46 protein-coding genes and 1 pseudogene (2 of these 47 only partly in view) are annotated in these 57,671 nt (G+C 44.7%); 14 read left to right on the forward strand and 33 right to left on the reverse strand.

Annotated features, from left to right (window positions below; all coding sequences use genetic code 11):
* From napA to hrpA, 3 genes are all read right to left on the reverse strand, one after another.
* Positions 1 to 869 carry the beginning of a nitrate reductase catalytic subunit NapA gene (gene napA / locus sps_RS06205; RefSeq protein WP_077751746.1) on the reverse strand. 1,621 nt of this gene lie to the left of the window's left edge, so 869 of the gene's 2,490 nt are visible here — the first part of the coding sequence; it begins with the start codon at positions 867 to 869; its stop codon lies off the left edge, out of view.
* Positions 866 to 1,189 carry a chaperone NapD gene (locus tag sps_RS06210; RefSeq protein ID WP_077751747.1) on the reverse strand — a complete coding sequence of 108 codons (324 nt, stop codon included), beginning with the start codon at positions 1,187 to 1,189 and terminating at the stop codon, positions 866 to 868. The genes napA and sps_RS06210 overlap by 4 nt, the downstream gene beginning before the upstream one ends.
* A gap of 520 nt (positions 1,190 to 1,709) precedes the next feature.
* Entirely contained in the window at positions 1,710 to 5,597 is a 3,888-nt protein-coding gene (hrpA, locus tag sps_RS06215) for an ATP-dependent RNA helicase HrpA (protein WP_077751748.1), read from the reverse strand.
* 543 nt (positions 5,598 to 6,140) lie between these two features.
* Here hrpA and codB point away from each other — a divergent pair.
* From codB to sps_RS06235, 4 genes are all read left to right on the forward strand, one after another.
* Entirely contained in the window at positions 6,141 to 7,397 is a 1,257-nt protein-coding gene (codB, locus tag sps_RS06220; RefSeq protein ID WP_077755566.1) for a cytosine permease, read from the forward strand.
* Positions 7,390 to 8,685, forward strand: coding sequence for a cytosine deaminase (locus sps_RS06225; protein ID WP_077751749.1), 1,296 nt, complete (start codon positions 7,390 to 7,392; stop codon positions 8,683 to 8,685). Before codB ends, sps_RS06225 begins: the two co-directional genes overlap by 8 nt.
* Before the next feature lie 1,046 nt (positions 8,686 to 9,731).
* Positions 9,732 to 10,460, forward strand: a complete 729-nt coding sequence (locus sps_RS29125; protein WP_077751750.1) for a hypothetical protein — start codon at positions 9,732 to 9,734, stop codon at positions 10,458 to 10,460.
* Between the two features lie 47 nt (positions 10,461 to 10,507).
* Entirely contained in the window at positions 10,508 to 10,981 is a 474-nt protein-coding gene (locus sps_RS06235) for a CesT family type III secretion system chaperone (protein WP_077751751.1), read from the forward strand.
* Between the two features lie 275 nt (positions 10,982 to 11,256).
* Here sps_RS06235 and sps_RS06240 read toward each other — a convergent pair whose 3' ends face one another.
* Positions 11,257 to 11,808, reverse strand: a complete 552-nt coding sequence (locus sps_RS06240) for a cytochrome b (protein ID WP_077751752.1) — start codon at positions 11,806 to 11,808, stop codon at positions 11,257 to 11,259.
* 193 nt (positions 11,809 to 12,001) lie between these two features.
* On the opposite strand from sps_RS06240, the pseudogene sps_RS06245 reads away from it, so the two are divergent.
* Positions 12,002 to 12,399: pseudogene (locus tag sps_RS06245) on the forward strand (hypothetical protein); the annotation flags it as partial.
* Positions 12,400 to 12,632: 233 nt separating this feature from the next.
* Here sps_RS06245 and sps_RS06250 read toward each other — a convergent pair.
* The 5 genes from sps_RS06250 to sps_RS06270 form a co-directional block, all read right to left on the reverse strand.
* Positions 12,633 to 12,923: a hypothetical protein gene (locus sps_RS06250; protein ID WP_077751753.1), complete on the reverse strand. Its 291-nt coding sequence runs from the start codon at positions 12,921 to 12,923 to the stop codon at positions 12,633 to 12,635.
* Between the two features lie 307 nt (positions 12,924 to 13,230).
* Entirely contained in the window at positions 13,231 to 13,386 is a 156-nt protein-coding gene (locus sps_RS28690) for a reverse transcriptase N-terminal domain-containing protein (RefSeq protein WP_077751754.1), read from the reverse strand.
* Positions 13,387 to 13,469: 83 nt separating this feature from the next.
* The gene (locus sps_RS28695) at positions 13,470 to 13,652 is read right to left on the reverse strand and encodes a hypothetical protein (protein ID WP_218919633.1); all 183 of its coding nucleotides are present in this window, start codon (positions 13,650 to 13,652) and stop codon (positions 13,470 to 13,472) included.
* A 674-nt stretch (positions 13,653 to 14,326) separates the two neighbouring features.
* The gene (locus tag sps_RS06265; RefSeq protein ID WP_077751755.1) at positions 14,327 to 14,743 is read right to left on the reverse strand and encodes a CBS domain-containing protein; all 417 of its coding nucleotides are present in this window, start codon (positions 14,741 to 14,743) and stop codon (positions 14,327 to 14,329) included.
* A gap of 241 nt (positions 14,744 to 14,984) precedes the next feature.
* Positions 14,985 to 15,599, reverse strand: a complete 615-nt coding sequence (locus tag sps_RS06270; RefSeq protein ID WP_077751756.1) for a LysE family translocator — start codon at positions 15,597 to 15,599, stop codon at positions 14,985 to 14,987.
* 97 nt (positions 15,600 to 15,696) lie between these two features.
* On the opposite strand from sps_RS06270, the gene sps_RS06275 reads away from it, so the two are divergent.
* The gene (locus sps_RS06275; RefSeq protein WP_077751757.1) at positions 15,697 to 16,584 is read left to right on the forward strand and encodes a LysR substrate-binding domain-containing protein; all 888 of its coding nucleotides are present in this window, start codon (positions 15,697 to 15,699) and stop codon (positions 16,582 to 16,584) included.
* A 273-nt stretch (positions 16,585 to 16,857) separates the two neighbouring features.
* On the opposite strand, the gene sps_RS06280 is transcribed toward sps_RS06275, so the two are convergent.
* Complete coding sequence (locus sps_RS06280) at positions 16,858 to 17,829, reverse strand: isoaspartyl peptidase/L-asparaginase family protein (protein WP_237158095.1); 972 nt, start codon at positions 17,827 to 17,829, stop codon at positions 16,858 to 16,860.
* A 231-nt stretch (positions 17,830 to 18,060) separates the two neighbouring features.
* Between sps_RS06280 and sps_RS06285 the strand changes: the two genes are divergently transcribed.
* Entirely contained in the window at positions 18,061 to 19,884 is a 1,824-nt protein-coding gene (locus tag sps_RS06285) for an autotransporter assembly complex protein TamA (RefSeq protein WP_077755568.1), read from the forward strand.
* Positions 19,881 to 23,777, forward strand: a complete 3,897-nt coding sequence (gene tamB / locus sps_RS06290; protein ID WP_077751758.1) for an autotransporter assembly complex protein TamB — start codon at positions 19,881 to 19,883, stop codon at positions 23,775 to 23,777. The genes sps_RS06285 and tamB overlap by 4 nt, the downstream gene beginning before the upstream one ends.
* A gap of 165 nt (positions 23,778 to 23,942) precedes the next feature.
* Here the strand turns inward: tamB and sps_RS06295 are convergent, their stop codons facing one another.
* Together sps_RS06295 and fadR are read right to left on the reverse strand one after the other, a co-directional pair.
* A complete protein-coding gene (locus sps_RS06295) occupies positions 23,943 to 25,262 on the reverse strand; it encodes a short-chain fatty acid transporter (RefSeq protein WP_077751759.1) in 1,320 nt (439 codons plus the stop codon).
* Positions 25,263 to 25,592: 330 nt separating this feature from the next.
* The gene (fadR, locus tag sps_RS06300; protein WP_077751760.1) at positions 25,593 to 26,348 is read right to left on the reverse strand and encodes a fatty acid metabolism transcriptional regulator FadR; all 756 of its coding nucleotides are present in this window, start codon (positions 26,346 to 26,348) and stop codon (positions 25,593 to 25,595) included.
* A gap of 315 nt (positions 26,349 to 26,663) precedes the next feature.
* On the opposite strand from fadR, the gene nhaB reads away from it, so the two are divergent.
* Positions 26,664 to 28,247, forward strand: coding sequence for a sodium/proton antiporter NhaB (gene nhaB / locus sps_RS06305; protein WP_077751761.1), 1,584 nt, complete (start codon positions 26,664 to 26,666; stop codon positions 28,245 to 28,247).
* Between the two features lie 130 nt (positions 28,248 to 28,377).
* Positions 28,378 to 28,908, forward strand: a complete 531-nt coding sequence (gene dsbB, locus sps_RS06310; protein WP_077751762.1) for a disulfide bond formation protein DsbB — start codon at positions 28,378 to 28,380, stop codon at positions 28,906 to 28,908.
* 60 nt (positions 28,909 to 28,968) lie between these two features.
* Here the strand turns inward: dsbB and sps_RS06315 are convergent, their stop codons facing one another.
* From sps_RS06315 to sps_RS06330, 4 genes are all read right to left on the reverse strand, one after another.
* A complete protein-coding gene (locus sps_RS06315; protein ID WP_077751763.1) occupies positions 28,969 to 30,270 on the reverse strand; it encodes an IS4 family transposase in 1,302 nt (433 codons plus the stop codon).
* Between the two features lie 138 nt (positions 30,271 to 30,408).
* The gene (locus tag sps_RS06320; protein ID WP_077751764.1) at positions 30,409 to 30,849 is read right to left on the reverse strand and encodes a YcgN family cysteine cluster protein; all 441 of its coding nucleotides are present in this window, start codon (positions 30,847 to 30,849) and stop codon (positions 30,409 to 30,411) included.
* Between the two features lie 117 nt (positions 30,850 to 30,966).
* Positions 30,967 to 31,977: a lytic murein transglycosylase gene (locus sps_RS06325; RefSeq protein ID WP_237158005.1), complete on the reverse strand. Its 1,011-nt coding sequence runs from the start codon at positions 31,975 to 31,977 to the stop codon at positions 30,967 to 30,969.
* Between the two features lie 18 nt (positions 31,978 to 31,995).
* Positions 31,996 to 32,277, reverse strand: a complete 282-nt coding sequence (locus sps_RS06330; RefSeq protein ID WP_077751765.1) for a YcgL domain-containing protein — start codon at positions 32,275 to 32,277, stop codon at positions 31,996 to 31,998.
* A 120-nt stretch (positions 32,278 to 32,397) separates the two neighbouring features.
* Here sps_RS06330 and minC point away from each other — a divergent pair, with 120 nt between their 5' ends.
* Genes minC through minE form a run of 3 tightly spaced genes read left to right on the forward strand, consistent with a single transcriptional unit; the run spans position 32,398 to position 34,160 of the window.
* A complete protein-coding gene (gene minC / locus sps_RS06335; protein WP_077751766.1) occupies positions 32,398 to 33,063 on the forward strand; it encodes a septum site-determining protein MinC in 666 nt (221 codons plus the stop codon).
* Between the two features lie 27 nt (positions 33,064 to 33,090).
* On the forward strand, positions 33,091 to 33,900 hold the full coding sequence (gene minD / locus sps_RS06340) for a septum site-determining protein MinD (protein ID WP_077751767.1): 810 nt from the start codon (positions 33,091 to 33,093) through the stop codon (positions 33,898 to 33,900).
* Positions 33,901 to 33,902: 2 nt separating this feature from the next.
* Positions 33,903 to 34,160, forward strand: coding sequence for a cell division topological specificity factor MinE (gene minE / locus sps_RS06345; RefSeq protein WP_077751768.1), 258 nt, complete (start codon positions 33,903 to 33,905; stop codon positions 34,158 to 34,160).
* Positions 34,161 to 34,239: 79 nt separating this feature from the next.
* Here the strand turns inward: minE and rnd are convergent, their stop codons facing one another.
* From rnd to sps_RS06410, 13 genes are all read right to left on the reverse strand, one after another.
* The gene (rnd, locus tag sps_RS06350; RefSeq protein ID WP_077751769.1) at positions 34,240 to 35,358 is read right to left on the reverse strand and encodes a ribonuclease D; all 1,119 of its coding nucleotides are present in this window, start codon (positions 35,356 to 35,358) and stop codon (positions 34,240 to 34,242) included.
* A gap of 75 nt (positions 35,359 to 35,433) precedes the next feature.
* Entirely contained in the window at positions 35,434 to 37,107 is a 1,674-nt protein-coding gene (fadD, locus tag sps_RS06355; protein ID WP_077751770.1) for a long-chain-fatty-acid--CoA ligase FadD, read from the reverse strand.
* Positions 37,108 to 37,303: 196 nt separating this feature from the next.
* A complete protein-coding gene (locus sps_RS06360) occupies positions 37,304 to 38,179 on the reverse strand; it encodes an alpha/beta fold hydrolase (RefSeq protein ID WP_077751771.1) in 876 nt (291 codons plus the stop codon).
* Between the two features lie 236 nt (positions 38,180 to 38,415).
* A complete protein-coding gene (locus sps_RS06365) occupies positions 38,416 to 39,246 on the reverse strand; it encodes a class I SAM-dependent methyltransferase (protein WP_077751772.1) in 831 nt (276 codons plus the stop codon).
* Positions 39,247 to 39,394: 148 nt separating this feature from the next.
* Entirely contained in the window at positions 39,395 to 40,102 is a 708-nt protein-coding gene (locus sps_RS06370) for a M50 family metallopeptidase (RefSeq protein WP_077751773.1), read from the reverse strand.
* The gene (locus tag sps_RS06375) at positions 40,095 to 40,478 is read right to left on the reverse strand and encodes a hypothetical protein (protein ID WP_077751774.1); all 384 of its coding nucleotides are present in this window, start codon (positions 40,476 to 40,478) and stop codon (positions 40,095 to 40,097) included. Before sps_RS06375 ends, sps_RS06370 begins: the two co-directional genes overlap by 8 nt.
* A 91-nt stretch (positions 40,479 to 40,569) precedes the next feature.
* Positions 40,570 to 41,289 carry a tRNA (adenosine(37)-N6)-threonylcarbamoyltransferase complex dimerization subunit type 1 TsaB gene (gene tsaB / locus sps_RS06380; protein ID WP_077751775.1) on the reverse strand — a complete coding sequence of 240 codons (720 nt, stop codon included), beginning with the start codon at positions 41,287 to 41,289 and terminating at the stop codon, positions 40,570 to 40,572.
* Between the two features lie 179 nt (positions 41,290 to 41,468).
* Positions 41,469 to 42,167: a glutamine amidotransferase-related protein gene (locus tag sps_RS06385; protein ID WP_077751776.1), complete on the reverse strand. Its 699-nt coding sequence runs from the start codon at positions 42,165 to 42,167 to the stop codon at positions 41,469 to 41,471.
* A 45-nt stretch (positions 42,168 to 42,212) separates the two neighbouring features.
* Positions 42,213 to 43,382, reverse strand: a complete 1,170-nt coding sequence (locus tag sps_RS06390) for an iron-containing alcohol dehydrogenase (protein ID WP_077751777.1) — start codon at positions 43,380 to 43,382, stop codon at positions 42,213 to 42,215.
* A gap of 74 nt (positions 43,383 to 43,456) precedes the next feature.
* Positions 43,457 to 44,899, reverse strand: a complete 1,443-nt coding sequence (locus tag sps_RS06395; RefSeq protein ID WP_237158006.1) for an aldehyde dehydrogenase family protein — start codon at positions 44,897 to 44,899, stop codon at positions 43,457 to 43,459.
* Between the two features lie 90 nt (positions 44,900 to 44,989).
* Positions 44,990 to 46,357, reverse strand: coding sequence for a glutamine synthetase family protein (locus tag sps_RS06400; RefSeq protein WP_077755571.1), 1,368 nt, complete (start codon positions 46,355 to 46,357; stop codon positions 44,990 to 44,992).
* Positions 46,358 to 46,525: 168 nt separating this feature from the next.
* Entirely contained in the window at positions 46,526 to 47,986 is a 1,461-nt protein-coding gene (gene eat / locus sps_RS06405) for an ethanolamine permease (protein WP_077751778.1), read from the reverse strand.
* 206 nt (positions 47,987 to 48,192) lie between these two features.
* Positions 48,193 to 49,170: a LysR family transcriptional regulator gene (locus sps_RS06410; RefSeq protein WP_077751779.1), complete on the reverse strand. Its 978-nt coding sequence runs from the start codon at positions 49,168 to 49,170 to the stop codon at positions 48,193 to 48,195.
* Between the two features lie 321 nt (positions 49,171 to 49,491).
* On the opposite strand from sps_RS06410, the gene sps_RS06415 reads away from it, so the two are divergent.
* Positions 49,492 to 50,793, forward strand: a complete 1,302-nt coding sequence (locus tag sps_RS06415; protein ID WP_077751780.1) for an NAD(P)/FAD-dependent oxidoreductase — start codon at positions 49,492 to 49,494, stop codon at positions 50,791 to 50,793.
* A gap of 69 nt (positions 50,794 to 50,862) precedes the next feature.
* Here sps_RS06415 and sps_RS06420 read toward each other — a convergent pair whose 3' ends face one another.
* The 4 genes in view from sps_RS06420 to sps_RS06435 are tightly spaced (at most 23 nt apart) and all read right to left on the reverse strand, a layout consistent with a single transcriptional unit that may run on beyond the window.
* Entirely contained in the window at positions 50,863 to 52,161 is a 1,299-nt protein-coding gene (locus sps_RS06420; RefSeq protein ID WP_077751781.1) for a hybrid sensor histidine kinase/response regulator, read from the reverse strand.
* Positions 52,154 to 52,753, reverse strand: a complete 600-nt coding sequence (locus tag sps_RS06425; RefSeq protein WP_077751782.1) for a chemotaxis protein CheB — start codon at positions 52,751 to 52,753, stop codon at positions 52,154 to 52,156. The genes sps_RS06420 and sps_RS06425 overlap by 8 nt, the downstream gene beginning before the upstream one ends.
* On the reverse strand, positions 52,746 to 53,576 hold the full coding sequence (locus tag sps_RS06430) for a CheR family methyltransferase (RefSeq protein ID WP_077751783.1): 831 nt from the start codon (positions 53,574 to 53,576) through the stop codon (positions 52,746 to 52,748). The genes sps_RS06425 and sps_RS06430 overlap by 8 nt, the downstream gene beginning before the upstream one ends.
* Positions 53,577 to 53,599: 23 nt before the next feature.
* Positions 53,600 to 57,671: the 3' portion of a PAS domain S-box protein gene (locus sps_RS06435; protein ID WP_077751784.1), read on the reverse strand. 1,469 nt of this gene lie beyond the right edge of the window; only the last 4,072 of its 5,541 coding nucleotides appear in the window; the start codon falls outside the window, past its right edge; it ends in the stop codon at positions 53,600 to 53,602.

Raw genomic sequence — 57,671 nt, forward strand, 5'->3', positions numbered from 1 at the left:
TTATTAACAAAGTCCCAATTCACAGCATCGTTTTCAATGATGTAGTTAGCAATAAAGTTGGCTATTACAAGATCGGTTTGCGGCTTAAAGATATAGCCTTTATCAGCAAGTTCAAATGAACGATGGTAATAGGTTGATAAGACGTTCACTTTCACATGGGGATGACTTAAGCGTCTGTCTGTGATGCGAGACCATAAAATTGGATGCATCTCAGCCATATTCGAGCCCCATAACACAAAGGCATCGGCTTCTTCGAAGTCATCATAACAACCCATTGGCTCATCGATACCAAAACTACGCATAAAGCCACCAACGGCTGAAGCCATACAGTGACGCGCATTAGGATCTATGTTGTTAGATCGAAAACCCGCTTTCATCATCTTAGAAGCAGCGTAACCTTCCATTACAGTCCACTGCCCTGAGCCAAACATGCCCACACTGGTAGGCCCTTTCTCTTTTAAAGCCGCTTTCCACTTATCAGCCATGATATCGAAGGCTTGATCCCAACTTACCGGCGCAAAATCACCATTTTTGTCAAACTTTCCATTAGTTTGACGCAATAAAGGCTGAGTTAAGCGATCCTTGCCATACATAATTTTTGAAAGAAAGTAACCTTTAATACAATTAAGGCCTTTATTTACAGGAGCTTCCGGGTCGCCTTGAGTCGCAACGACTTTCCCCTCTTGGGTTCCGACAAGTACCGAACAACCTGTACCACAGAAACGACAAGGCGCTTTATCCCAATGAATTTTGGACTCTTGGCTCGTTGCAATCAAATTCGTAGCTGTGGCTGGAAGAGTGATCCCTGCAAGTGCCGCAGCAGACGCCGCTGCATTTGCTTTGATAAACTCACGTCTAGACATTTTCATACTTGTTCCTCACTAACACTATAGCCATCATCAGGGGCTAGGTTATTGTTATTGGTGTCGCTATCGCTGTCGGTTCCACTATCAATTTGGTGATAAACCATAGTGGCACCAAGCACGCCTGGCATATTATTTATTTTTTCAATCACGTCGGTAATAAAACCTTCTGCTTGAGTCTCAAGGACCACTACGATTTTTCCGACTTCACTGACGCCATAAATTTCGGCTTCATCAAACGCTTCAATTCTTTTTTTAGTTTCATTTAAATGTTCAGGGCTAAGCTGGACAAGTAAGCTTGAGATATGCGCCTCAGGCAACGACATGGGGGCGTTCCTTATCTATTTGGGGGAAAAATACTGAAATGGAACTCATAAGCACTCCAACTTAGGGTCGTGACCCTTCGTAAGGTGAGTCAATAAAAATGACTCAAGGTTTGGTGGAAATTAAGATTATGTTTTATCAAGTTCTTTTCTTGCTGTTGATCATAATCTTAATGCGTTACTAAACTGTATACCCACAATTTGGTAAAGCGTAACTAGCTTGATCTGGATCATCGTTTTTAACAAAATAAATGATGGATCTACTAAGTTGATTGCCTTTACAGATTGGTAAACATTAAGATCATCAGCTATGACTATTCAGCATAGTCTAAACAATGAGTTACAAGCGTATAAATATCAACCCAAGATGTTAATGGAATGAGACAAATATTACTTTGTGAGTAGATAAAATTATCTGATGATTTGCAGGAGTAAGTCGGAAGGCCTATACAAAAAAGCACCGGTCATGTACCAGTGCTTTAATAATCATTAATTTTTTAGTGGTGCAGTTTGGTATGAAAAGTTAATTTTGCTTAATTTGATTTAAGATCCGTTTCTCTGAGATCGGGTAAGCCGTGCCCAGTACCTGAGCAAAACAGGACACTCGATACTCCTCTATCATCCATCTCGCCTCGAGCAAGGACTCAGGTATCGCCACCGATCTCGGCACTTTAGCTAATTGACCATCCAGCTCTTTTTGCACGTTAGCAATACTGTGCATATGCAAACGGTCACGATTAGGGTCAACAGGCAACTTGTCTAAACGATTATCGACGGCTTTTAGATACCTCACCATGTCTGGTAAACGTTTCCAGCCACAGGCCTCAACAAAGCCCTTAAACACTAAATTATCCAGTTGAGTCTGGATATCACTCATGGCAAAGGCAATATCTAAGCTTATCTTGCCCTTCAAACGCTTCTTTACCTTTTGATACAGGGTAAGAACTTCTTCGACTCGAAGGGCAAGCTTAGCCGCCGTTGGATTAAGCTCTTGTCTTACCCAATCTTTAGCTTGTTCAAAATCAGACTCACAGCGGACATCCAGCCCCTTCTCATCGAGTAGCTGCTGTACTGACGCCGATAAGATATCATCCAACAAGATCTGTATTTGACCGAAGGGGTTAAAGTACATGGCAAGCTTAGCCTTGTTTGGCAAGGTCTTCTGCAGATGCTTCACCGGCGATGGGATATTGATTAACAACAAGCGTTGTAGACCTAACTGATGGGAACGAATAGCCTCGTTTTCATCATCAAATAATTTGATCGAAACACTGGATTTATCGTCCACTAGCGCCGGAAATGCCTTGACCTCGAAGTTGCCTTTCTTCTGTTTAAACGCCTTTGGCAGATCACCGAATGACCATTGCATCAGTTCAGTTTTTTCGATACCAGAATCGGCAACTTTACGAATAGCCTGAGTCACATGGCCTTGCAAGCTGGCTTTAAGCTGTTCAATATCCCGAGACTGAGCCACCAACTTTCCCTTGTCATCCTCCACCTTAAAATTCATCAACAGGTGTTTACTCAGCTGGCTAAGATCAAAATCTTCAGGGCTGACACGAACGCCACTCATGCGCAGCAGCTGCTTACACATGGCATCGATGAAACTCATCTCGAAAGGCTTCATTGCCTGCATACAGGCACTGGCATAATCCGGCGCTGGCACAAAATTACGCCTGAGATTTTTAGGCAGAGACCGTATCATCGCAATACATTTTTCCTCTCTGAGCCCTGGCACCTGCCAGTCAAAATCGACATCTTCTATCTGATTGAGTAACGCGACAGGAATATGCACCGCGACACCATCATCTTCTGCCGAAGGCTCAAAATGATAGCCTAAGAAGAGCTTAAGATTACCTTGGTGCCAACTATCTGGAAAATCCAGCGCAGAGACATGACTGTCTCCTCGCTGCATTAATTGTTCGCGTTCGAAATCTAACAGATCAGGGGATTTCTTGCTCTCAAGCTTCCACCAGCTGAAGAATTTTGGCGCGTTATAAATCCCTTCAGGGATTCTGGGCTCATAAAAATCCACCAAGGCCTGCTCATCCACCAAAATGTCACGTCGGCGTGATTTATGCTCTAAGCTTTCGACCTCTTTGAGTAAGTCGCGGTTTTTGATGAAGAAGGCTTCATTGGTCCTCAACTCACCATCGGCCAAGGCACTACGAATGAAGATCTCACGAGCCTCTAGGGGATTGACCGGTCCATATTGTGTTTTGCGGCGGTTAACAATCGTCAATCCATAGAGGATTTGATTTTCGAGGGCCACCACACTGCCCTGTTTCGCCTCGAAATGGGGCTCAAGATAGTTTTTCTTAACCAGATGTCCCGCCAAAGGCTCTATCCATTCTGGTTGTATTTTTGCACAACACCTAGCAAACAGGCGTGATGTCTCGGTGAGCTCAGCGGCCATGATCCATTTAGGGCCTTTACGCGCTAAAGGAGAGCCAGGGAAGACAAAGAATTTACGATTACGGGCGCCCAAATATTCATTGTCTTTATCTTTAAAGCCAACATGACTCAACAGCCCCGTGAGTAGTGACTTATGCAGCAGTTCATAATCGGCTGGCTCACTGTTGAGACGCCATTTTAAATCATGCACGGCTTGTCGCATCTGGGCATAGAGATCTTGCCATTCTCGTACCCTTAGATAGGCAAGAAACTCTTTCTTACACTGCTTTCTAAACTGACTACTGGAAAGAGATTTCTGTTGCACCTTAAGGTGATCCCACAGATTTACGAAGGAGACAAAATCTGAGTCTTTATCGCTGTGTTTCTTGTGCACCTCATCGGCCGCCTGCTTCTTATCCATGGGACGTTCCCTTGGATCTTGTATTGATAGCGCTGAGGTGATGACCAAGGCTTCATGAAGACAGCCATTACCATTCGCCGCTATCACCATACGGGCCAGACGTGGATCCACGGGAATATGAGCAAGCTGCTTGCCCAATGCCGTCAAGGCTAAGCGCCCTTGTGACTTTTTCACCGCTTCTAATTCTTCTAGCAGCAAGAATCCATCACGGATATAACGAGGGTCCGGTGACTGAAGGAAAGGAAATGCTTCTATATCTCCAAGGCCCACTGATAGCATCTTGAGAATGACCGAGGCAAGGTTAGTTCTTAAAATTTCAGGATCGGTAAATTCGGGTCTATTATTGAAATCATCATCGCTAAATAAACGAATACAAATACCCGCAGCCACACGGCCACAACGTCCCTGACGTTGATTTGCACTGGCTTGTGAGATCGGCTCGATAGGCAGACGTTGCACCTTAGTGCGGTAACTATAACGGCTAATTCTGGCTGTTCCGGGATCGATAACGTAACGGATACCAGGCACCGTCAAAGATGTTTCGGCCACATTGGTTGCCAGCACGATTCGGCGGCCTATATGGCTCTTAAATACCTTAGACTGCTCACCATATGACAGGCGTGCATAAAGTGGAAGAATTTCGGTATCTCGATATTGGCGACGGTTTAATTGATCCGCCACATCACGGATCTCGCGCTCACCATTCATAAAGATCAAGATATCACCGGGACCCTCTGCAACCAGTTCATCCACAGCTTCGAATATACCTTCGGTAAAATCGAGATCGTCACCTTCATCACGCACCAAGGGACGATAACGAGTCTCAACCGGGTAAGTTCGGCCCGACACCTCAATGACAGGCGCATCATTGAAGTGTTGAGAAAATTTATTCAGATCTATGGTCGCAGAGGTGATGATCACCTTGAGATCCGGACGCTTCTTCAACACATTCTTGAGATAGCCCAAGATAAAGTCGATATTCAGGCTTCGCTCATGAGCCTCATCTATGATGATGGTGTCATATTGATCGAGAAATTTATCGTTAGTGAGTTCAGCCAGCAAAATACCGTCTGTCATCAACTTAATATAAGAATTTTGATTGATGGCATCCGCAAAACGGACCTTAAAACCTACCGCTTCTCCTAATGGACTATTAAGTTCATCGGCGACCCGGCTGGCAACGCTGCGCGCCGCAAGACGCCTTGGTTGAGTATGGCCAATTAACCCACGACAGCCTAAACCTAACTCCAGACAAATTTTTGGTAACTGAGTCGTCTTACCCGATCCTGTTTCCCCTGCAATGATAACCACTTGATTGCCAGCAATCGCTCTGGCTATCTCATCCCGCTTCTGGGAAATAGGTAAGCTCTCGGGATAGGTGATTTGGGGACGGGCTTGACGGCGTCGTTCAACTTTTTCGAATGCAGCAACAGCCTGAGCCTCGAGCTTGTCCAAATTAGCCCGCTTTTTATCTGATTCAGGCTCTTTATTTAACCTGAACAAGCGACGCCTAATCCTCGAAGCATCGGCCTGATAACACAGTTTTAGATAATTGTTAGATAGCGGGTGTGGTTGCAAACTCAAGTCAGATCCCATTACTCGGAGCAAAAAAGCGATCCTAGCAAGGAACGATTGTTTTTGGTACGGGAAATTACCTTTAAATGTCTAATAATCAACCAATACTCAGATTTAAATCTCGCTTGCAGCTATTGATATGACTATTGGCGATAAATAGTCATCATTTAAATCAAGCATAGAGCTTCTGGCTTTGCTACACATAGAATAAAACAAGTCATTATTTTAATTAACAATGTATCCGCAGCGTAACAGATTGGAATTTTAAATTCTCTACAAAGGACAATTCCAACATATTGAAATAAAATAATATCTTGACCATTGAACTCACCAAGAAAATAAATGAAGTATGAAGCAGTTGACACTCGAGTATTTATCCATAAAATACGCGCCGTTTGTCTGCAAAGTGGCAATAAAAATACTTGGTTGTAAGTTAACAAACTAGTTTCAATCTCGTGTATTTAGCTTTAGCTTGGCTCCATATCATTGAACGCTAAATGAGTATGAGTGGCCAAAGGGATATCAATTCAATGTTTAACTTTAGTCATGTTCACCGGGGGAAAAGTGGCAAACGATAATAATTATAGCTTAGGGCCAGTGCCAATATCGGCAAGAAAGGGGATGCTCTCGCTAACCATGGTCATGCTGGGACTGACCTTCTTTTCGGCCAGCATGTGGACTGGTGGTACCTTAGGCACCGGACTCTCCTTTAATGATTTTATGCTGGCAGTGCTATTAGGTAACCTCATCCTCGGCATTTATACGTCTTGTTTAGGGTATATTGGGGCTAAGACCGGACTGTCTACCCACTTACTGGCCCGTTACTCTTTCGGCATTAAGGGCTCATGGCTACCTTCATTACTGTTAGGCGGCACACAAGTAGGTTGGTTTGGCGTCGGAGTGGCCATGTTCGCCATTCCGGTGCATAAAGCCACGGGGCTAGATACCAACCTACTGATCATCATCTCAGGCCTTATGATGACAGCCACGGTTTACTTTGGCATTGCCGCCTTGATGGTGTTATCCGCCATTGCAGTACCCGCTATCGCCCTGTTTGGTGGTTTCTCAGCCTTGACTGCCATTGAGAGTATCGGCGGGCTCGAGGGGTTAAATAGCCTCATACCTAAGGAACCGATGGCCTTCTCTACCGCTTTAGTGCTGGTGGTTGGCTCATTTATCTCTGCGGGTACCCTCACCGCTGACTTCGTCCGTTTCGGTAAGAAACCCATGGGCGCAGTATTTATCACCATGATTGCCTTTTTTATTGGTAACTCGCTGATGTTTATCTTCGGCGCAGCAGGCGCTGCGGCCACAGGCCAGTCCGATATTTCTGAGGTGATGATAGCCCAAGGCCTGCTCATCCCGGCCATTATCATTTTGGGTTTAAATATTTGGACAACGAATGACAATGCTCTCTATGCCTCGGGGCTGGGGTTTTCAAATATCACCGGACTGCCCAGCAAGTACCTGTCTATACTCAACGGCATAATAGGCACATTCTGTGCGCTTTGGCTCTATAACAATTTCGTGGGATGGCTGACCTTCCTGTCTGCGGCGATCCCGCCTATAGGTGGGATAATCATTGCCGATTACTTGAAAAATCGACACAAATACAAACACTTTTCTACCGCCACATTTTCCAATATCAACTGGGCAGCTATCTTAGGGGTGGCAATCGGTGTCGCAGCGGGTCATCTGCTGCCGGGTATTGTTCCTATCAACGCGGTATTAGCCGGGGCAATCAGTTACCTCATTTTAGATTCACTGCTCAAACGCTTAAAGTTAACTTCTGATTCAACACAAGAGATCACCAATGAATAGTAAAAATAGTATGCTGATTAACAATGTGACTCTCACAGGTCAAGATGGCCTTCATCAGATTGTCATTGAAAATGGTGAGTTTACCTCCTTCACAGCCATGTCTGAGGCCATCACAGCAGATGATAAGTCTGTTGAAGTCATTGATGGTGAAGGCGGAATGGCCATCGCCCCCTTTTGCGAGCCTCATGTTCACCTCGACACAACGCAAACAGCCGGGGAGCCAAGTTGGAACATATCCGGCACCTTATTTGAAGGCATTGAGCGCTGGTCAGAGCGCAAGAAAACCTTGTCTATCCAAGATGTAAAAACACGGGCAAAACAAACATTAAAGTGGCAAATAGCCAACGGTATTCAGCACGTTCGTACCCATGTGGATGTATCAGATCCAACCCTTATCGCACTTAAAGCTATGCTCGAAGTGAAAGAGGAAATGAAAGCTTGGGTCGATATTCAAATTGTTGCCTTTCCTCAAGAAGGCATACTCTCCTACCCCAATGGTAAGGCGCTGTTAGAAGAAGCCGTCAAGCTGGGTGCCGACGTGATTGGGGCAATCCCCCACTTCGAATTCACCCGTGAATACGGCGTCGAGTCTTTGCATTATGTTTTTAAGCTAGCACAGAAGTATGACCGCCTCATCGATGTTCACTGTGATGAGATAGACGATGAGCAATCCAGATTTATAGAGACACTGGCCGCACTAGCACATAAGTTCGATATGGGTCACAGAGTTACCGCGAGCCACACAACAGCCATGCACTCCTATAATGGCGCTTATGCTTCACGGCTTTTCAGGCTATTAAAAATGTCAGGGATAAGTTTCGTTGCCAACCCATTGGTCAACATACATCTTCAGGGACGTTTCGATGACTATCCGAAGCGCCGAGGGATCACTCGAGTCAAAGAGATGCTGGCTGCCAACATCAATGTCTGTTTCGGCCATGACGATATCTTCGATCCTTGGTACCCCTTAGGTACCGCCAACATGCTACAGGTACTGCATATGGGTCTTCACGTGTGCCAGATTATGGGCTATGAACAGATAAATGAGTCTCTTGATTTAATCAGTAATAACTCGGCACGCACCATGAACATCCTATCTCATTACGGGCTAGAGGAAGGCAAGCCTGGAAGTTTACTTATCTTACCCGCCGACAATGGATTCGATGCGGTTCGCAGGCAGGTGCCGGTACATTACTCAATTCGCCACGGAAGATTACTGTCACAGACTCAATTAGCGACGACAGAAATCCATCTAGCGGAAACTGAGGCTGTGACCTTTAAACGATAAGGTCCATTTGGTTGGTTTGGTTTTAGTTAGTTTATTGAAAACCTGAGCTTCATTGTTATTTATTGCTTGCAGCATGTACTGTAGAAGGATACGAAGTCACGAGCACAAGGTCAGATGTGAATGAATGGCCTTACATCTAGCGACTTCTGTGCTTCTCGTTCATGAGATCGTGGCTTGCCATATTCACTCGGTCTCTCGCTCAAAGAGTCTCACAGTGTGAGACTTCGCCCCGAAACCGAAGTCCACAGCCACGTCTAAACATGCTGACTTGTCGGATCACAAGTTACTTAAGTATCTTTTGAGCTGGGTTCATTAGGCTGATTTTGTACTTGCTAGCGAACTAAATACCATGGCTTCATGTTTATCTATCACCTGCCGTGGGCTTTAAGTGCAAACACTTCCGTGACACGCAGCAAGCACAATCCCTGTGCACTCTGCGACATCATCCCTGATGTCGAAGGTCACAGCCGCGTTTACACCTGCTTATTTGTTAACCAAACAAACTGGAGTTTAACACTAGGTTGGGGCGTACCATCTTATTAACGTGATGACTTGTCTGATAACAAGTTACTTAAATATTCTTTGAGTAGGGTTCATTTGGCTGGTTTGATACTTGGTTAGTTTGCTGAGTACCAAAGCTTCATTGGTGTTTATTGCCTGCAGCAGGCTTATGTGCAGATACCTCTGCGAGTCGCCACAAGTACAATCCCTGTAGGCTCTGCGATGACATCCATGTCATCGAAGCTCACAGCTGCATCTACACCTGAATTTTTTATCTTCGATTTATGTTCACAGTTCGTAACTCTCTTTTGGACAAAAGTGAGTTACAGGCTTTGCACTAATACACTTAGTTCAGATTAGAAAAAGTATCTTAGTTTATTCAAAATCCCTAATTCGCTCCGCCTATTTATCCCCCACTTCTGTCTAAGCAGGATTTTAAATCAACAATTCTAAAATATTTCAACCGTTACTGATAACAAGCATCTTTGAAGCCATGTATTGTCTATTCAAAGTGCATGCTAGCTTGAAAATGAGGAATAGTGACAATGACAATAAATGGTGTAAACCCAGCAATTACAAACTCGATCAATAATAGTTTTCAGCTGGATAAGTTTAATGGTGGAGAGGCACAGGAACTACACCTTAATTTAGGTGCAGGTAAAGATTACACCATTAAAGTGGGTGAGAATGGGCAAGTATCAGCAAGCCGAGATCTTAGTCACTTATCAACGGTAGGGCGACTAAAGAACGCAGTGGTCGACTTCTTTAGTCGAGCATCAAATAAAAATGAAAGCGCATTTACGACCAGAGCAAGTCAGATCCAATCTCAAGTGCAAAAGCACATAACAGAGGTCGTTCCTGTTAATAATCTCGTAAAAGCGGCATTCAACCAGCCAGTGAGTGAGTTCAAAAATGACGCTGCATATTTAAAGCCTGGAACGAATCCAGAAATAGCGACTTTTGATGATGTCACAGCTGCAAATAAAACACGTTTAGGTTTAGAAAACCTAGATAGTGGCGCGCAAGAATTTGTAAAACAAAACTTTTCTAGCTTCATTATTGGCAAAGATGCACTTTTTAGTCGTTTAACTACTGGCTTTCAGCAAGAAATGGAAATTCTTTTTACCTCTGATACAGCTAAAAACCCCGTAAAGCTGCAAGAACAACAAGTTGCGCTTACGGAAAAATATGAAGGTTTGAGCAAAAAAGTGAATGCAGAATTTAACACTCAATTCATAACACCTTACGCGCAACAGAAAAATACTGACTTTTAGTTAAACGTCTAAAATAAAAAATATTTCAGTAATAGGAATAATGCCCCTTGGATATTTATAAAGAAATACTGGCCGAATTGGCGGTTGAGCAGCTGAATTTTGATGAGAGTAATGTTTGCTCCTTTGAAATTCAGCAAGAAAAAAAGCCAGAAAGTGCCCCTTTTGTCATCAATATCGTCCGTAACACGGCATTGATGGAGCTAGCGATCTCTGTTACGACTGCTGCAGATATTCCGGCACAAATATCTAAAGAACTCTTTAGGTTATTAGGGGTACACGCTATTGGCCCTTTGCGCGGTGATTGCGGTGTTGGTGTTTACCCCGGTACAGAGCAACTAACTGTATTTACCAAGATTAGCTTAGCTGAATACCGTCCTGGGCAGATAAAAGAAAACCTAGCAGAACTGCTAGATAAAGCGCAGGAATGGGAGAGTATCTTGTTAGTTGATACCCACCCAGAACAAGAGCAGGACAAAGCGGCTGATGCATCTTCTTGCTCCTGGAGAAATATCAGAGTGTAGCCCCCAGCTAGGGCTAATTGGCGGGGCTAGATGAATACTTTTTGAATAAAAACGACTTAGGTTGATAGCTCTAAGACGTTTCTGGGCAGAGGTCTGTTAGTGTATAGGCTCGACAGTTTGCACTTCGCAAGAGGCAAATGTATGGAAGTATCAGAATTAACGCCCAAATTAAGGGACGTATGATAGCGGGCTATAATTGTGAACGAAGTGAAACCAGCCAGCTGTTATACGTCCCGCTTGATTTACTTCTTATATGCGGTTTTATAAATACATATCTATTTTAACATTCGCGTCAAAGTTTCATCTTTATCAATAATATGGTGTTTTAAGGCGCCAGCGACATGAAGAATTACAGTTGCTATAATTATATAGCTCGACCAATAGTGAATATTGTGAAAAAATGATGCTAAAGCTTCACTGTGTGTAATAGTTTTTGCAGGGTTTTCAGGATCAATATTTCGCGCAATGATTTCTAAACCAAATAAATCTACACCATTCCCGCCCAATGAAGACATAAGAAAACCTGATATAGGTAACACTATTGTACCTATAATAAGAGCCCAATGAACTATTGTTGATAATAAGTGCTCAAAGTTCGAGTAATTACCAACGGGGGTTGGCCACCCATTTCTGATTCGCCAGACAACTCTTATAACTGCAATGAACAAAATTAACAGTCCAAAAGATTTGTGCCACGAATAGAGACTTCTAGTTTCTGTTTCCACCATGTATACGCCAATCGCAAGTAGACTAATCATAACTATGGCAACAATCCAATGAAGTGCTAGCGTTAATGAGCTTAACTTCTCGTGCGAGTCAAATTTCATAATTAATCTCCCAGTTAAAGTTAGTAAAAGTATAGCCTACGTCTATATAAAATATAAAAACCATACACAGTATGAGCATATAACGCCTACAACTAGGGAATCCCCAGATAATTTCTTTATTTTCAAAATCTAAACACGCATGGTGCGATTTAATCTAATCTATTTCGCCAAAAACAAACGAGATAACAATACCATGCGCGATATTAAGGTAATAAATGAGTCACTCGCAGACAATGCCCTAAAATTCATAATAAACGCCTTAATTCTCTTATGGTTTCAACTGAGTCCCTACTCGATGGTAATCAACTATCGCTGACTCAGTTAGGCCGCAACATTCAAGGTAAAGTAAGGGCTAAGCACAGCATAAAACGTATCGATAGGCTATTGGGCAATCCGCACCTTAGAGGTGCCGTCTATCTCGCTAAGAAAAGTCCATTAAGTTGCCATATCCATCTGTACAAGGAGAAACCGAAATACCGAAAAGACCGTCGCTCATCAAAAGCAGGCCGTAATCATACTGCCCAGAAAAGCTACCTTACTGGTAGTAAAGAGCCTTGGTTACTGGCAACGTCATTTTCAAGCGAATACTATCCGGCATAGGCCTGTACTATCGGTCGTAAGGTTGGGGGAGGAAGTGAGAAAACGGAAAAACTACAAGATCACAGAGCAACATCTGTACTGGGCAATGATTGAATATATTAGGAAAATTCACTGTGCCGGGATGCCTCTATTATGAGGGGATCCCCCAGCGCCCTGTTAAGGGGCAAATTGTTTGCTAAAATGTGTAGCGAAGCGAAACCGAACAAACTGTTAGCAGTCCCGTTTTAAATTCTTGTTATATTTAAATTACTTATCAAGCATAATTCTCTTTTAGCCTCAGATTTTACAGTAAATAAACTTGAATATATTCCACCACTACCAATACAAGACCAAAAGCCTTCACCGATATGTTCATATTCACTTAAATCCCAAAAATAAATTACATATGTAAAATTTCCATTCGCCTTTTCACCAAAGACTGACACATAGGATTTTGAATCACTTACATAATGTCCTAACTCTTTAAACTTTTCATATTCTTCATTAAATTTAAAAGAGGTGGGATTAACGTCCATATGATCCTTAAAACATAACAGTAAATTAGGCTGAATTCCGAATAAGAACGGTCTTAATAAGAACTGGTCGCCAGTATTTTAATCACTCAAGACTAACAGTAAGCCAATGTCTCAACAATGAGTTATAACATAGAAAGTACTCAATCCCAGTTTCTCTGCCTGAGTGAAACAAAGAACCTCCATCATTGCATAAAGTGCAATGTTCACGCAGGGAAATAAGTCACAACAAGGGGATAAGTGATAATTGAACTAAGTAGTTTGCAGCTAGACGACACCTGATACCAAGTGTTTCAGCCTTCCTTACTGATCACTGCAAAGCTTTCACTCTACCTCGCCTACCTTCTCTGGTTGCTTTTGCAATGCGCTTTTGAAGCTTTAATACTTGCTGTTCGATGGTTTTCCTGTCAATGAATTGCCACTGAGCGCTGCAAGGAGAGGCACTAACTTCAGATGAAGTTATCATTTGCGTTTCTCCATGAATAAAGTTCCTCAAATCATCTTGCAACGGGAGACCAGCTGGAAGTCGGCTCACTTTAGTGTCAGATATCAATCTGTATCTGCATCATTACAATACAGCATTGGCTTTTTCCAGCCTCCTTTACCTGCATCACTATCGGCTTTCTTCGCAGACAGCTTTCCCAGTTGGGAGCTATACAGGCTTACCGTGTTCCGTATGTCGTGCAACATCAGGTTAGATGCCCACTCTGATGCGGAGAGTTTATCGATCACAAAAGAGTATTGCCCAACTTCTTTCCAGCCCTCATTGCCATTTTGGCCACAGCGTATAAACCACTTCCGCTGCTTCTCACATAACGCATCTTACGTGGGTTCACATATGTTCATCATACTGATTCCCTAGCACTTACCCGATCTGTGGTTATCAGGAGGAATGTCCTCTCACGATTCGTTTCCCGTCCAATGGACTTTGTTACATTGTCAGACTCGCTACTTTATTCAGAGTCCTAGGGTCATCTGGTGATACAGATGATTCACTCTTAAGCGGTGAACAGCGCTTCATAAGACATCACGTCGCACGGGCAAAAGTGAGTTACAAATTCGGGTATCGAGTTACCTATGAAACCACAATCGAAGAGAGAAATAACCGAGTGTAGATGCGGCTGCGGACTTCGGCTTCAAGGATGAAGCCGCAGAGCGTATAGGGATACTTTTATGGCATCTAGAGCTGCATCTCGCTGAACCTTCTCAAAATAAAGAGTACACAATCCCCGCCGGACAGGCATTAGGACAAATTGAAGGTACAACCTTCAACCTCTCCCCTCAATACAAAAACCAAAAGCCACTGGATTCCGGCTCAAAAGCTCTGCCGGAATGACGAAAGTAACGACCAAAACAAAATGTAACAAGCAAAAAATGTAATCTTGCTTCATTCGAAGCCCGGCAAATTATACCGGTGCCAGATAGCACTGCTGCATATAGATGTTGATCGCACCGAGCACATTGGTTCGGTTGATGGTGCCGACTACCCTGCCATTATCGAGCACGGGATAAACCTTAGGCTTAGGGCCTAACATCTGCTCGGCTAACTGTAAGACACTCGTATCCGGCGTCACTGACAACACCTCAGAGCGCATGCAATCTTTTACTTTAGCCACCAAATCACAGTGATAACTGCTCTTGAGCATGACTGACATACAATCTTGTTGAGACAGAAAACCTATCAAGCTCCCAGAATCATCAACAACCGGAGCCCCTAACTTATTCCTCGTCAGCAAGGCATCGACGGCGTTAGACAGTGGCATATCCGCCGTTAACAGCACAGGTTGACGATCCATATATTTGCTTACTTTAATTGAATCCATATTCACTCTCCAGTCATTTGATGACTCTATGATTTTCTTTCACATCTAACAGCATTTTATTGAAAATTGCTCTGATTAACACTGAGCATTGATTGAATACTGTATGATTCCAATATACATAAGTTATTAAAAAACAGAACAGTAAATAATCGATTCTGCTAATCTAAATTTTCAATAACTCTTTTCAATGAGCCTTTCAATGAGCCTTTTCAACCAGAATCTAATCAAGTGTCAGCTTCAACTACAGAGATTTGGCACCTAGCACTATGCCCAAGCCCATAAGCCCTGCACCGCACACCTGACACAAGCGTTTCTTTATTTTAGCCATCCTGTGTTGCAGCACCCTTGAAGTAAATAACACAGACACGGCGCCGAACCACAGGCCATGCAACAAGGCGATGTACAATCCATAAAGCAAGACTGAACCATACTCATGGTTTTCTGGAGAGATAAGCTGGCTAAATAAACTGACAAAAAACAACATGGTCTTAGGGTTTAATACATTACATAAAAAGCCTTGGAACAGATATTGGCTAGGTTTTAACTGAACTTCATCTTTCTCTACCCCATCCAAACTTGCATTGGCAGTCAGGATACTCTTGAGCCCGATGTAGATGAGATAAAGCGCGCCAGCATACTTAACCATATTAAATAGATACACATTATGTGAGATAAGGTAACCAATTCCAAGCAAGGTATAACCTATGTGTACGCCAATTGCCAAGCTGATACCGACAGCAGTCCAGACACCTGCAGCCCTGCCCGATGTAACACTGTTCTTCAGTACCAATACAAAGTCAGCCCCAGGACTGATAACGATGAGTAAGCCAACAATGGCTAGACTAATAATTTCCATACTTGCTCCTTTAATCTAATTAGAGCCATATTGTACTGGGAGCCGGGAGCTTATATAATCGAAAAAACCGCAATAAACCAGTGAGAAAAAGTCACACATGAGACACCTGAAAGCCTTCCATATTTTTCATGTCGCCGCCTCATCACTCAGCTATAGTGAGGCCGCAGAAAAACTTTGTATTACCCATGGTGCGGTAAGTAAACAGATAAAAATATTGGAAGCCTATCTGGGGCAAAAATTATACTACCGCCAAGGGCGGCATGTCCGCCTGACACAGGAAGGGGAAACGCTTAAAGGTTATACCGAACAAGCCTTTCTAGCCTTGGCGGCGGGTGTGGAAAAGTTATCGCACATGCAACAGACCTGCCTGGAAATATCTTGCGAACCCACCTTGACCATGCGCTGGTTGATGCCCAGGTTATCCGACTACTACTTGGACCATCCTAATGCCGATGTCAGATTATCGACAGCCGGAGGACCTGTACAACTCGGGACAAACGGAATATCTCTGGCTATCAGGCGGGATGATTTCCCCTCGGCAGACACTCACCAAATTACAGAGTTAGTCGATGAATGGGTGGGACCTGTGTGTTCAGCTCAATATTGGCAACAGATAAAAGATGACTTGAATCAGATAAAAATGCTCCATAGCCAAACCAGACCCGAGGCATGGAATGACTGGAATAGGTACGCAGGCATAAACTCCCTACCTAAATTAGCGACTTTGTCTCAGCAAAGTTTTGCCCACTTCTATTTTTGCTTACAAGCTGCTGCCGACGGGCTGGGGATCGCCATGGGGTCTTATCCACTGGTGGCTGACGATATCAGTAGGGGCAAGCTTATTGCGCCTTTTGGTTTTAGCAAATCAGGGAAACGTTATATTTTACTTCGTCAGGAGCTGAATAATGACGACCCGTTAGAGTCTAGCTTTATCGACTGGTTGCAGACACATCTCGCTTTATGTGTGCCGAATATAGTGACTTGATTGCCAGTAAAACCTGAGGGGCAGTGCTGGCAATTAACCAGGCTCATTGCCACTCATGCGAGTTTAGCAAATCAGGGAAACGTTATATTTTACTTCGTCAGGAGCTGAATAATGACGACCCGTTAGAGTCTAGCTTTATCGACTGGTTGCAGACACATCTCGCTTTATGTGTACCGGATAGCAGTTTGATTGCCAGTAAAACCTGAAGGGCAAAGCTGGCAATAACCAGACTCATTGCCACTCATGACTTTGAAAAGTGACGGTGTTCAGCCGTTATTTATCGCGCCAAATCATCACTTGCGCCTTTTCACCGCTCTTACGGGTCGCTCGGTACATGCCTTCGGTATTAAATGGCGTAGCAATATTGCCACGCTGATCTATTGCAATAACGCCACCCGTACCACCTGCAGTAATGAGTCGTTGATTGATCACCTCATCGGCGGCCTGAATAATTGATTTATTTTGATATTTCACCTTTGCGCAGATATCTCCTGCGACTTGGTAACGGATAAAGTATTCTCCATGGCCGGTGGCCGATACCGCACAAACACCATTTTCGGCATACGTTCCTGCGCCAATGATTGGAGAATCACCAATACGGCCATAACGTTTATTAGTCATGCCTCCTGTTGATGTCCCTGCACTGATGTTGCCTTGTTTATCGAGAGCCACCGCACCTACGGTACCCACTTTATATTCAGTGTCGAGCTCACTATGGGCGGCGAGATAATCTTTGTTCTCGAGTTTGGCTTTTTCCATCTTATCCTTAGCGCGCTGCAGTGCCTCGTATCTATGTTGAGTATCGAAACTCTCATTAGCAACCAGAGCCACACCTTGGGTCAAGGCAAACTCCTCGGCGCCTTCCCCATAGAGCATCACATGCACAGATTTATCCATGACCAGGCGCGCTAAATCAATTGGATTTTTGATATGTTTAACCCCTGCCACGGCGCCGGCTTTCATGGTTTGACCATCCATAATCGATGCATCCATCTCATGCTGCCCGTTGTGGGTATAAACCGCACCTTTACCCGCATTAAAAAATGGCGAGTTCTCGAGAACATTAATGGCTGTGGTAACCGCATTAAGGCTCGATCCACCTTTATCTAAAACCGCGTACCCCGCATCGACGGCCTCCTTTAACTTATCCCGATAGGCTTGCTCTTTCTCAGGGGTAAAATTACTTGGCTTAATCGTTCCCGCTCCCCCATGAATCGCGATTGAAAACGGCTTATCATCGGCCATAACGCCTAAGCTTGAAACGCTTGAAATAGCTAACAGGATGGCGAGTATTTTGTTCTTATTTTTCACTTTGAAGGCCTTTAATTTTTATTTGTACTCTTTGTACCCATTTTTAACGTTAATTACAATCATCAGCTTGCTAGAAATCAATAATATAGAGACAATATACTCAGCCTTCATATTTACTATAATAGAGCCCGATTTTTGCAATTATCTTCTTTTCGCTTGTGGTCAATGAGCATTATTTTGATGAGTGGTTTGCTCAGCACATTTTCCGTCATGGCAGATGATTTCCTTACATTAAAGCTCACTGGCATCGATGCCTCTTTAACGCAAAACATAGAAGCACATTTAGGGACCTTGCCCACATCACAAGTCCAACGCCGCGCTTTTATCTTTAATGCCGAAGATAATGTTAACGCGGCCTTGAATTCTCTGGGGTATTACCATGGAGAGGTCGCTCAAGATGTGCAAGAGCGCCCAGATCAGCCTTGGGTTTTATCATTAGATGTGACACCTGGCGCACCCACCCGCATCGAATGGATAGATCTACATTTTGACGGCGAAATCCTCGAAGACACTTTTATCCTACAATGGCTTGATAAGATCGCGATCAAACCTGGCGACATTCTCAATCACGGCAAGTACGAATTGGTTAAATCTCAATTGATCACCCTCGCATTAGCCAGAGGCTATTTTGACGGGAAATATGTTCAATCTTCCATCCAAGTTAACCGTGATGCAAACACAGCGAAGATTACCCTGCATTATGATTCAGGCTCCAGGTACCATATGGGTGAAGTGACTTTTGAAGGAGATGGCTTACAAGATGGATTTCTAGACACCTTAATTCCATTTGAAAAAAACTCAGCCTATAGCACAGGCAGCTTATCCCGCTTAAACAGAGAGTTATTAGACACCAGCTATTTTTCTAATATCAAGGTATTGCCTCAGGTTGATAAAGCACAGGGACTAGATGTGCCCATTAAGGTTGAGTTAAGCCCAAAACCAAGTCACTCGATAGAATTAGGTTTAGGTGTCGATATTGGTAACACAGCCGGCTCAGATAATGAGCTTGAACCTAGAATCAGCATTAACTGGCGAACACCTCTATTAAACAGTTACGGGCATTCTTTAGAAACCAGTTTAGAATGGTCCCCGGACCGTCCCAAATATCTATCCACTTACACCATCCCTTTGACTCACCCTTTGGATGATCAGTTAAAAATTCGTTTTGGCATGCTCAGGGATAAATACGGGGTGAATCAGGTCTACGACCCTAACGAACATAAGTACAATAACACTGGTGAACTCGAGGCGAGTAAAGGCTTAATTGCCGTTATTCGTCAGCAAAGGCTCAAGGATAACTGGATATTGAGTTACTCGGTTGAGGCAATGAAAGAATACTACACTCAGTCTGAAACTGATTACGCACCAAAGTTTTTACTCTTTGGTACCAGCATTTCTAAGACTATCCGTGGCGATAATACCTTAGATCCCAAATCTGGATTTTTTCAGTATTATAGCATCGAGTATGCTAATCCGGATTTGGGGTCAGCTATCCAGCTCACACGTATACAAACAAAATACAAATGGATTAACACCTTTTTCGACAAACACAGGATCGTTTCTCGATTAGACTTAGGGGTAAACTTAGCCGATGACGCTGACTTAGCCCTTATCCCCCCTTCATTGCGCTATTTTGCCGGTGGTGACCAGAGCATCAGGGGCTACAGCTATCAAGAGTTAGGGCCATACATCGACTACACTACTGAAGGCGGTGATTCAGCCAGACAAGTTGTCGGGGGACGTTATTTAATGGTGGGCAGCCTAGAGTACCAGTATTACGTAACCCCAACCTGGCGTGTGGGCACTTTTATCGATGCGGGTAATGCATTTGATGTCAACCAAATAGAGCCTATAGTCTCAGTTGGTGGCGGCATTCATTGGATATCACCCATCGGGCCCATCAAGCTGGATCTCGGTGTGGGTCTTAAAGAAACAGACACAGTAGACAGACCCTGGCGGATCCACTTAACCATGGGGGCAGAGCTATGAGTCAAGAGTCAGATAGCATTGCCAACAATGAGCCTGATCGCTCTGAAAAGCCTGCCCAATGTGGGCCGAGAAAAAACACAGGTTTTCTGTATACGCTATGGCGAAGTTTCAAACTGGTTTCACGCACCTTAATCTATATCCCACTGGGTTTTCTCATCACATTTGCCCTCTTAATTGGCACCAACATAGGTAGCCGGATCACTGTGATGTTGGCCGATACCTTAGTACCGGATCTAGAAATCACCTACATCGACGGCACAATCAATAACAGATTATCGGTCACAGATGTCCATTGGCAGATGCCTGGGGTCTCGGTAGCACTCGATGACCTAGTGCTCGATTGGCATCCTTTATGTTTATTGCGTAAACAGTTGTGTGTTGGTGAACTGTTAGCGTCGAGGGTCATTGTCGAAGTCGATACCCATGTCCCCCCAGAAACAAAGGTGTTAATAACAGAGACTACTGCAGCCGTTAAAAATATAGAAGAGGCTGAGCCCCTCACTGAAATCGATGAAGAAATCACTCTGCCCTTCGGCATTGATCTGACCAAGGCAGACTTGGCGAATGTCGAAGTCAGGGTCGATGATATGCATTTCAATGCATCCCGTCTGCAAACAAGGGCACAATGGCAATCAACAGGAATAAGGGTTAATTACTTAACCTCTCAAGGTCTGCTAGTCGACATTCCATTATCAGACAATTCAGATAAGCAAGCACAGATAAATAAACAGCCAGATGGCACCTGGGCCATGGCGGACTTACCTCGAGTCTTTATGCCTATTCCAGTGTTTGCCGAAGCCGTATCCCTCACAAATAGCCACCTGAGACTCGGACACAGAGACGATCTTTTTTCCCAAATAGACTTTGAGGCCAGTTACCACAGTTTCCTCATCCATATTGGTAAACTTAAGGTCGAGCACACTTATGGTGAGGTCGAGCTCGAGGGCGAAATATCGCTCATCGATGATTACCCTATGGATTTTGTCGCTAGTATAGATGTCGATCGCGTCAAAGAAGTACCGGGATTAGGACAGCAACATGTCACTTTAGCTGCCTCTGGAGGCTTTAATAAGCTCAAAGTAGAGTCCAGCGGCACTGGTCATATCGACTATTCACTGGCAGGGGATATAGCACTGGCCAATCCTAAGCTGACTTATCAGCTTTCCCTGACCTCTAAAGAGCTGGGTTGGCCCTTAGATAAAAAAACCTATTTAGCCCGTGCCATCGAACTTGAAAGTCATGGCGATCTCGATCTGCAGCACCTGACTTTTTCGGGACAGGTTAACACCCCTTACCACCCCATGTTAGCTGTCAATACTGAGCTCACACACGGCAAATCGGAAGTCGAAGTGAAACATCTTAGAGCGAAAGGAAAAATAGGTGATATAGAAATTTCCGGCCATGCCACTTATGACAAGATAGTCAGCTGGGATGCGGCGATCAATGCCATAGATTTTGATATGGAACAGCTGGCATTGAATCTTAAAGACCCGTTACCAGAGAGCTTTATCAGCGGCAGATTTAACACTCAGGGCAAGGTTCAGGAAAAACAGTGGCAAGTCGCTATTTCACAATCTGATTTAACCGGTGAAATTATGGACTACCCTTTTAATCTCATTGGCGATCTCAGCCTGGATGATAAACTCCACCTCAGTGCCGATAGTCTAAAACTCAGCGCTTTACAGTCAGTATTAACGGTTTCAGGCACCGCAGATGACAACTGGTCAGTCAATGCTCGGCTCGATGTCCCCGATCTTAATTTATGGCATCCGGATTCATCTGGCAGTATCAAGGCCAAGATTAATGTGTCAGGAGACTCAGACCATCCAGAGGTAAGCATCTTAGCCAACGCTCTTGATTTACAATTTGAAAGTTTAAAGCTAGATCAAGCCCAGATTAACGGTGCCTATCGTCCGTTGGATAATCAAGAATTTTCCTTAGCTATAGACACTGAATCGTTCAAATATGACGCACTAAGCTTCGACTCAATCACATTAAGTGCTAAGGGAGACGAGCACAATCAACAACTGGATTTGCAGACAACGGGTGAGCATAAACTCGACACTCAGATAGATTCGACTCTTAATAAAAAAACCGAACAAATAGCCGCCGAAGTGAAGAGGTTAAGCCTAAGTTCTATCTTAGGAGATTGGTCCCTTGAAGCCCCTTTTAACGTCTCTTGGGACAACCTAAGTCAAACAGGCTTACTTAGCACCTTTTGTTGGCTTAATATGGATGGAAAACTGTGTCTGAATGACCAAGCCGAGCTAGGCGAGAATGGTGATGCTAGTATCATGTTTCAAGGCGACATAGGCGCTATATTGGCACCGCTATTGCCTGATAATCTCGTGTGGAAAGCCCCGGCAAATTTATCTTCACATCTGATATGGGCCCAAGATAGCAAGCCTAAAGGTGCCTTGAAACTCGATTTCGAACCTGGTCATGTCAGCCTTATCAATAACAAGCGTAACGTGGATATAGGCTATAAAACACTCTCACTGAACTCCTCATTAAATGAGAAGGTCTTATCGACGCAATTACAATTCGATTCACACGATATCGCGAGCTGGGAAGGAAGACTCGACATCGCAGTGACCCCAGACCGAACGCTTTCTGGCTATACAAAATTACATAAAATAAACCTCAATGCATTGGCGGAATTTTTACCTCAACTGGAAACCATAGAGGGGAATGTATCCAGTGAGTTGACCATTGCAGGCACCTTAGATCAACCCGATGTGTCTGGTGAGTTGCTATTGGACGATGGTGAACTCCTGGCTGCTGCAAACCCAACGTTATTTGAAGATATTAAACTTGCGGTGTCCTTATCGGGTCAACGTGCCCTACTCGATGGTGCCTGGAAAATGGGAGAGGGTCAGGCCAAGTTGGTTGGCAACATCGACTGGAGCACTGGTGCACTCAATGGCAATGTTCACGTTAATGGCAAAGACTTAGTGATCATACAGCCTCCTCTCGCCATCCTTAATGTGTCACCCGATCTTAACTTTACGTTCACTAAAGACAGCTTCGATATAAAAGGCGCTATCGCAGTCCCCTCTGGCCATATAACAATAGTCCAGCTCCCCGAAGGAGGGGTTGAGGTGTCTAAAGATGTGGTGTTTAACGACAGTGCTTCCTCCGGGGAGGTCAATCAAAACCCCCTCGCACTCACATCCGATATAAAGATAAACCTCGCTGACGAGCTAAAAATTGATGGCATGGGCCTAAAAGGTAAACTGACTGGCGTGTTAGAGTTAAAACAAGAAGCATTTAAGCCTCCATTGCTCTATGGCGATATACGCGTTATAGACGGTAAATATAAATTCATGGGGCAAACCTTAGATATTAAAGCAGGTGAAGTACAGTTCATTGGTCCATTGGAGGTGCCGAACCTTAACATCGAAGCGGTAAGAGAGATCAAAGATGAAGACGTCGTAGCAGGCGTCAGAATAACAGGCACACCGCTCAAGCCCGTTGTGACCTTATTCTCAAGCCCCACAAAAGAACAAGCCGAAATTCTGTCTTATATCATCAAGGGCACGGGGTTTCACAGCAATGACAATGAACAAAACAGCGGTTTGATGCTAGGTGCGGCGTTAACCTTGAGTAATCAGATTGGCGGTGGTGCAGTGAATAACATCGGTGACTCGGCAACCGGATTAATTGAAAAACTGGGGTTTTCAAATGTTCAACTCGATGCCAATGATGACGGCCGTGTGGCGATCAGTGGTTTCATCGGCGAAGACCTCATGGTCAAGTACGGTTATGGCGTCTTCAATCCAGGCTATGAGATGACAGTAAGGTATTATTTATTATCCCAGCTCTACTTAGAAACAGTATCAGGTACCATAGAACAGTCACTAGATATCTATTATAACTTCGATATCGATTAGGCTTGCATGAATTGATACTCGCTGAATAATACCAATTGGTATAAGAACACCTTTATGCCGATTGGTATTATTAAGGTGAACTTTCGTTTTTCAACTCACAAGCCTAACTGTGATGCCACTTAAATAAACCTACTCAGCGACATCACCTAGAGATAACTGACCGATTTAAAACCAGCTCAGACCGATACTGATGATGACCCCGGTGATGATCAATTGCACTAGGCAGAAGCCCATAATATCGCGGGCTTTTAGCCCAGCGATGGCCAGCACTGGCAGTGCCCAGAATGGCTGGATAAGATTAGTCCAAGCATCCCCCCAAGCCACAGCCATGGCAACTCGGGCGACATCAGCCCCCAGAGCTTCGGCGGCAGGCAACATAATGGGGGCTTGTACAGCCCACTGACCACCACCCGACGGTACAAATATATTGATGATCCCTGCGCTGATAAAACTAAAGAAAGGCAGACTCTGCGCACTGGCAATGGAAACAAAGCCCTCTGAGATGCTCTGAGCCAATCCTGATTGCATCATAACGGCCATGATACCCCCATAAAATGGAAACTGGATGACAATTCCAGCGCCACCTTTAATAGCGTCGTTCAAGCTGTTTAACAAATTACGTGGCGTTTGGTGCAAAATAATGGCGAGAAAGAGGAATAAAAAGTTGACGACATTAAGGTTCAAACGGCCATTGTTCACAAAGAAGTAATAGGCTAAATACACTAGCCCTGCTCCGCCGATACTCCAAGCAAGTACACGACTATTCTCTAATTTATCGGCAGGCCGTTCCCATGTTTGATTTTCAGAAGCTTGCTCTTCGTTGTCAGTCAACTTACTCGGATCGACATAGACGCAGTCTTTCTCTTCGGGCAGCATAAACCGATTGACCAGCGGCATAACCACAAACAATATTGCAAGCAATGCGAGGTTAAATCCGGCGAAAATGGTGTCACTGGTCGCTATGATCCCGATATCTGACTCGGAAAAATGACCGGGAGTGGCAATAGTTAACGGAATTGAGCCTGCAAGCCCCCCATGCCAGACTAAAAACCCAGAGTAGGCGCTAGCGACGAGTAAGCGATAATCGACTCTCACTTTACATGCTAAGGCTTTAGCAAATAAAGCACCGACTACTAAACCAAACCCCCAGTTGATCCAACTGGCAATGAGTGAGACGACAGTGACTAAGATAATCGCCTGAGAGGCAGACTTAGCGAAGCCTGCAATGTAATTGAGTAGCTTTTTTACTGGTGGAGAACTGGCCAGCATAAACCCGGTAATAAGAACCAGCAGCATCTGCATCGAAAAGCTGAGTAACGACCAGAAACCATCTCCCCAATAATTCACAGCGTCGAGCGGTGTTTTCCCCTCAATGATAACTGCTGCAGCCAACACGATTAAGGAGAGCATCAAGACAAAAATATAGGGATCAGGTAAATACCGGTCGACTAATTTTACTAATGGTTTTGAGATGTTAGCCAGCATGGGGCTTCCTTGTATGCTTGTTATACCAATTGATATAAATCAGGCTAGCAGAGTTCAATCCCAAGAGAAATCCAAACTTACAGGAAGCAACAAAAGAACAACAAAGGAGGAGTAAAAGGGGAGCGAGGGAGTAGCTAATTAGATTTAACTTAATTTATGCCTTGATACTGAACAAGGGTCACTATAGTCGCGACATAACAGTGCAATAGATTTGGTCAAATACGATAAATACGATGTACTGCAAACTAAAGACATTAAACTAACACATAAGCCCACGGGCCTAGGGTCAGTTTAATGACATGAACAGAAGCTCAGCTAGCAGATCAGTGGCTATTCATTTTCCGTATTTTGGACCTGGCTATTTTTAAACCTCTGCCACACTTTACCGCTGTTGATTCCATAACTGCGCATCAAAGCCGGTATCGCGTTGTGGTTTTTCTCTGCCGCAAGTTGTTTTAGCCCTTCATAAAACTCAAACGCAAGCTCACGCGCTTTAGGGATAGTGAAATAATCCTTACCCACTCGACTATAAAGGCCTTTAAAACCATTGAGGATGAGGACATAGAGTGGATTGCCTGAGTTGAAGGCTAAAGTATGATGCAGCTGATAATCAAAATCGACATAAGCCTGAGGGTCATCATCTAAACTCGAGATCTGCTCCAATGCTTCCAACACTTTATCGGGATTATGACGAACTGCCCCCTTAAAATAGATGGCGCTGATATTGGTTCTAGCCGAAAGTAGCTGTTCCAACAACACGGGTTCACCGGCAGGATTAAGATCAGCAATGGTCTCTAAAACATTGAGTCCCGATGTTTCCCAAATATCATTGACTCGAGTCGGCTTGCCATGTTGAATCGTCAGCCAGCCATCTCTGGCTAATCGCTGAAGCACTTCTCTTAGTGTGGTGCGTGTAACGCCGATTAATTCAGAAAGCTCACGCTCTGCAGGCAAAATCGTACCCGGTGGAAACTTATCTTCCCAAATCGATCGGACAATATATTTTTCAGCAAAGCTCGCCGGACCTTTAGCCTCAATGATCCCTGAGTCTTTTGAAGTTAAAGGTGGTTTCTGGGCAATGGTCATCAGGTTACTTTTCCCACTCTAGTTCGTGTTATTTTGAGAACTGATCATACCAGAGCGGCAAAAAATGGAAACCTTATATGAAATAATACTGGTTAAGATCAAAGTTTCCGCTCTCAAAAAAGCACAAAATCCCTATCCGGTTCACGACTTTGGCATCTTTTTGCCATTATGATCTAATTATTAAGCTATTTTTAAGCATTAGATGTAACTAAGGTATTAAATTAATTGTTTCTTTACGCTAAACTGAAGGGATTCAAATAGACTGTTGTTCTTTACTATCAATCATATGTATATATATCAATTTGAGAGGGTGCTATGCCTGTGACAATGCGTCAGGCGTTTATTGACAACTTCTTGGGGAACTCACCCAAGTGGTTCAAAATCGCGATAATATCTTTTTTAATAATAAATCCAATAATCTTTTATATTAACCCCTTTGCCGCTGGTTGGTTACTCGTCATCGAGTTCATATTCACCTTAGCCATGGCGCTAAAATGTTACCCTCTTCAGCCCGGTGGCTTATTAGCCATTCAAGCCGTTGCCATAGGTATGACCTCGCCCAATCAGGTATTACATGAAATTGAGGCAAATTTAGAAGTCCTCTTGCTGCTGATCTTCATGGTCGCTGGCATCTACTTTATGAAGCAATTACTCCTGTTTGCCTTCACTAAGATGATCACTAAGATACGATCTAAAATCGTCGTATCTCTAATGTTCTGCTTGGCCTCTGCCTTGTTATCAGCCTTCCTCGATGCATTAACTGTTATCGCGGTCATCATTGCTGTCGCCATCGGTTTCTACTCCATCTACCATAAAGTCGCCTCGGGGAAATCTTTCTCTGATGATCATGATCATACAGATGAAGGCAATAACCAGCTGTGTGAAGATGAGTTAGAAGCCTTTCGTGGTTTCCTACGTAATTTATTGATGCATGCCGGCGTGGGTACCGCACTCGGTGGTGTCTGTACTATGGTGGGTGAACCACAAAACTTGATAATAGCCGCACAAGCAAATTGGCAATTCGCCGAATTTGCAATCCGTATGTCCCCCGTCACTGTTCCGGTTTTTATTGCCGGTATAGCGACTTGTTACCTAGTAGAGAAATTTAAAGCCTTCAGCTACGGCGTGCAACTTCCCGATGCCGTACATAAGATATTGTCCGATTACGATGCCCATGAAGATGCACATCGTACTAGACATGACAAGATGAAGCTGGTCGTTCAAGCACTCATCGGTGTCTGGTTGGTATTAGGTCTGGCTCTACACTTAGCCTCTGTTGGCTTAATCGGCCTGTCTGTCATCATACTTGCAACGGCTTTCAATGGTATAACCAATGAACATGCACTGGGTAAGGCATTCGAAGAAGCCCTGCCTTTTACCGCCCTGTTGGCCGTATTCTTTGCCATCGTCGGGGTCATTATCGATCAACAGCTATTCGCCCCAGTGATTCAATGGGCACTGAATTACGAAGGTAACACTCAGCTCGTCATCTTCTATATCGCCAACGGTCTGCTTTCCATGGTCAGCGATAATGTCTTTGTCGGCACAGTCTATATTAACGAGCTCAAGTTCGCGCTACTCGATGGTCAGATAACCCGAGATCAATTCGACTTGTTAGCCGTCGCCGTGAATACGGGTACCAACTTACCTTCAGTTGCGACACCGAACGGCCAGGCTGCCTTCCTGTTCTTGTTGACCTCGGCAATCGCGCCGTTAGTTCGTTTATCTTACGGACGCATGGTGTGGATGGCCCTGCCCTATACGATAGTGTTATCAATCGTCGGTGTGGTAGCCATTCAGTTTGGCGCACTGGAGCACATGACTCAGTATTTCTATGACTCAGGGATACTGATCCATCACTCGGCAAAAGAAGCGGTGAGTGCAGTGACCGGTCATTAACCTGTTGTGCAGTGAGATTTTTATTAGAAAAACCACTGAACTTATTCAGCTTTAGACAGTCATAAAAACGTCCTTTTGGGCGTTTTATTTTTACCAATATCATAATTACGGAGAATATGCTTTGAAGCCAATGATTCACTTTGCTCAATCACGTCTTTCCTGGATCATTTTAGCGGGCACCGCCTTAGGACTCGAATTAACCGCCCTCTTTTTTCAACACGTGATGAAATTAGACCCTTGTGTCATGTGTATCTATCAGAGACTCGCCATTTTCGGTATCTTTGCCGCAGGATTAATCGGCATCATCGGCCATAAAAATCGATTTGCCAGACTCATCGCAATAATAGCTTGGGGAATAAGCGCTGCATGGGGCTTAAAAATAGCGTTAGAGCTGGTTGATATGCAAATGAATCCATCTCCTTTTGCTACCTGCTCTTTCTTACCTGAGTTCCCTACTTGGATGCCACTACATGAATGGCTTCCTTCAATATTCATGCCCACGGGTATGTGCAGTGATATTCCTTGGGAAATGATGGGAGTCACGATGGGACAATATATGATTGGGGCTTTCGCTGCTTACCTGATTGCTTTAATGGTCTTTATTATCCCCGCTTTATCGGCAAGCAAGCCAACACAAGCATTCATCGCCGATTATCGATAATTATACCAATCGGTATCAGATCAAGAAACGCCCTATTCGGGTAATGCCGGTAAGTTAAGCTTACTGGCATTTTTTATTTCTGGCGTACTTCTGTGGCCTTCGTTTGACCGTCCTAGGAAAAGATCGAGTTCGTCTGGGCTCTAAAATCAGGCTTTCTGCCATGTCATAGAAATATTTAAGCTGACGAGGAATTGCACCTGGTGTCGAGTAGGGCAAACCCACTAATAGCCTCAAAATATGAGCCAAAGAACCATTAAAACTCAACTGATAAGGGAGATAATCCCCTTTGAGTTGATGACACATTTTCACCATCTGATAACGCACTAGATTGTAGGTGAGTAAGATCCCCCACAACTCCTGTTTTACAAGCTCTGGCAGTCGACTTCTCAACGTTAAACGATTACCTAGCATGTATTGTTTTTGCTCTCGATAACCTAATTCTATTTCCCATCGATGCACGTATAAATCAGCTATGTCTGCAACGGGATAACGCATGGGATCTATCATTGATGTCAAAACCGAGTATTCCTTGCCATTAACCTTTCGACTTATGAGTCGTACTTCCAGCTCATTAGGCAGTTCTGGCCATCGTTTTCTAGCATGTGGATTACTTTTTAATTGGACTATTTTATCGTTGCGCCCCAAGCTGCGAAGCACCTCATATTGGACATTTTTTTTCAAAGGAATCAACCAGTGTCGCTCGTTACCAGTGGATTGCCACTGATAAAGTAGCCCTAGCGAATAAAAACCTCGGTCAAATAATGTCAGGCTATTATCCGGTGTGGAGTCGATGAGCTTTTCGGCCAAAATCATCTCATTAACGGCGTAATCATCGAAAGCACTGGCGGTAATAAGATGGCTACTCAATTCCATTTGGCAGACCATACGAACTTGAGGATATTGAGTCTCTTTTTGTCGAGAAAAGGCTTCTGCATTATCGGGAGTATCTTCCGCCCGCCAGACTACACCATCGACTCCCAGTAACGTCAGTCCATTCCAGTTTGGATGTAGAGCTTCACGATTCCAGTGAGCTTGAGTGCACTCAAACAGAGCTTTCATTGCCGCTTCACCGAGATTTTTTCGTCGTTGAGTTAATGCGCTCGGAGCAACAAATGGCTTGCCCTCTCTATCAACGATATCGAGCATGTTAATGATGTGAGCCATCGACTTATCATTATAGATAGCCATTCCAATAATAAGCCAAGCCATTGACTCTAGTGTTAATTTACGTTTTCTAATCGTGACTGTTTCAGTTAATGAATACGCTTCCTCTATCAACTCCAGAGGGAGTAAATCTGCGAGGGTTTCAACTTGATGGGGCTTGAGTTGGTTGATCATGTCAAAAGCTTGGGAAACTAGCATAAAAAATCCGAGACCTAGAGATAGGACTCGGATTCTGAAGCATCTAGAAGATCAGTCAACCGATCGATAAATCACTAAATGATCGGCATTACCCTATTCGGGCGTTTTTTTATTTTCTATATTCACTAAATTCATCGACTAATCTAGGTCTTTTAATGGCCAGAGTACGATATGATCTTCCATATATTTTACTGTCGTCTCGCAGATCACCTTATCCTGTGTCGACATGCCATTTTGATGCATCTGCGCTTTAGAGCCCGTGATTAAAGGGTGCCAACTCGGTAATGACTTGCCTAGATATAAACGTCGATAGGCACAGCTATCCGGTAACCAAGTCAACTCGGCGACATTATCCATGGTCACTTGAGTACATAAAGGTACATAGTCAAATCGATTTGAATAGTGGATACAATGGCCTTCATGGCTATCGAGTAACTTACATGCGGCGTTGGTGTAATAAAGCTCTTCGGTATCATCATCGATAATTTTATTCAAGCAACACTTACCACACCCATCGCACAACGACTCCCACTCTGAAGTGTTCATCTCTGCTAAGGTTTTTTCTTTCCAAAATTCCATTATTCAATTCTATAAAAAAGACGACTTTCACCCGTTATTTTACACTAGTTAGCCAGTTCATTGAAGGTCATGATTTTCACCATGACCGCGCACCACCGATTGCATTTGTAAAACAGGTTATTTGATGACGGGGAATTTTAATCTTTCCGACAGGTAAACCACAGATATGGCAAAATAATCCGAATTGTTCCACGCCAATAATGAGCGGTAGTTGTCATAAATTAGGTATTTTCGACCAGCAGGGCCATCGGGCATGATGAGAGACACTTGCATATCATCCCGTGCCGGTAGCGCACTGCCATCGAAGCGGGTGAGCCCTAAACTTGACCACTGTGAGAATGTCTTCTTCACCGATAATGACGCGAGTCCTGCATCAAACTCTTCGGGAGTTCTCACTTGTCGCCCCCATGTCTCTTGGCTCTTCCAGCCCGCTTCTTTCAAAAAAGCCGCTGCTGAAGCCATCGCATCTAAGCGATTATTCCAAATATCTTTGTTACCATCTCCGCTACCATCTTGGGAATAACTAAGATACATACTGGGGGTCAACTGAATCTGTCCCATACCGCCGGTTCTCGATGCCCTGAGGTCATCGAAAGCCACTTGCCTTTGGGCAAAGATCTTCAAGGAAGCGAAAAACTCATTTTTATAAGGGGAAGGCTCTTTAGCTTCAAAAGCTAAGGAAGCGGTAACAGATAGAACCGGGTAACTCGTAAGAGACGCGCCATAATGTGATTCGATACCCCACAAGGCTAAAATAAATCTTGGCTGAACCCCATACTTATCCCCCAATGTGTCCAGCACATCTTTATGCTCTTTAAAAAAAGCACGGGCTGTGATGACATTCGCATCGGATACTGTTGTCGGCAGGTATGTCTCAAGAGATACAGGAAGATTGAGGTCTTGCTTTGGCGGGGTAGATTGTTTAAAACGTTTAATTTTAGGAAATGCGGCTTCTATGCTGGTTTTGTCGATGCCTAGATCGATGGCTTCTTGTTTTAATTGAGATAGATACTCGTTAAAACTGTCAGGCTTACTTGGCGCTTGGGCCAACACAGCTGGGGATGCCATCATCAGTAATGGCATAACTAACAATTGCATCGCCCATATACAAGGCTTCTTTAGCACCATAAACATTCCCTATTCAGGCTATTTACCGCTGTAGCCAATCGCTTTCTTATGCTCTTCTAGTAAGTTAACCTTTGGAGGGGGCAGTTGTAAATAGTAACCTTTTTTAACCAGTTCACTTTTGACTTTATCTATATCAGCAAAGCCCAAATGATCTCTTTTAGACAGGGGTAACATCATGACTAATGTCGGTGAACCAAACATCTCCATTAATGCCCCAGGGACACGCTCAAATTCATTACGTTTCTCAACAAAAAGATAACTGTCGGCTTTGAGGCGACTCTTATATACAGCACAGATCATATATACCAACTTTCCAAACTATTCAACTTGCCAGTCTCTGAGTCACACTATAACATGGAAGGTCAGGAATATAATGCATATCAGCGTCACTGCTGGTTATTTATAAAGAGCAATATCGGAATGCAGAAACCCAGCCTAGAATTGAAAGGCTCCTCTTTTACGCTTTCTGTGCTTCATATCAATCATTTTGATCTGGAACAAGTCACAGCAGAGTTAGATAGTAAATTAGCTATCGCCCCTCAGTTTTTTATTGGCGCCCCTCTGGTTGTCAATCTTAGCTCAATTACTGATCCCGATTATAACCTTGCCGCACTCAAAGACCTGCTAATATCGAGGCAACTCGTTATAGTAGGCATCACAGACGCGATTTTGGACGTGGCAGCTCAAGCTAAAGATTTAGGCTTAGCACTGATAAAATCTGGCAAGCAAGCAAAAGCTCAACCGCAACTGCCTAAGACCACCAAGATAGTGAAACAAAATGTTCGCTCGGGGCAGCAGATTTACGCTAAAAACAGCGATCTCATCGTGGTTGGCACCGTTGGCAATGGCGCAGAGTTAATTGCCGATGGCAGCATTCATGTTTATGGGCCTCTTCGCGGTAAGGCGATGGCAGGGGCTGCCGGTGATAAACATGCAGTCATTATCGCTAAATCCATCGATGCAGAATTGGTTTCCATCGCAGGTCAATATTGGCTAGCAGAAAACATTCAAGCAAACAGTACAACGAAAAGTGGTTGTATTCGACTCGAGGGTGAATCACTCACCATCGAAGCGTTACCACTTTAAAAGACAGAAATAAGGATAGAAGCACACATGGCGCAAATTATTGTTGTCACCTCAGGTAAAGGCGGCGTAGGAAAAACCACTTCCAGTGCTGCAATTGCTACCGGTTTGGCATTGAAGGGACATAAGACTGTCGTTGTCGATTTTGATATTGGATTGCGTAATTTAGATCTAATCATGGGTTGTGAACGTCGAGTAGTCTATGATTTTGTCAATGTCATCAATGGTGAGGCTAACCTCAGCCAAACCTTAATTAAAGATAAACGTTGCGAAAAACTCTACATACTCCCAGCATCCCAGACTCGTGATAAAGATGCATTGACCAAGGAAGGCGTTGGTAAGGTCCTGCAAGATCTCGCTAAAGATTTCGAATATATCATCTGTGATTCACCCGCAGGTATCGAAACGGGTGCCATGATGGCACTCTATTTTGCCGATATAGCCATTGTCACGACGAATCCTGAAGTCAGCTCGGTTAGAGACTCTGACCGTATTCTAGGCATGCTACAGAGTAAATCTAAACGTGCCGAAGAAGGTTTAGAGCCGGTTAAAGAGTATCTGTTACTCACCCGCTACTCGCCAAGCAGAGTATCAACCGGAGAGATGCTCAGTGTCGAAGATGTTGAAGAGATACTCGCAATCCCGCTTATCGGCGTGATCCCTGAGTCCCAAGCGGTATTAAAAGCTTCAAACTCAGGTGTGCCCGTCATTTTAGATCAAGAGAGTGATGCAGGAAAAGCCTATACCGACAGCGTAGACCGTCTACTGGGTGAGGAGCTTCCTCTGCGATTCATCACCGAACAGAAGAAAGGTTTCTTAAAAAGGATATTTGGGAGCTAACTATGTCTTTACTCGATTACTTCAAGACCAAGAAAAAGCCCAATACGGCATCAACGGCTAAAGAACGTTTACAGATCATCGTTGCCCATCAAAGGGGCGAGCGTGATGCACCTGATTACTTTCCTAAGATGAAGCAGGAAATTATAGAAGTGATCAGAAAGTATGTGCAGGTTGATATTGACCAGGTCTCGGTGCAACTTGACCAAAACGATGAAAAGTTATCTGTACTCGAATTAAATGTGACCTTACCTGAAAAGTAAGCTCGCTGTTAACTAAACAAAAAAACGCCGCATCTTTGATCTTTGATGCGGCGTTTTTTGAATAATACACGACACACTATCAAATATTAGACAGTGTTAACTCAGTCAATGCCGTCTCAACTAAATCCTTACGCCAGCCCGTCAATAACAAGGGCAAGTCCCCTGTTTTACCGTCCCATAGCCACTGTAAATATCCATGAATATACCGCTTAGAACCCAATAATTCGATAGGAACATCTTGCTCCTCGGATAGGCTAACCAGACAGCTCTTTATCGTTTTAAATGAGGTTTTGTAACCCGTTTTTAAGGCGATAACATCGATTTCCTTCGGCGGATTGTCAACATCAGCGGTTTTCAACAGGGCTAACAGATCCTTACCATGAATACGCTTCTCCTGCTCGGTGAGCTCGATCATCTTATAAAGATCTTGGCTCGTCTTTGGCTGTTTCTTGGCTAAACCGATCAAGGCATGATCTTTAACCACAAACCCCACAGCTAAGTCACGTTCGATCGCTTTCTTTAAGCGCCATTGAGCCAGCACCTTGAGGTAGGCTAGCTGTCTAGGGCTCAATTGGAAGGCATTCTTCACCCTGAGGTAGGCTTGCTCCAGATCTGGCGGTGTCAATCGGCCTAAGGTCATCCGCTCTCCCTCCTCAAATACCCAGGCTAAACGCCCCTGCTCTTGTAACTTTTCGAGTAACTGAGGATAAAGATTATAAAGATAATACACGTCATTAGCTGCATAGTTGAGCTGAGCTTCACTCAAGGGGCGCTTCATCCAATCGGTGCGCGATTCGCCCTTATCTAAGCTAATATCTAAGGTTTGCTCAACCAACTTGCCATAACCCAGTCCATGGCCGAAGCCACAAAGCGCTGCGGCGATCTGGCTATCGAACAGATTCGAGGGCTGACAATTACCGTTACGGGCAAAGACCTCGAGGTCTTCACTGCATGAATGAAGCACAGTGGTAATGCCAGGCGCGGTCAGTAAACTCCAAAACTCAGATAAATTATTAACAGCAACTGGGTCTATCAGAGCTAACGTTTTGCCATCATAGGCCTGTATTAAACCTAGACGAGCATAATAGGTACGGGTACGTACAAACTCAGTATCCAATACCAATAGATCACTTTGTCGATATTGCGATACGAGTGCCGTTAAGCTCGCATCGTCCTCTATGTATTCAAACGCTAACAAGGTCTTCTCCCAAGATTGTATCGTTAAAAAGCCGGCATATAGCCGGCTTAGAAAGGAAAGGTGTCAATGACAAGATTAGGCTGACTTAACCTCATCCCTTAACTCTCTACGTAAGATTTTACCTACGTTGGTTTTCGGTAGCTCATCTCTGAATTCTACCAGCTTAGGCACTTTATATCCCGTTAAATGCTGACGGCAATGGTCGATGATATCCCGTTCGCTTAAAGATTTATCATTTGGCACCACAAACACCTTCACAGTTTCACCTGAAATGTCATTAGGTACCCCCACTGCAGCCACTTCAATCACACCTGAATGCATGGCGACAACTTCTTCGACTTCGTTGGGAAATACATTAAAGCCAGATACAAGAATCATGTCTTTCTTACGATCGACAATAAAGAAGTAGCCTTGCTCATCCATATAGCCGATGTCACCGGTGGCCAGATAGCCTTGCTCATCGATGACTTTGGCAGTTTCTTCTGGACGCTGCCAATAGCCCAACATGATTTGTGGTCCCTTAGCAAAGAGCTCTCCGGTCTCACCTTGTACCAAGATCTTACCGTCATCATCACGAACCTGGATATCGGTCATAGCAACGGGAAAACCAATGGCGCCGTTATAACCTTCAAGGTTATAGGGGCAGCAGGTCACCAAAGGCGAAGCTTCGGTTAACCCATACCCTTCCAACAACTTAGTCTTAGTTATCCCCTGCCATTTATCAGCGACGGCGCGTTGTACGGCCATGCCACCACCAATTGACAGCTTCAGGTTTGAAAAATCCAGCTTCTTAAACTCGTCAGAGTTAACCAGGGCATTAAATAAGGTGTTAACACCGGTAATGGCTGTATAGGGATGTTTCTTCAACTCACCGATAAAAGCGGGCAGATCTCTGGGGTTGGTGATCAGTAGATTGTTCGCCCCTTTATGCATAAACAGCAGACAGTTCACGGTTAACGCAAAAATATGATAAAGCGGCAGAGCAGTGACCACAAATTCTTTACCATCGTTGAGCATAGGTGAATAAGCAGCATTGGCCTGAAGTAAGTTACTGACCACATTACCATGGGTCAACATGGCGCCTTTAGACACGCCAGTTGTGCCACCTGTGTATTGTAGGAAAGCCAGATCGTCTTTAACCAGCTTAGGTTTTACATACTGTAAGCGACGCCCCTTGCTCAAGGATTTTCTCATGGAAATCGCGTGAGGGAGATTGAATTTCGGCACCATCTTCTTGATATACTTGACAACAAAGTTCACTAAGGTGCGTTTAGGAGCACTGAGAAGATCGCCGAGCCCAGTTAAAATCACACTCTCTACTGGTGTCTGTTCGACAACTTTTTCCAAGGTATGAGCGAAGTTCGATACAACGACAATGGCCTTAGCCCCCGAGTCGTTCAGCTGATGTTTCAATTCTCTCGGTGTGTAGAGGGGATTAACATTGACCACCACCATGCCGGCACGTAACACCCCAAATAAAGCAATGGGGTATTGCAATAGGTTTGGCATCATGATTGCGACTCTATCGCCCTTCTCTAGTTTAAGTTCGTTCTGAAGGTAAGCGGCGAAAGCACGGCTTCGCTCTTCCAGTTTACGATAAGTTAACGTCGCCCCCATGTTGACGAAAGCAGGTTGATCGGCAAATTTCGATACTGAGGTCTCAAACATATCGACAAGTGAAGCATACTGCTCAACGTCAATCTCAGCGGGTACATCATCCGGTAAATTATTAATCCAAATCTGTTCCACAAATCTCTCCTAAATCTCCACATCCAGTGGATATAAACCTATTGGCCTATAAATAGCTTGCTGTCCAGCAGGCAAAAATCACTGATTTTAATTATTTTTCTAAGTAACGCTTAATTCATACAGTCGTTTTAATTTTGATCATCATCACATAAATAGAGTAAAAAACCTAGCCCCTTTTTTTCTTATCTTATTTTCGTCATTTCGACATAAAAAGATCAATCGACTGAGCCACAGCCAATGCATTGCCCATATGCAAGTGATGGTCTCCTGCCAATTTCACCCAGGAGAGTCGATTGAACCATAACTCAGCTTTAGGCAATAATGAGTTTATCTGCTCATAACCAGCATCTGCAGTAATTAATAACGTCTCTACATCGTGATCTGTCATCAAGGCATCGACTTGTTCAAACGTTAACCTCAATGGTGAATCTAATTTTAGCCGAGGATCGCTACGCCAACTCACACCTATGTCATGTTGTTGCATATTTCGATCAACAAGCAGTCTACACCAGGCCTTATCGAGCCCAGTTAAACGGGATCTTGCCTTAACAGCGACCTCAATTGAATCATAAACAGTGGGTAAAGCAGCACGCTTCTTTACCCACTGAAGGTGACTGGCAAAACTGTTTCTTAATCTTTGATTATTTTTAGAGGCAGATTCAAATAATGGACTCACCGCTTCCATTAACACTAACTTAGGCACTCTATCTGGAAAAGCAGCGGTATACGCAGCGGCGACGATACCACCCAATGAATGTCCCACTAATCCGGCTAGGACTTGTTGCCCACTGAGCCTGTCGATTAACAGTTCAAGATCATACAAGTAATCAATCCAATGTAGTGGATAAGCGCCAGGTCTATGTTCAGAGTGCCCATGACCTGGCCAGTCTATCGCTAATATTTGATAATCCTGTAAATGCTCAGCCAGGGGCTCAAAACTATTGGCATTATCCAGCCAACCGTGAAGTGCCAACAACAAGGGCTTATCTGTGCTCCCCCAACGTCGACCAGACAGACGTATATGAGGTAATTGAAATTCGACCTCATTTTCCTCAACACTCGAGTGCCACATAAATTGATATCCTTTCAGTAACTCAGTGAGTATCGTCAGCCATAACCTATTATTCGGCAGCCCCCTTAATCACAAGATTCGAAATAGCTTGGCTATTGCGCAAACCATTGTGAGTTTACATAGGTTGCGTTAAGTATGCGATATAGAAGAGATACAACACTAGCAGGTAATTGTGGCAATCCAGCCCCATTTCGGGGGGCGTGAGATTGCCACAAATGATCTAAGATGTCAGTCGATTATTGCTTATTCTTGCTAAATTTTAACGTCATGCGATCGCTCTCACCAATAGCCAGATACTTTTCTTTATCTAAATCATCTAACGCCAGTCTTGGCGGCAAGCTCCATACGCCTTTTGGATAATTCTTCGTGTCTTTGGTATTGGCATTTATCTCTGACTTAGCAATGAGTGTAAAACCTACCTTTTCGGCTAACGCTATGACTTCAGCCTCGTCCATATAGCCTGTTTTTGCATCCATACCAGGATTGGCTCTATGCTCAACCACACCAAATGTGCCACCGGGTTTAAGGACTTTAAAGGCAGATTCAAACACAGGTTGTAAGTGCCCTTTCATTGCCCAGTTATGCAAGTTTCTGAAAGTCAGTACCGTATCCACGCTATTCTCATCACCCAATGAATAAAACTTTGGCGGTTCAAACGTCACCGTAGTCGCCTGGCCTAAGGTGCTGCTATTGTCTTTGAGCCAAGCTTCAAACTTCTTACCCGACTTAACACGATAGCCTTGCTTCTTTTTCTCATCTACAGGCTTAGTATTAAAGTTACCTGCCACATATTGCCCCTCAGCAGCCAGATAGGGGGCGAGTATTTCAGCATACCAACCTCCTCCAGGCCAAAGTTCAATGACAGTATCAGTGGGTTTTATCTCAAAAAACTTAAGTGTTTCGACCGGATGGCGATAATTGTCGCGGCTAACATTCTTCTCTTGTCTGAAATCACTGCTCACGACTTGCTGTAATGATGTAGCTTCATGTCCTGTAGAGTGTGCACTGGCTCCGGTGCTGACAACCGCAGTCAAGACTACACTGGCCAAAAGCGTTATATTTTTCATTTTTGCTTCCTTGTAGATAAAAATTCGATATCCAAGCTAGCAGCAGACACGTCAAAAACCAAGTAGGTTTACGTCAAGTTCTACGAGTTGCGGCTTGAAAATGGTGAGAAAATGTTACAGGAGCAGATCTAGGGAAGACATTATCTGTTTAGACGCTTTTCGATGCAGCCCGATCCACCCGTCGCCAGCATAGGAAAATCATCGCGGCGCTGATAGCCAGCCACAGAAATACCCATATCCAGGCAGGGATCCAAGTGGCACCGGCCAACATGGCGGCATCACCTTTTCCATTAAGGCCAAGCAAAACAGTGGGACTGGCCAGAGCATTTAACATTATCATTAACGCCATGATCCTAAGACCACTACCCATAAAGCGGTTTTTATTTAATTTCAGTGGCAACAGGAAGAGTACGGCTAAACACGCTAAAATCCCAATAGTCAAAAGATCCCGCCCCCACAACAAGGTTGTCAATACGACCGCGCCGCCCAGTAGCGCGAAACTCACCCTTATCCCCTTAGGCCAAGTGGCAAGAATAAAGATTAAATACCCCCACAGCGCTGCACCGAAATAACCGCTGAAACCTATGGCAACTGGCCAGCCGCCTTGGCTGAAGCACAAGCCGGCACCATTAGGAAATAACTGAATATGGCTCACTGCACCACCGGTCAACAACGTCGCCAGACCATGGGACAATTCATGAAAATAGCTTTCGAGCCATTTAAAAGGGACACTAATAAAAGGTAAGCGTGTGATGAGTAAAGCGGTTAAGAGTTCGACTAAGAATCGCCCTCGGCTCGGCGCACCAGTATGCGGCACACTTGTCTGTGTCTCAAGGGTACTCGACTGATTAAGCATAGGTATCTATCCCAACCATCTGCTGAATAGCTTCTCTCTCAGCCGCATGTTGATTGGTCAGGTATTGAGCAACGGCACCTTCACTGGTTTGGGTCTGTTGTTCATATTGCAGTTTGGCACCTAAACGAGAAGCCAAGGGGTCTGGTATCGGAGATTGAATATCGACAGCCATCGCTTGCTTACTCGATGACTCATCTGAGTCGTTCTCTCTCACCTCCTCTCTTTGGGCTAAACCTTGAACCTTGTCAGACTGCTGGACGCGAGAAGAGCTCTCGACTCGATTGCCAGTGTTCAGTTTTATGGCATCTAGAGATGCCGGCGCGATACTAGATGCCCCGGACTTGAGTACGTTAGAATGATTGGTTTGGATCTGCATTATATCGACTCCTTTCCTTGGCTACGCGCCGTAACTATTACCACCAGCTAATGACCCATAATCTTAAGCTTATCTTATATCGCGATAGGCCTTATTCACGTCCCGGTAATTTTTTCCAAGTTACCGTATCACGAACATATACAGGGGCAAGTTCATCGACAGAGGTCGATAGTCCTTGAGTATAACCCTGTTTTGCCAGCGCTAACATAGATTTAGCATCGGGAAACTTAATGTTATCGGCAAGCACTATCTCATCTGATAGCTGGAGTAGTTGAGGATAGGTCTCAAATCCGGTACCAGTAGCAAGGATAGCACCTTGAGTATCCGGCGCTAAGGTCACTGCATCCGGGGCTATCACCACCTCAGAGCTAACAGGCTCCGCAATACCTTTGTTAACCACAAACTGGCCCCAATAAACTTCCCCCATTCTAGCGTCAATAGCGGCAATGATCTGCTCGCCACCTTGATCGTCATATACGGCTTGAGCCATGGTCTGCAGGCTAGATAAACCAATAACAGGGATATCCTGTCCTAAGGCCAAGCCTTGGGTCATGCTGGTACAGATCCGGATCCCGGTGAAACTACCCGGTCCTCGGCCATAGGCAATAAGCTCCACATCGGCGATCTTGATATTAGCTTGAGATAAGACACTATCTATCATAGGCAATATACGCTGGCTGTGTTCACGTGGCACAATCGCTAATTCATGATATGTCTTGCCGTCGACCACAAGGGACGCCGAGCAAGACTCGGTGCAGGTGTCTAATGAGAGTATGGTGAGCTCATCGGAGGTTTTCTGTATATCTGTCATCTTCTACCACAAACAAAAAGGCTAAAGTCACGCCTCGACGAACCAAGAAGCTCAGCAAGACGGCGTAAAAATTAACATTATAACCTATGTGTTATTCACTTGTCGGCGGCTAAAACCTAAATTACACAGTTAAAAAATGATTGAGTGGCTATAAAACAAGCGAATGCGCTCAATAACCATTACTTTAAGAAATTGATTAACCAGCGGGTCACTAACTTATCGTCGACGGCCATTGTCAGTGAGTCTATGCCAGCTTCGATGCATTGCAAGGGGATACGTTTCCGCCTAGCCTGCATAAGGTCATACGAATAGGTTTTACTGAATTCCGGATGGCCCTGTATCCCAAGAAAATGCTCATTAATCTGTATCATATAAAAGGGACAAAACTCACTCGATGCTAAGATCTGCGAGCCCTCTGGTAATTGCATCACTTGCTCCTGATGACTCACCACCAGTGATATATTGTCTTTATCTTGCTCCATCCAATGCTGTTGTCGCTGAACCTTAGAGGTGTTGACACCGACTCCCCACCCTTTCGGTGACAGCTCCACCACCCCACCTAAGGCCTTAGCTATCATCTGATGACCGAAACATATCCCAATCAACTTTTTCTTAGACTGATGTAATGTTAGGACAAAATCCTCGAGATCTTTGATCCACTCATGAACATCATTTACCCCGAAACGACTACCGGTAGTGATATAACCATCACATTCATGGATGGACTTAGGGTATTCCCCTTCTATTACGCGATACACATTAAACTGAATATCTTCCTCTATCGCCTCAAACAACTGAGTAAACATCTGAGGATAATTGCCATGCCTCACCTGCAGCTCTTCAGTCACATCATCACACTGCAAAATTCCGATTATCATTTTATTCCCCCAGTAAGCGCATATCACACAACCGACTAAAATAACTTAATACAGCTGACCTTTGACCGCGTCACTGAATAAAATTGAATATTGCGCAGGCGTTAACTTTACTGGATTTCCTGCTGCTGCGGCATCCCGTGCGGCCATCTCACCCACCAGCACAACATCATCCAGATTAATGCCTATTTCACTCAAGCTATGAGGTATAGACAATGCTTGTCTAAACTCGAGTACCCAAGAGAGAAAACTCTCAAAACTAGGGTCATTTAACCCTAGATAACTGGCAAGTCTAGTAATACGAGTCTCAATCTCGGCTCTGTTTCTTAATAACACATAAGGCATCAAGATTGCGTTTAATAAACCATGGTGCTTGTTGTACAAGGCGCCGAGGGAGTGTGCAATCGCATGCATTCCACCCAGCCCGCGCTGAAAACTGGTGGCGCCCATGCTAGATGCGACCAGCATCTGAGTACGCGCCTGAATATCTTCACCATTGGCTACGGCTCTCGGTAAAAAGTCTTTGATTAACCTGATTGCCTCAATGGCAATGCCCTCCGCCATGGGGTGATAAAAAGGGGCACAATAAGCTTCCAGATTATGAGATAAGGCGTCTATCCCCGTGGCAGCGGTAATATGGGGCGGTAAACCTATTGTCAGCCTAGGGTCGAGCAAGACTTTGCCAGGCAACATATTGGGATGAAAGATAATGCGCTTCACATGACGTTCTCCGTCCGTGTCGGTGATCACCGAAGCCCGACCTACTTCTGAGCCAGTACCAGCAGTAGTGGGCACAGCCACTACGGGTAACATGGAATTCGCATCAATGTGGGTCCAGTTATCGCCTACATCTTCAGCCTGCCATAAGGTAATTGTTTGTTTAGCCATCAAGGCAATCGCTTTGGCCGCATCTAGGCTCGAACCGCCACCCAGTGCCACCACGCCGTCAAATCTGCCACTGTTGAGCACATCGATCCCACTGCGAATATTATCTCCCGTCGGATTAGCCTGAATATTGCAAAATATGTTGATATCTAGGCCTGCACCGACACAAACATCGAGGATTTCTTGCACCATGGGCAGCTTGGCTAGCCCGGGATCGGTCACCAGTAAGACATTGGTCATCTTAAGCTCGAGGCAACGTATGGCAATCTGCTTGATACAGCCCTCGCCCACTGTGATGTCTGTGGGGAAATTCCAATTAGCTTCTAATAACATAGATGACTTCCTTCAATGTTTATTGTATTAAACTCATATGCTCAACAGAGCTGAACTTGCCCTAGAAATCCCCACTAAGGGTGTTTGATATGAAATGACTTAGGTCGAGTCAACTGCTCGAATCCGAGCTGTGATAAGGTGCAACCTCGGCCCGATAGCTTGACACCAGTCCAGGCCAATGCAGGGTCTAAGTAATCACATCTATTCAAAAAGAAGGTGCCAGTCTCGACTTGCTCACCTAGCGCAATGCCCTTGGTAATGTCACGAGTAAAAATACTCGCCGTTAAGCCAAAGTCACTGTCATTCATCAAATTCAGTGCTTCATTGTCATCTGCGACACTCATGATCCCCACCACAGGGCCGAAAGACTCTTCTGTCATCACCCGCATCTGATGATCCACATTAGTTAAAATTTGCGGTGCCAAATAAGCCGTCCCAGTTCGACTCAATTCAAACAAAGATTCATCGATCTGAGCAACGGCGCCTTGGGCCAAGGCTTCCGCTATTTGGCCACGCACGAAATCGGCTGCCTCTCGTCTCACTAACGGCCCTAAGGTCACATCAGGATCATCGGCGCGCCCTAATGTGTACTGCTTCGTTAAAGCCACAGCCTTAGTGACAAACTCCTGATACACACTGTGGTGAACATAGATGCGCTCTATACCGCAGCAAGACTGACCTGAGTTAAAGAAAGCCCCATCAACTAGGGTCTCCACCGCATTATCAACATCAGCGTCTTGGCGCACATAGGCGGGATCTTTACCTCCGAGCTCGAGTCCCACGCCGATAAAACGCCCCTGAGCGGCCTTTTCTACCATTTCACCGCCAAATACTGAGCCGGTGAAGGCCACATAACTGATCCTGCTATCCTTGATAAGGTTTGCCGTCTGTTGGTGATCCATATGAAGATACTGAAATACGCCTTCGGGGAGCCCAGCTTGCTCAAACGCCTGAAACAAACGCTCGGCGCACGCTGGGGTCTGAGCCGAATGCTTTAAGATCACACAATTACCTGCCAGTAGCGCAGGAATGATGGCGTTGATGGCGGTGAGATAAGGGTAATTCCAAGGGGCAATCACCAACACAACACCTAATGCTTCGCGCTTGATATAACGGGTAAATCCCACCTTTTCTTCACATTCGATATCAGCCAGAGCCTGTTCACACACCTTAATCATGTACTCGCTGCGCTCTGCGACGCCGGCGAGCTCACCGGCGCCGTACCGAACCGGACGACCCATCATCCAGCTCAGCTCTTGGGCAATCTCCTTTCTATGGCTGACTAAAATATCGATAGCCGCCTGGCAGAACATTTTGCGTTTGGCCAGCGGGGTCGACTTCCATCCTATATCTTCGCCTTTAAACGCCTGACTTGCCCGTTCCACACAGGAAAAGACCTCTTCCTCATCAGCCAAGTGTCGAGTCAAATAGACACTTTCATCTATGGGTGAAATGGTCTGTTGAACCTTAATCTTACTGATTTCATCTGATAACTTTGCTTGCTGCGACATATTCATTGAGTACAGGACTCCCATTTAAAAGTACACAAAAATGCTTAACACCACTGACTTAACTCATTAGCCAATCAAGATTAAATGTCTGAGCGACTAGATGATCTCAAAATACCTCTCCATCTCCCAATCGCTAACATGCCTCCTGAATTCTCGTTCCTCCCACTCACGGCTAATGGCAAAGTGCTCGACAAACTGCTCCCCGAAACACTCTTTTGCCGCCTGTGATTGTTTAAATCGCTGCGCGGCATCCCATAGGGTACCGGGCAATGCGAGGGCGGCATCATGCTCCTGTTCATAGGCATTACCTTTGACTTGAGCTTGAGGTTCGAGTTGATGCTCTATGCCGTATAAGCCACTGGCCAGCGCGGCGGCTAAAGCAAGATATGGATTAGCGTCAGCGGCGCCCAATCGATATTCAATTCGCTGAGACTTAGCGCTGCCAGGGATCACTCTCAGTGCAGTGGTGCGATTTTCGACGCCCCAGGTGGCATCGGTCGGCGCCCAAAACCCGGGAACCATACGTGAATAACTGTTGATAGTTGGGGCTATCATGCACAGAAACTCCGGCATCAACTGCTGTTGTCCGGCGAGGAAGTTACGCTGCAGCTTGCTCATGTTGTGGGGCTGACTGGGATCGAAAAATGCCGACTGACCATTTTTATCCTGCAGTGAAAGATGAATATGACCGCTCTGCCCCGGATAATCACCTGACCATTTCGCCATAAAAGTGGCCATCAAGCCCCTTTTCTGTGCTAATACCTTCATAAAGGTCTTAAATAGCGCGCCTTTATCGGCTGCCGCCTCAACGCCATCAACAGCAATAGCGGCCTCAATAACCCCCGGCCCCGTCTCTGAATGTATACCTTCTATGGGAAAATCCATAGTTTCCCCCATCTCTAGAATCGCCTCATACAAGTCAGAATGCACCGAGTTACGGATCATCGAATAACCAAACCAATCCGGTGTCACGGTTTCTAAATTACGAAAGTTTTTCTCACGAATTGAATGAGGAGTCTCATTGAAGAGAAAAAACTCATATTCAAGCGCTCCGAACGCCTTAAGGCCCATTTTGTCAGCCTTTTCAATCACCCGTCTCAGTGCACCACGGGGACAAACAGCTTCTGCCTCCTCGGCAAACTCGGCGATAAACAGCAACATGCCTGGCTCATCGACCACATCACGACAGGTGTGGGGCAAGATCCTCACTGGCGCATCAGGATAGCCAGTGTGCCAGCCGGTGTATTTCGCATTATCATAAAGCTGATCTTTCATATCCCAGCCAAGCACCACATCACAAAACGCGAAGCCTTTCTCTAATGAAGCGAAGAACTTAGACTTGGACATATATTTGCCCCGCATCACACCATCATTATCAAACACACCAACTTTGACATGACTCAAGCTACGCGCTTCGACAATAGCCATAGCATCGGCAACATTCTTTACTTCTCTTGCTTGCATTCCCGTATTCATCGTCATGTTCCCTTTCATTAATGGCTCACTTACCGACACCAACATGTCCCTAAGCTAACGAGCCGATAAAACTGACTTACGCTTAATGACTACTCCCCTGCTGATAACTTAATATTAGTCATAAAAACAAGGGGCTGCTGTCACTACTCTTTGGACTTAATTCAGCTCAGATTCCGCAGATGCGATCATATCGAACTCTTCCTCGGGAGCCGAAGCCACCAGTCTGTGTCGGCTATAGAGCACAAAATAAGTCACCATGATTAAATAGAATAATGCCGACCAGGCTGCGGCTTGCAAACTGACAATAAAGGTCGAAGCCAAAGCGACTAAAGAAAGCACTAGAGCAATCCCTGAAGTAAAAATGCCACCGGGCGTTCTGTAAGGACGCTCGAGTTCAGGCTCTTTCTTACGCAGAATAATATGAGACAGGCTCATCATGGCATAGGAGATAGTGGCGCCAAATACCGCCATTGTGATCATCAAGTCCCCCTCTCCGGATAAGGACAGCAAGAAACCTAAGATACCTGGCACAATTAAGGCCCACACAGGCACTTTCCGCTGGCCAGATAATGATAAGAAACGGGGAATATAACCGGCGCGGGAGAGTGCAAATACCTGACGGGAATAGGCATAGATTATCGAGAAGAAGCTGGCGATCAGGCCAAACAAACCGACTAAATTGACAAATTTAGCCGCAACAGAATCTGCGCCATAAACAGACTGCAGTGCCCCCACCAAAGGTGCCCCATGTGCCTTCATGGCATCGGCACCTGCCCCGCCGGGCACCAGTAGCAGCACCACGGCAGCAAATACGATTAAGACCAGCATGGAAGCTATGATACCTCTTGGCATGTCTTTCGATGGATTAGTGGCCTCCTCCGCTGCTAATGGCACGCCTTCCACCGCGAGGAACAACCACATAGCAAATGGCAGAGCCGCCCAAATCCCCATATAGCCTTCAGGCAGAAAACGACTCGAGCCAGCAACATCTGGATTAGCCGCAATATCGAACAAGTTATCCACGGAGAAATGCGGGATCATACCGAAAGCAAAGACGCCAATGGCGATAACCGCCAACAAGGTTATCCCCATCATGATCCGTAATGCTTGCGTCGCTCCCCACAGGTGCAGCCCAACAAAAGTCAGATAGAAGGCACCATAGACTATGGGGCCATCGATACCTATGAGTTCATTGACATAACTGCCGATAAACACAGCAATAGCAGCCGGGGCAATGGCGTATTCGAGTAAGATTGCGGTACCAGTTAAGAAACCTCCCCAGGGACCCATGGCTCGGCGAGCAAAACTGTATCCACCTCCCGCCGTGGGTAGAGAAGAGGACATCTCAGCCAGACTCAATACCAGACAGATGTACATCAAGCCCATCACCAAAGTCGCGATAAACATGCCACCAAAACCACCTAGGGCTAAGCCAAAATTCCAACCGGCAAAATCACCTGAAATCACATAGGAGACCCCTAAACTGGCAAGCAGTATCCAGCCAGCTACACCTTGTTTTAACTGTCTCTTACTCATGTATTCATCGGAAACGGCTTGATACTCGATGCTGCTACTCTTTGTACTAGTTACAGCCTGTTGCTTTGATTCTTGTGACATGACACTTCCCTTTATCTTGGTTTGCGAAACGGCCCGATAAATGCGTTAAAAACTCATGGTAAAATAGCGCTTCATCGAACCTAATGGCCTCCTGCCAAATGAACAACAACAATCATTTGTGCTAACACTCTAGTATTAAAATTTTTAATACTAGAGTGTTTATCCCACTAAAATTTTATCTATTGCACTCTACAATATCAGTAACTTTACTCGCCTACAGTGATCGCCGACATTAGCCAGGGCAGATCTTTTTCAAATTCCGGCAAGAAGCTCTGCCTCATAATCTCACAACTGTCTTTAGCCATTTGTTGGGGAAGATCGCCTAATTCATGTCGACGACACACTAAGGTTAATTGGCGATGCAAAGGGGATGTTATCGGCAGAGGCAGGCATTTTAATCGCTCAAGTCCTATCCCACTCTGATACAGACACAGAGGGGTGGTGATGGTCCAACCTATGCCCGCTGCCACCATAGACAGAACCGCAAAGGTATTATCCAACTGTATACGCATACTTGGCTCTATGGCGAGACGCTTCAGGTAATGTTCGATACAGATCCCAATAAGGGAATCTTGGGTATAGCGAACAAAATCAAGTTCTTTCTCAAGCTGCTTTACTTCCTTTAACGAAAGGTGTTCACCCGCACATAGGTGAAAATGTGCAGGCACCACCAGCACAAATGGCTCTGAAAGAATGGGATATCGGCAAATATCATCATTATCTTCGAGGGCATCATCTGAGATAATGATATCGAGTTGCCGGGACATCAAGGCATCGGCATGCATGTTTGAGCGACCCGTCGTTAATGTCCAGTTCTCAGTACGTCGCTTCACCACCTCTATTAAAGGTTTCCCCAGAGCGGTTGCCAAAGAGTCCACCAAGGCGATGCGCACCAGATGTAACTGCTCGAAGCAGCCTTGGGCTATGACTCTTTGAGTCCGCTCAGCTTGAGATAAGAGGTGAGAGGATTGATCGAAAAAATATCTGCCAGCAATAGTCAGGCCTATTGGACGTACATTGCGATCCAGCAGCTTCACATTCACACCCTTCTCGAGCACCGACAAGGTCTGTGATACTGAAGATTGAGTCAAGCCCAGACGCTTCGCCGTCTCTGTCATGTTGCCGGTTTGCGCCGTCATGACGAACACCTGCAAGGCTTTTAAATCGAAGTCAAATGTTCGCACTCATACCTGATGATCTGCTGGGATTAATAAAAAACATGCCATGAAACTCATCTATTTAGTAGCTTTATTACTCAAAAATTGTAAATTAATATCCTTATATCTAGACTTGCTGAAATTATCCTTAAGATCAATTCAGTATAAACAACCAATAAAAAACAAAACTACAGAATTAATGACCATGACTTACGATCTGATATACGACAACATACCCAAGTAGTGGATCAGTATTTATTAAATTAGCATTTTGAACAAAAGACCATTCTGTAAAAATACCAAACTATCGATAGCAAAGTTAACAGTGCAGTAATTAAGGAACGCGTAATGAAGTCATCATGTCCAAAAATTGTCATTGTGGGTGGTGGAGCCGGGGGATTAGAGCTTGCGACTCAGTTGGGTCACAAGCTCGGGAAAAAGAATACCGCGCAGATAGTGCTTGTCGATAAAAACCGAACTCATATCTGGAAGCCTCTGCTTCATGAAGTCGCCACAGGATCCCTCGATTCAGATCTCGATGGCGTGGTTTACTCTGCCCATGCGGCGAAACATGGCTATCAGTTCCAACTCGGGACTTTTTGCGATCTCGACGCCGATAAGCAGTTTATTAAAGTCGCCCCAATCACAGATGATACTGGTAAGGTGCTGTTACCCGAGCGCCAAATCCAATATGACAAATTAGTCATCGCCGTTGGTAGCGTCAGTAATGACTTCAATACTCCCGGCGTGAGAGAGCATTGCTTCTTCCTCGACTCTCATCAGCAGGCCAATCGGTTTCACCACGCCCTACTAGACAGCTTCACTCGAGTACATCAATCTGAGTCTATCAATGAGCTTAATATCGCCATCGTCGGAGGTGGAGCAACTGGAGTGGAGCTTTCGGCCGAGCTATACCATGTAACCGATCTACTGAAAATCTATGGTCTGAGTAAGATGACCAAAGAGAAACTCAATATTCATTTGATTGAAGCCGGGCCCCGCATCCTTCCCGCACTCCCCGAACGCATAGCCACTTCGGCAAGGCGCGAGTTGAGCAAGCTTGGGGTTAATGTGATGGAAAACACCCGTATAAGTGAAGCAACATCTTCAGGTTTCGTCACTGCCGAGGGTGAATTGATCGAAGCCAACTTGATGCTGTGGGCTGCCGGGGTCAAGGCCCCTGATTTTATTAAAGATATCGAACTATTTGAATTAAACCGAGCTAATCAGATCATGGTAAAGGCAAACTTACTTAGTACCACCAATGATGATATCTATGTAATTGGTGATTGCTGTGCTTGCCAACAGGCCGATGGCAGTTTTGTGCCACCCAGAGCACAATCGGCTCACCAGATGGCTCAATGTGTCGAGAAAAATATTCTCCATGAACTTAAGGACGAGACACTAGAATCATATGTCTATGTAGATCATGGCTCCCTAGTTAACCTGTCCCGTTTTAGCACAGTCGGTAGCCTGATGGGGAATCTAACCAAGAACAGTATGTTTATCGAAGGTAAAATTGCCCGCCTAGTGTATATCTCTCTTTACCGTATGCATCAAAAAGCCATACATGGGACGTTTAAAACCTTCGCGCTCTGGTTAGCCGAGAAGTTGATGCGAGTCGTCAGGCCGCGAATGAAGCTGCACTAAGTAATTCGTTATAAATAGTACATGCCCTCAGTGACAATATGGGGGCATTAAACAATAAAGTAAAATGCTTCAGTGACCGAACAGGTCACTATCTCTCTCAATGGGGAAGGTGATCTTAAACTCAGTGCCTACACCTAGCTTACTGGTACAATGCACATCGCCTTTTAACACTTGAGTGATCAGATTAAACACGATATATAAACCCAGCCCGCTGCCCCCAGAACCTCGTCTAGTGGTGTAGAAAGGTTCGAACACCATAGACACGGTTTCCGCAGACATGCCTTTACCGTCATCTTTAAAATTAACAACTACCCTGTCCTCAGTCCGTCCAATATGAATGAAGATCTGTCCATCGGTGTCATGTTCAAACGCATGAGTGATGGAATTTAACAGTAAATTTTTGAGCACGAGTTTCAAGGTTTCTGCGTAGGTCGTCACCCGCAGCTCTTTATCGCCTTCAATACTCACTTGGTGATGGGTTAAATCTAACTCAGGTAATATTTCAGTAATACCGTCATCGACATGAGACATCAGATTAAATGTTGTCAGCTCTTCTGATGACACATCCACAGCCACCAGTTTAAAATCTTTTATTAGCTTAGATGCACGATTGAGGTTTGATAAAATCATCTCAGATGACTGAGTGGCTGAATCTAAAAAGCTTGAAACATCCTCCTGTTCGAGCCGACCATCAATAAATTCTTGGTTAAGTTTACCCGTTTCCCCTTGCATAAAAGATGCGGCGGTAACACAAATCCCGATGGGGGTATTGAGTTCATGGGCAACCCCTGAAACTAAACGGCCTAATGACGCCATTTTTTCAGCTTTGATTAATTTGTCCTGAGCCGATATCAAATGCTCCATGGACTCCTGTAGCTCCTTGGTTCTGTCTTTAACTAATACTTCTAGGTTTTCCTTATGTACCCTCAGTTCCTCCTCGGCCTTCTTCTTAGTTTCATAGGCATTATCCAGTCTAAGCCGTTCTTTATAGAGTTCAAGAAACACCCCGACTTTACTCTTCAGAATCTCATCGTTAATGGGCTTCACTAGGTAGTCTACCGCCCCGCTAATATACCCCTTGAACTCGAAGGCCTCATCACGGGCAAAGGCCGTAATGAAGATAACGGGTATATGACAAGTCTTCGGATGCTCTAAGATAAGCGATGCCGCTTCGAAGCCATCCATACCAGGCATCTGAACATCCATCAAGATAAGAAAAAAATCATGTTTGTGGGCGACTGCCAATGCCTGATGACCAGACATAGCTTTCATAAACTCTAAGTTTAATGGGGCTAAAATGCGCTCATAGACTCGTAAGTTATTGGGTTCATCATCGACAATCAGGATTTGAGGGCGGGGATCATTCATGTAATGTCCCCTTAGCCACGCTTATTTCGGGCACATAATCACACTCAGCCAGATAATGCCCCAATGTATCTATGGGGATAATTTTATCGGCAACAACCTTGTCTATGGCGGCTTTTGGCATCACATCGGCCTCGGCAGTCAAAGGATCTTGGACTATGATGAATCCTCCATAATCTTTGATCATTTTCAACCCCAGACTTCCATCAGAATTAGCTCCTGTAAGTATAAGCCCAATCAGGTGATTCTTGTAGCTGGCCGCTGCCGATTGAAAAAGTACGTCAATGGAAGGGATGGAATAATTCACCGGCGGATCGATACTCAGACTCAAAGTTTTATCCCGCTCCACCAGCAAATGATAACCGGCAGGCGCAATGTACGCATGAGCAGGCCGTATCATCTCACCTGGCTCAGCCTCTTTGACCCTAACTGCCGATCTTTCATTTAAATAATCGACCAAAAAACTATCCGCCTCTCTGCATCTGTGCTGAACAATCAAAATAGCTAAAGGATAATCATAGGGGAGCAACGGTAAGATTGAGGTCAATGCATGCAGTCCCCCAGCGGAGGCCCCTATAACCAAAGCTTCATACATGAATAAGCCGCCTGAATATCCGCTCCTTGGCAGCAAACTCTTCAAATGAGGATTTTACCTGACTAAATTCCAGAGTCTCCTTATCTCCGAGTAAGAGAAACCCTCTGGGGATCAAGCTCTCTTTAAACAGGCCCAACACCCTGTCTTGTAACTTGGGATTAAAATAGATGAGCACGTTACGACACACGATCAAGTGCATCTCGGCAAAGGACTGATCTTTCATCAAATTATGATTGGCAAAAGTAATGTGTTCTTTAAGTGATTCGGCCATCTTAGCCGACTTGAATTTAGCCAAATAATAATCGGCAAATGAGGCCTTTCCACCGGATGCTAGGTAATTTTGAGTAAAGAGTTTTACCTTTTCTGCGGGATATATTCCTTTCTCGGCAATCTCCAGAGAATGATTATTGTAATCTGTGGCATAAATCCGCGTACGCGCCAGCAGGCCCTCCTCCTTGAGCATAATCGCCATTGAGTAGACCTCTTCCCCGGTAGCACATCCTGCATGCCAGATATTGACTCGCGCATAAGTCTTAAGCTGGGTAAAAACCTCCTGTCGTACCTTCCTAAACACCTGAGGTTCACGAAACATTTCAGTCACTGTCACCGACATGTCACGTAAAAATAGATCGAAGAAGTCCGGCTCATGTAGAATTTTAGGTAGCATCTCAGACACAAAGCCGAGATCCGAAAGCGATACCCGATTTAAAATCCTTCTTTCCAGAGAAGCTCTGGAATAATCACGAAAGTCATAACCATAACGAAAATTTATCGCCTCAAGCAGTTGATTGACTTCAAACTCAATCATATCTTCGGGTTTCATAATCAAGATAGCATCCCCAAAACCTAGTTCCTAAACAACCAAATCCGCATTATTGAGAGTAATTTATCGAAATCGATTGGCTTGGTCAGATATTCCGACGCGCCAGCTTGTAATGATTTCTCCCTATCCTCGGGCATGGCCTTAGCGGTTAACGCTATGATAGGAATATGTTTATAATGGCTCAGCGCTCTTATTTTCTGCGTCGCTTCATAGCCATCCATCTCCGGCATCATGGTATCCATCAGCACCAATTCGAAATTCTTATCTTGCTCCAACAGCTCTACCGCTTCCTTACCGTTATGAGCCATCTCGACATCGAAGCCTATCTCAATCAATTTTTTCGACAGGGCATAAGTGTTTCTCATATCATCATCGGCCAATAAGACCTTACGGCCCTTAAGCATGGAATCTTCATCGTGGAGTAGATGTATGGTCTTTTGGCTACTGACACAAAATCGAGACTCGATATCATGTAAAAACAGCGAGATATCGTCGAGTAATCGCTCGGCAGAGCCCACCCCTTTGATGACTATGGTGGATGAATATTTATTCAATTCATCTTGCTCCTCATCGGTGATCTCTTTACCCGTATAGATGATCACTGGCGGCACTCGTGTAAGCTCGCTGGCATCGATGCGCTTTAAGACTTCAAATCCACTAAAATCCGGTAACCCCAGATCTAAGATGACGCAATCATATTTTCCTGACATGATTTCATCGACTCCCTGACTGCCATTATCGACACACTTGATATCGATATCACTGTTCTCCAACAGTCTGATGATCGAGGTTTGATTGGCAATATCATCTTCTACCACCAGTACATGACGCAGCTCGGAAGCAGAAAAATTTCTTATCTCATCGAACACTGTTAAGAGCTGTTCCTGACTGACGGGCTTAGTTTGCAGGCCGATCGCGCCCTGAACGAGAGCTGAGTTTTTATCATCACTATGGGCTGAGATAATCTCCACAGGTATATGCCGCGTCTTGAGGCTGAATTTAAGTTGCTCCAACACCTTGTGACCATCGATATCGGGTAGCATGATATCGAGAATGATGCCATCAGGTTGGTACTCCTGTGCCAGATAGATCCCCGTACGTCCATCACCGGCAACCAGGCATTTATAGCCATTCTCTCTGGCATGATCCCGCAATATTTTAGCAAAAACTTTATCATCATCAACGATAAGCAAAGAGCGATCGCCTTCTTGCAGATTCTTTCTATCATCGGATATAAATTCTGGATGGATCTGCATGACGGGGTCATGTTTGGCAATGTCACCTGAGGAGATGCCACTTCTCTTTGAGGGGGAATCAAGTTCATCTACCACAGTTGAATACTTAATCTCAGATAAAATAGCTTCATTGTGTCCCAGAGACTCAGGTTCGACACCATCAGAGTCAAACTTACTGGGTAAATACAAGGTGAAAGTACTGCCTTGATTAGGTGAGCTTTCGAGCTGGATCTCTCCCCCTAACAGGCGCGTCAGCTCCCTGGCTATGGTGAGACCTAAACCGGTTCCGCCATATTTTCTGCTGGTAGAGCCATCTTGTTGCTGGAATGCCTCAAAAATAGCCTGAAGTTTATCTGAAGGTATACCAATACCAGTATCGACCACAGCCAGAGACAGCGCCTTGTTTACATCCAAACTACTATGAGAAAATAAGGTATCGGATCTGACGTAACCTATATTAAGAGAGACAGTGCCGTTCTCGGTGAACTTGAATGCATTCGACAGTAGGTTTCTAAGCACCTGCTCGACCCGCTGGCCATCGCTTGTGATAGTTTGGGGCAGTTTTTCGTCCAAATTAATGATAAATTTCAGGCCACGACTCTTGGCTATCGGGTCAAATACCTGCTTCAGGTTACGGCTAAGCACACTCAAGTTCACCTCTTCGATATGTATGGTGAGCTTGCCCGCTTCGACTTTGGAGAGATCCATAATGTCATTGATGAGACAGAGGAGGTTATTGCCCCCATCGAAAATCACCTTAGCATCTTCGACTTCTGTCTCATCTAAGTGTTTGCTCTTGTTATCGGCCAACCCTTTGGCTAACAGAAGTAAGCTATTGAGTGGCGTCCTGAGCTCATGACTCATGTTAGCCAAAAACTCTGACTTGTATTTACTGGCTAGCGCCAGTTCATTGGCCTTAACTGTGAGGTCTACCTTAGCCGCCTCTATCTCATCTTTTTGGCGCTTAAGAAACACTTGCTTCTCTTCCAACTCTTCGTTAGAGACCTTGAGTTCCTCACTCTGCTGCCTTAGCTCCTCTTCGGAGGTTTTAAGCAATTGAGTCTGTTCCATCAAGCTCTCATTTGAGCTTTTTAGCTCCTCTTGCTGCGCCTGTAATTCTTCCGCTTGCCTTTGGGTCTCAAGCAAAAGGGTCTGTGTTCGCTGTTGGCTCCTAAGGTTATTAATGACGATACCCAGATTACTGCAGATGAGTTCGATGACCTCGACTTGTTCATCACTGAATGTTTGAAATGTTGCTAGTTCAATCACCCCCATCAGTTCCTCTTCAAATAATACCGGAACCACCAGTACATTCATGGGCGTGCTTTCACCCAAACCTGAGTTAATTTGAATATAGTCGCCGGGGACTTGAGTCAATAAGATGGTTTTCTTCTCTTTAGCACACTGACCAACGAGTCCCTCCCCTAAGGGAATAATAGATAATATCGCCTTTCTTTTCTTAAACGCATAACTACCCGACAGGCTCAAGTCATCGCTTTCTTCTCCACAGATGTAGAGCACTCCATGTCCGGCTTGCATCATTTCGGCTAACGCCGAGATAATATTATCTGCCATGACCACAAGCTCTGATGCTCCTTGGGTCAATTCATTAATAATAGACACTTGGTTCTTCAGCTCATTTTGCTTCAAGAGATCATCATTGGTCTGTCTTAGATCTTGCTCATACTGTTTCTCTTTGGTGATATCGCGAACAAAACCTGTAAAAACAGTTTCATCTCCTTGCTTCACCTCACCCACAGTCAGGTACATGGGGAACGTGGAGCCATCTTTCTTTAAACCAATGACTTCTCTGCCTTGACCGATAATTTTTTTCACACCAGTAGTTAAGTAGTTATTTAAATAACTGTCGTGCTCTTCGGTAAATGGGCTGGGCATCAAGGTATTGATCTTATTACCCATCAGCTCATCTGAACGATATTGAAATAGCGCTTCAGCGGCACTGTTACAGGCTATGATCTCGCCTTTACTTGAAATGGACAGAATCGCATCTAAGCAAGTGTTTACCATACCTCTATTCAGTGTTTCACTCTTAACCATTTCTTGCTCAAACTTCTTCTGCTCACTGATGTCACGAATAAAACCAGTAAACACCTTGCCAGTTTCGAGCACAACTTCTCCCACAGACAGAAAAATGGGAAACTGACTGCCATCGCTTCTCAATCCTACCAACTCCCTTCCCATACCTATGACTTTTTTGACACCTGAACTCAGGTAATTTTTAAGGTAGGAATCATGTTCTTCGGTATAGGGACTAGGCATCAACATATTGACTTTATGACCTATCATCTGTTCACTGGTATAGCGAAATAAAATCTCGGTTGCCTGATTACAGGAAAGAATCACGCCTTCAGGGCTGATTGATACAATCGCATCAAGGGAAGTATTTACCAGTCCTTTGTTGAGAGATTCACTTTTTAAAATCTCCATTTCAAACTTTTTCTGCACACTAATATCACGAATAAAACCGGTATACATCACCCCTTCGCCTTGTTTCACCTCACCCACCGAAAGAAATATAGGAAATGTACTACCGTCACTACATAGAGCAACAACTTCTCGGCCCTTGCCGATCACACTCTTAATCCCTGTCTTCTTATATTGACTTAAATAGGAGTCATGTTCTGAATGAAAAGGCTCAGGCATCAACATCTTAATATTATTGCCTATGAGTGCCTTAGCCGAGTACTTGAACATTCTCTCGGTGGCAGAGTTTACCGACAATATTGTGCCCTCATCCTTGATGGAAATGATGCCATCTACCGCGGTATTGACAATGCCTTGATTAAGATTGAGGCTCATGGACAAAGAGGCATTACGCTCATTGATCTGACTCTTCATC

Source organism: Shewanella psychrophila, assembly GCF_002005305.1.
Taxonomy (GTDB): Bacteria; Pseudomonadota; Gammaproteobacteria; order Enterobacterales; family Shewanellaceae; genus Shewanella; species Shewanella psychrophila.

Excerpts from the sequence above, each read along its gene's own strand:
- sps_RS06325 (WP_237158005.1), bottom strand. The coding sequence starts at position 31,977 with ATGGTGCTAAAGAAGCCTTGTATATGGGCGATGCAATTGTTAGTTATG.
- minE (WP_077751768.1), top strand. The coding sequence starts at position 33,903 with ATGTCTTTACTCGATTACTTCAAGACCAAGAAAAAGCCCAATACGGCA.
- sps_RS06375 (WP_077751774.1), bottom strand. The coding sequence starts at position 40,478 with ATGCAGATCCAAACCAATCATTCTAACGTACTCAAGTCCGGGGCATCT.
- sps_RS06365 (WP_077751772.1), bottom strand. The coding sequence starts at position 39,246 with ATGAAAAATATAACGCTTTTGGCCAGTGTAGTCTTGACTGCGGTTGTC.
- sps_RS06265 (WP_077751755.1), bottom strand. The coding sequence starts at position 14,743 with ATGGATTCAATTAAAGTAAGCAAATATATGGATCGTCAACCTGTGCTG.
- sps_RS06270 (WP_077751756.1), bottom strand. The coding sequence starts at position 15,599 with ATGGAAATTATTAGTCTAGCCATTGTTGGCTTACTCATCGTTATCAGT.
- sps_RS06420 (WP_077751781.1), bottom strand. The coding sequence starts at position 52,161 with ATGAATGATCCCCGCCCTCAAATCCTGATTGTCGATGATGAACCCAAT.
- sps_RS06280 (WP_237158095.1), bottom strand. The coding sequence starts at position 17,829 with ATGGCCGATGATAAGCCGTTTTCAATCGCGATTCATGGGGGAGCGGGA.
- tamB (WP_077751758.1), top strand. The coding sequence starts at position 19,881 with ATGAGTCAAGAGTCAGATAGCATTGCCAACAATGAGCCTGATCGCTCT.
- tsaB (WP_077751775.1), bottom strand. The coding sequence starts at position 41,289 with ATGACAGATATACAGAAAACCTCCGATGAGCTCACCATACTCTCATTA.
- sps_RS06275 (WP_077751757.1), top strand. The coding sequence starts at position 15,697 with ATGAGACACCTGAAAGCCTTCCATATTTTTCATGTCGCCGCCTCATCA.
- sps_RS06320 (WP_077751764.1), bottom strand. The coding sequence starts at position 30,849 with ATGGAATTTTGGAAAGAAAAAACCTTAGCAGAGATGAACACTTCAGAG.
- sps_RS06285 (WP_077755568.1), top strand. The coding sequence starts at position 18,061 with ATGAGCATTATTTTGATGAGTGGTTTGCTCAGCACATTTTCCGTCATG.
- sps_RS06315 (WP_077751763.1), bottom strand. The coding sequence starts at position 30,270 with ATGCTAGTTTCCCAAGCTTTTGACATGATCAACCAACTCAAGCCCCAT.
- sps_RS06385 (WP_077751776.1), bottom strand. The coding sequence starts at position 42,167 with ATGATAATCGGAATTTTGCAGTGTGATGATGTGACTGAAGAGCTGCAG.
- eat (WP_077751778.1), bottom strand. The coding sequence starts at position 47,986 with ATGTCACAAGAATCAAAGCAACAGGCTGTAACTAGTACAAAGAGTAGC.
- sps_RS06250 (WP_077751753.1), bottom strand. The coding sequence starts at position 12,923 with ATGGACGTTAATCCCACCTCTTTTAAATTTAATGAAGAATATGAAAAG.
- sps_RS06400 (WP_077755571.1), bottom strand. The coding sequence starts at position 46,357 with ATGCAAGCAAGAGAAGTAAAGAATGTTGCCGATGCTATGGCTATTGTC.
- sps_RS06330 (WP_077751765.1), bottom strand. The coding sequence starts at position 32,277 with ATGATCTGTGCTGTATATAAGAGTCGCCTCAAAGCCGACAGTTATCTT.
- sps_RS28690 (WP_077751754.1), bottom strand. The coding sequence starts at position 13,386 with ATGATAACTTCATCTGAAGTTAGTGCCTCTCCTTGCAGCGCTCAGTGG.
- sps_RS06425 (WP_077751782.1), bottom strand. The coding sequence starts at position 52,753 with ATGTATGAAGCTTTGGTTATAGGGGCCTCCGCTGGGGGACTGCATGCA.
- sps_RS06295 (WP_077751759.1), bottom strand. The coding sequence starts at position 25,262 with ATGCTGGCTAACATCTCAAAACCATTAGTAAAATTAGTCGACCGGTAT.
- dsbB (WP_077751762.1), top strand. The coding sequence starts at position 28,378 with ATGATTCACTTTGCTCAATCACGTCTTTCCTGGATCATTTTAGCGGGC.
- sps_RS29125 (WP_077751750.1), top strand. The coding sequence starts at position 9,732 with ATGACAATAAATGGTGTAAACCCAGCAATTACAAACTCGATCAATAAT.
- sps_RS06415 (WP_077751780.1), top strand. The coding sequence starts at position 49,492 with ATGAAGTCATCATGTCCAAAAATTGTCATTGTGGGTGGTGGAGCCGGG.
- fadR (WP_077751760.1), bottom strand. The coding sequence starts at position 26,348 with ATGACCATTGCCCAGAAACCACCTTTAACTTCAAAAGACTCAGGGATC.
- sps_RS06360 (WP_077751771.1), bottom strand. The coding sequence starts at position 38,179 with ATGTGGCACTCGAGTGTTGAGGAAAATGAGGTCGAATTTCAATTACCT.
- sps_RS06210 (WP_077751747.1), bottom strand. The coding sequence starts at position 1,189 with ATGTCGTTGCCTGAGGCGCATATCTCAAGCTTACTTGTCCAGCTTAGC.
- sps_RS06240 (WP_077751752.1), bottom strand. The coding sequence starts at position 11,808 with ATGAAATTTGACTCGCACGAGAAGTTAAGCTCATTAACGCTAGCACTT.
- sps_RS06395 (WP_237158006.1), bottom strand. The coding sequence starts at position 44,899 with ATGAATATGTCGCAGCAAGCAAAGTTATCAGATGAAATCAGTAAGATT.
- hrpA (WP_077751748.1), bottom strand. The coding sequence starts at position 5,597 with ATGGGATCTGACTTGAGTTTGCAACCACACCCGCTATCTAACAATTAT.
- sps_RS06370 (WP_077751773.1), bottom strand. The coding sequence starts at position 40,102 with ATGCTTAATCAGTCGAGTACCCTTGAGACACAGACAAGTGTGCCGCAT.
- sps_RS06225 (WP_077751749.1), top strand. The coding sequence starts at position 7,390 with ATGAATAGTAAAAATAGTATGCTGATTAACAATGTGACTCTCACAGGT.
- sps_RS06390 (WP_077751777.1), bottom strand. The coding sequence starts at position 43,382 with ATGTTATTAGAAGCTAATTGGAATTTCCCCACAGACATCACAGTGGGC.
- nhaB (WP_077751761.1), top strand. The coding sequence starts at position 26,664 with ATGCCTGTGACAATGCGTCAGGCGTTTATTGACAACTTCTTGGGGAAC.
- minD (WP_077751767.1), top strand. The coding sequence starts at position 33,091 with ATGGCGCAAATTATTGTTGTCACCTCAGGTAAAGGCGGCGTAGGAAAA.
- sps_RS06430 (WP_077751783.1), bottom strand. The coding sequence starts at position 53,576 with ATGAAACCCGAAGATATGATTGAGTTTGAAGTCAATCAACTGCTTGAG.
- minC (WP_077751766.1), top strand. The coding sequence starts at position 32,398 with ATGCAGAAACCCAGCCTAGAATTGAAAGGCTCCTCTTTTACGCTTTCT.